The sequence below is a fragment of the Bacillus velezensis genome (genome assembly GCF_001461825.1).
Lineage (GTDB): Bacteria > Bacillota > Bacilli > Bacillales > Bacillaceae > Bacillus > Bacillus velezensis.
The window spans coordinates 1-57,671 of the sequence record NZ_LLZC01000018.1; the positions used below are offsets into that span (position 1 = coordinate 1).

General features: G+C 46.6%; 53 protein-coding genes (1 of these 53 running past the window's edge). 42 read left to right on the forward strand and 11 right to left on the reverse strand.

The window, feature by feature from the left end:
* From AR442_RS08675 to AR442_RS08695, 5 genes are all read left to right on the forward strand, one after another.
* On the forward strand, positions 1–2,751 hold a 2,751-nt coding region (locus tag AR442_RS08675), incomplete at its 5' end, for a condensation domain-containing protein (RefSeq protein ID WP_101560371.1).
* Positions 2,752–2,948: 197 nt separating this feature from the next.
* Positions 2,949–4,691, forward strand: a complete 1,743-nt coding sequence (locus tag AR442_RS08680) for an ABC transporter ATP-binding protein (protein WP_053285122.1) — start codon at positions 2,949–2,951, stop codon at positions 4,689–4,691.
* 73 nt (positions 4,692–4,764) lie between these two features.
* A complete protein-coding gene (locus AR442_RS08685) occupies positions 4,765–5,829 on the forward strand; it encodes a saccharopine dehydrogenase NADP-binding domain-containing protein (protein ID WP_014418993.1) in 1,065 nt (354 codons plus the stop codon).
* An 86-nt stretch (positions 5,830–5,915) separates the two neighbouring features.
* A complete protein-coding gene (locus AR442_RS08690) occupies positions 5,916–6,983 on the forward strand; it encodes a DUF3810 domain-containing protein (protein WP_021495271.1) in 1,068 nt (355 codons plus the stop codon).
* Positions 6,984–7,033: 50 nt separating this feature from the next.
* Positions 7,034–7,771: a thioesterase II family protein gene (locus tag AR442_RS08695; RefSeq protein ID WP_014418991.1), complete on the forward strand. Its 738-nt coding sequence runs from the start codon at positions 7,034–7,036 to the stop codon at positions 7,769–7,771.
* Between the two features lie 520 nt (positions 7,772–8,291).
* Here AR442_RS08695 and AR442_RS08700 read toward each other — a convergent pair.
* The 3 genes from AR442_RS08700 to AR442_RS08710 form a co-directional block, all read right to left on the reverse strand.
* Entirely contained in the window at positions 8,292–9,629 is a 1,338-nt protein-coding gene (locus AR442_RS08700) for an MFS transporter (protein WP_014418990.1), read from the reverse strand.
* A complete protein-coding gene (locus tag AR442_RS08705; protein ID WP_014418989.1) occupies positions 9,602–10,225 on the reverse strand; it encodes a TetR/AcrR family transcriptional regulator in 624 nt (207 codons plus the stop codon). The genes AR442_RS08700 and AR442_RS08705 overlap by 28 nt, the downstream gene beginning before the upstream one ends.
* A 71-nt stretch (positions 10,226–10,296) precedes the next feature.
* A complete protein-coding gene (locus tag AR442_RS08710; RefSeq protein ID WP_014418988.1) occupies positions 10,297–12,798 on the reverse strand; it encodes a PEP/pyruvate-binding domain-containing protein in 2,502 nt (833 codons plus the stop codon).
* Positions 12,799–13,099: 301 nt separating this feature from the next.
* Between AR442_RS08710 and AR442_RS08715 the strand changes: the two genes are divergently transcribed.
* From AR442_RS08715 to uvrA, 3 genes are all read left to right on the forward strand, one after another.
* A complete protein-coding gene (locus tag AR442_RS08715; RefSeq protein ID WP_003151438.1) occupies positions 13,100–13,336 on the forward strand; it encodes a CsbA family protein in 237 nt (78 codons plus the stop codon).
* A gap of 175 nt (positions 13,337–13,511) precedes the next feature.
* Entirely contained in the window at positions 13,512–15,497 is a 1,986-nt protein-coding gene (gene uvrB / locus AR442_RS08720; RefSeq protein ID WP_003151439.1) for an excinuclease ABC subunit UvrB, read from the forward strand.
* Between the two features lie 7 nt (positions 15,498–15,504).
* Entirely contained in the window at positions 15,505–18,378 is a 2,874-nt protein-coding gene (gene uvrA / locus AR442_RS08725; RefSeq protein ID WP_053285123.1) for an excinuclease ABC subunit UvrA, read from the forward strand.
* A 49-nt stretch (positions 18,379–18,427) separates the two neighbouring features.
* Here uvrA and AR442_RS08730 read toward each other — a convergent pair whose 3' ends face one another.
* The gene (locus AR442_RS08730; protein WP_003151443.1) at positions 18,428–18,667 is read right to left on the reverse strand and encodes a hypothetical protein; all 240 of its coding nucleotides are present in this window, start codon (positions 18,665–18,667) and stop codon (positions 18,428–18,430) included.
* A gap of 197 nt (positions 18,668–18,864) precedes the next feature.
* On the opposite strand from AR442_RS08730, the gene AR442_RS08735 reads away from it, so the two are divergent.
* From AR442_RS08735 to AR442_RS08760, 6 genes are all read left to right on the forward strand, one after another.
* A complete protein-coding gene (locus AR442_RS08735; RefSeq protein ID WP_003151444.1) occupies positions 18,865–19,191 on the forward strand; it encodes a hypothetical protein in 327 nt (108 codons plus the stop codon).
* 24 nt (positions 19,192–19,215) lie between these two features.
* Positions 19,216–20,313 (forward strand): DUF4097 family beta strand repeat-containing protein, encoded by a 1,098-nt coding sequence (locus tag AR442_RS08740; protein ID WP_014418986.1) that lies wholly within the window; start codon positions 19,216–19,218, stop codon positions 20,311–20,313.
* Between the two features lie 4 nt (positions 20,314–20,317).
* The gene (locus AR442_RS08745; RefSeq protein ID WP_014418985.1) at positions 20,318–20,512 is read left to right on the forward strand and encodes a PspC domain-containing protein; all 195 of its coding nucleotides are present in this window, start codon (positions 20,318–20,320) and stop codon (positions 20,510–20,512) included.
* A complete protein-coding gene (locus AR442_RS08750; protein ID WP_014418984.1) occupies positions 20,513–20,872 on the forward strand; it encodes a phage holin family protein in 360 nt (119 codons plus the stop codon).
* 93 nt (positions 20,873–20,965) lie between these two features.
* Positions 20,966–24,835, forward strand: coding sequence for a metallophosphoesterase (locus AR442_RS08755; RefSeq protein WP_053285124.1), 3,870 nt, complete (start codon positions 20,966–20,968; stop codon positions 24,833–24,835).
* Between the two features lie 167 nt (positions 24,836–25,002).
* Entirely contained in the window at positions 25,003–25,578 is a 576-nt protein-coding gene (locus AR442_RS08760; RefSeq protein ID WP_007614041.1) for a TetR/AcrR family transcriptional regulator, read from the forward strand.
* 144 nt (positions 25,579–25,722) lie between these two features.
* Here the strand turns inward: AR442_RS08760 and AR442_RS08765 are convergent, their stop codons facing one another.
* The 3 genes from AR442_RS08765 to nagA are packed head-to-tail and all read right to left on the reverse strand — an operon-like array spanning position 25,723 to position 28,380.
* The gene (locus AR442_RS08765) at positions 25,723–26,454 is read right to left on the reverse strand and encodes a GntR family transcriptional regulator (protein WP_012118554.1); all 732 of its coding nucleotides are present in this window, start codon (positions 26,452–26,454) and stop codon (positions 25,723–25,725) included.
* A gap of 13 nt (positions 26,455–26,467) precedes the next feature.
* Positions 26,468–27,193, reverse strand: coding sequence for a glucosamine-6-phosphate deaminase (gene nagB, locus AR442_RS08770; protein WP_014418981.1), 726 nt, complete (start codon positions 27,191–27,193; stop codon positions 26,468–26,470).
* On the reverse strand, positions 27,190–28,380 hold the full coding sequence (gene nagA / locus AR442_RS08775) for an N-acetylglucosamine-6-phosphate deacetylase (RefSeq protein ID WP_014418980.1): 1,191 nt from the start codon (positions 28,378–28,380) through the stop codon (positions 27,190–27,192). The genes nagB and nagA overlap by 4 nt, the downstream gene beginning before the upstream one ends.
* Before the next feature lie 169 nt (positions 28,381–28,549).
* Between nagA and hprK the strand changes: the two genes are divergently transcribed.
* The 4 genes from hprK to AR442_RS08795 are packed head-to-tail and all read left to right on the forward strand — an operon-like array spanning position 28,550 to position 31,510.
* Positions 28,550–29,482 (forward strand): HPr(Ser) kinase/phosphatase, encoded by a 933-nt coding sequence (gene hprK, locus AR442_RS08780; protein ID WP_003151456.1) that lies wholly within the window; start codon positions 28,550–28,552, stop codon positions 29,480–29,482.
* Between the two features lie 14 nt (positions 29,483–29,496).
* A complete protein-coding gene (lgt, locus tag AR442_RS08785) occupies positions 29,497–30,312 on the forward strand; it encodes a prolipoprotein diacylglyceryl transferase (RefSeq protein WP_014418979.1) in 816 nt (271 codons plus the stop codon).
* Between the two features lie 25 nt (positions 30,313–30,337).
* On the forward strand, positions 30,338–30,988 hold the full coding sequence (gene ppaX / locus AR442_RS08790) for a pyrophosphatase PpaX (RefSeq protein WP_014418978.1): 651 nt from the start codon (positions 30,338–30,340) through the stop codon (positions 30,986–30,988).
* A 3-nt stretch (positions 30,989–30,991) separates the two neighbouring features.
* Positions 30,992–31,510, forward strand: coding sequence for an acyltransferase (locus tag AR442_RS08795; RefSeq protein ID WP_014418977.1), 519 nt, complete (start codon positions 30,992–30,994; stop codon positions 31,508–31,510).
* A gap of 16 nt (positions 31,511–31,526) precedes the next feature.
* On the opposite strand, the gene AR442_RS08800 is transcribed toward AR442_RS08795, so the two are convergent.
* Complete coding sequence (locus tag AR442_RS08800) at positions 31,527–32,252, reverse strand: C39 family peptidase (RefSeq protein ID WP_021495261.1); 726 nt, start codon at positions 32,250–32,252, stop codon at positions 31,527–31,529.
* A 237-nt stretch (positions 32,253–32,489) separates the two neighbouring features.
* Here AR442_RS08800 and AR442_RS08805 point away from each other — a divergent pair, with 237 nt between their 5' ends.
* From AR442_RS08805 to AR442_RS08900, 20 genes are all read left to right on the forward strand, one after another.
* Positions 32,490–33,662: an ATP phosphoribosyltransferase regulatory subunit gene (locus tag AR442_RS08805; protein ID WP_007407436.1), complete on the forward strand. Its 1,173-nt coding sequence runs from the start codon at positions 32,490–32,492 to the stop codon at positions 33,660–33,662.
* The gene (hisG, locus tag AR442_RS08810; RefSeq protein ID WP_012118547.1) at positions 33,655–34,296 is read left to right on the forward strand and encodes an ATP phosphoribosyltransferase; all 642 of its coding nucleotides are present in this window, start codon (positions 33,655–33,657) and stop codon (positions 34,294–34,296) included. Before AR442_RS08805 ends, hisG begins: the two co-directional genes overlap by 8 nt.
* A complete protein-coding gene (gene hisD, locus AR442_RS08815) occupies positions 34,293–35,606 on the forward strand; it encodes a histidinol dehydrogenase (protein WP_014418975.1) in 1,314 nt (437 codons plus the stop codon). The genes hisG and hisD overlap by 4 nt, the downstream gene beginning before the upstream one ends.
* The gene (hisB, locus tag AR442_RS08820; RefSeq protein WP_014418974.1) at positions 35,572–36,156 is read left to right on the forward strand and encodes an imidazoleglycerol-phosphate dehydratase HisB; all 585 of its coding nucleotides are present in this window, start codon (positions 35,572–35,574) and stop codon (positions 36,154–36,156) included. Before hisD ends, hisB begins: the two co-directional genes overlap by 35 nt.
* The gene (gene hisH / locus AR442_RS08825; protein WP_014418973.1) at positions 36,157–36,795 is read left to right on the forward strand and encodes an imidazole glycerol phosphate synthase subunit HisH; all 639 of its coding nucleotides are present in this window, start codon (positions 36,157–36,159) and stop codon (positions 36,793–36,795) included. It begins immediately after the preceding gene.
* On the forward strand, positions 36,792–37,529 hold the full coding sequence (hisA, locus tag AR442_RS08830; protein ID WP_014418972.1) for a 1-(5-phosphoribosyl)-5-[(5-phosphoribosylamino)methylideneamino]imidazole-4-carboxamide isomerase: 738 nt from the start codon (positions 36,792–36,794) through the stop codon (positions 37,527–37,529). The genes hisH and hisA overlap by 4 nt, the downstream gene beginning before the upstream one ends.
* Positions 37,526–38,284 carry an imidazole glycerol phosphate synthase subunit HisF gene (gene hisF, locus AR442_RS08835; protein ID WP_014418971.1) on the forward strand — a complete coding sequence of 253 codons (759 nt, stop codon included), beginning with the start codon at positions 37,526–37,528 and terminating at the stop codon, positions 38,282–38,284. The genes hisA and hisF overlap by 4 nt, the downstream gene beginning before the upstream one ends.
* Complete coding sequence (gene hisIE / locus AR442_RS08840) at positions 38,281–38,901, forward strand: bifunctional phosphoribosyl-AMP cyclohydrolase/phosphoribosyl-ATP diphosphatase HisIE (RefSeq protein WP_014418970.1); 621 nt, start codon at positions 38,281–38,283, stop codon at positions 38,899–38,901. Before hisF ends, hisIE begins: the two co-directional genes overlap by 4 nt.
* 211 nt (positions 38,902–39,112) lie before the next feature.
* A complete protein-coding gene (locus AR442_RS08845) occupies positions 39,113–40,882 on the forward strand; it encodes an ABC transporter ATP-binding protein (RefSeq protein ID WP_014418969.1) in 1,770 nt (589 codons plus the stop codon).
* A gap of 201 nt (positions 40,883–41,083) precedes the next feature.
* Positions 41,084–41,761 carry a response regulator transcription factor gene (locus AR442_RS08850; RefSeq protein WP_014418967.1) on the forward strand — a complete coding sequence of 226 codons (678 nt, stop codon included), beginning with the start codon at positions 41,084–41,086 and terminating at the stop codon, positions 41,759–41,761.
* The gene (locus AR442_RS08855; RefSeq protein WP_014418966.1) at positions 41,758–42,819 is read left to right on the forward strand and encodes a sensor histidine kinase; all 1,062 of its coding nucleotides are present in this window, start codon (positions 41,758–41,760) and stop codon (positions 42,817–42,819) included. Before AR442_RS08850 ends, AR442_RS08855 begins: the two co-directional genes overlap by 4 nt.
* Before the next feature lie 115 nt (positions 42,820–42,934).
* Positions 42,935–44,389: a tetratricopeptide repeat protein gene (locus AR442_RS08860; RefSeq protein ID WP_014418965.1), complete on the forward strand. Its 1,455-nt coding sequence runs from the start codon at positions 42,935–42,937 to the stop codon at positions 44,387–44,389.
* A gap of 395 nt (positions 44,390–44,784) precedes the next feature.
* Positions 44,785–46,197, forward strand: coding sequence for a peptidoglycan DL-endopeptidase CwlO (gene cwlO / locus AR442_RS08865; protein WP_007407424.1), 1,413 nt, complete (start codon positions 44,785–44,787; stop codon positions 46,195–46,197).
* A 206-nt stretch (positions 46,198–46,403) separates the two neighbouring features.
* Positions 46,404–47,354: a thioredoxin-disulfide reductase gene (trxB, locus tag AR442_RS08870; RefSeq protein WP_007407423.1), complete on the forward strand. Its 951-nt coding sequence runs from the start codon at positions 46,404–46,406 to the stop codon at positions 47,352–47,354.
* A 273-nt stretch (positions 47,355–47,627) separates the two neighbouring features.
* Positions 47,628–48,095 carry an 8-oxo-dGTP diphosphatase gene (locus tag AR442_RS08875; protein WP_003151491.1) on the forward strand — a complete coding sequence of 156 codons (468 nt, stop codon included), beginning with the start codon at positions 47,628–47,630 and terminating at the stop codon, positions 48,093–48,095.
* A gap of 25 nt (positions 48,096–48,120) precedes the next feature.
* Complete coding sequence (gene rapZ, locus AR442_RS08880) at positions 48,121–49,008, forward strand: RNase adapter RapZ (RefSeq protein ID WP_012118535.1); 888 nt, start codon at positions 48,121–48,123, stop codon at positions 49,006–49,008.
* Positions 49,005–49,958, forward strand: coding sequence for a gluconeogenesis factor YvcK family protein (locus AR442_RS08885; protein WP_014418964.1), 954 nt, complete (start codon positions 49,005–49,007; stop codon positions 49,956–49,958). The genes rapZ and AR442_RS08885 overlap by 4 nt, the downstream gene beginning before the upstream one ends.
* A 26-nt stretch (positions 49,959–49,984) precedes the next feature.
* Entirely contained in the window at positions 49,985–50,935 is a 951-nt protein-coding gene (whiA, locus tag AR442_RS08890) for a DNA-binding protein WhiA (protein WP_014418963.1), read from the forward strand.
* 23 nt (positions 50,936–50,958) lie between these two features.
* Positions 50,959–51,216 (forward strand): HPr family phosphocarrier protein, encoded by a 258-nt coding sequence (locus tag AR442_RS08895; protein WP_012118534.1) that lies wholly within the window; start codon positions 50,959–50,961, stop codon positions 51,214–51,216.
* A gap of 24 nt (positions 51,217–51,240) precedes the next feature.
* Complete coding sequence (locus AR442_RS08900) at positions 51,241–51,987, forward strand: arylamine N-acetyltransferase family protein (RefSeq protein ID WP_007407420.1); 747 nt, start codon at positions 51,241–51,243, stop codon at positions 51,985–51,987.
* 60 nt (positions 51,988–52,047) lie between these two features.
* Here AR442_RS08900 and AR442_RS08905 read toward each other — a convergent pair whose 3' ends face one another.
* The gene (locus AR442_RS08905) at positions 52,048–52,437 is read right to left on the reverse strand and encodes a ribonuclease (RefSeq protein ID WP_223204413.1); all 390 of its coding nucleotides are present in this window, start codon (positions 52,435–52,437) and stop codon (positions 52,048–52,050) included.
* 203 nt (positions 52,438–52,640) lie between these two features.
* Entirely contained in the window at positions 52,641–53,606 is a 966-nt protein-coding gene (locus tag AR442_RS08910; protein WP_014418962.1) for a 2-hydroxyacid dehydrogenase, read from the reverse strand.
* Positions 53,607–54,006: 400 nt separating this feature from the next.
* Between AR442_RS08910 and AR442_RS08915 the strand changes: the two genes are divergently transcribed.
* Positions 54,007–54,588 carry a beta-class carbonic anhydrase gene (locus AR442_RS08915; RefSeq protein ID WP_003151503.1) on the forward strand — a complete coding sequence of 194 codons (582 nt, stop codon included), beginning with the start codon at positions 54,007–54,009 and terminating at the stop codon, positions 54,586–54,588.
* A 2-nt stretch (positions 54,589–54,590) separates the two neighbouring features.
* On the forward strand, positions 54,591–56,180 hold the full coding sequence (locus AR442_RS08920; RefSeq protein ID WP_014418961.1) for a SulP family inorganic anion transporter: 1,590 nt from the start codon (positions 54,591–54,593) through the stop codon (positions 56,178–56,180).
* 44 nt (positions 56,181–56,224) lie between these two features.
* Here AR442_RS08920 and AR442_RS08925 read toward each other — a convergent pair whose 3' ends face one another.
* Positions 56,225–56,545 (reverse strand): MazG nucleotide pyrophosphohydrolase domain-containing protein, encoded by a 321-nt coding sequence (locus AR442_RS08925; RefSeq protein WP_014418960.1) that lies wholly within the window; start codon positions 56,543–56,545, stop codon positions 56,225–56,227.
* Positions 56,546–56,660: 115 nt separating this feature from the next.
* Between AR442_RS08925 and AR442_RS08930 the strand changes: the two genes are divergently transcribed.
* Positions 56,661–57,236: an LOG family protein gene (locus AR442_RS08930; RefSeq protein ID WP_014418959.1), complete on the forward strand. Its 576-nt coding sequence runs from the start codon at positions 56,661–56,663 to the stop codon at positions 57,234–57,236.
* A gap of 173 nt (positions 57,237–57,409) precedes the next feature.
* Positions 57,410–57,671: the start of a LacI family DNA-binding transcriptional regulator gene (locus tag AR442_RS08935; RefSeq protein WP_014418958.1), read on the forward strand. 689 nt of this gene lie beyond the right edge of the window; only the first 262 of its 951 coding nucleotides appear in the window; the start codon lies at positions 57,410–57,412; its stop codon lies off the right edge, out of view.

The window sequence follows — 57,671 nt, forward strand, 5'->3', positions numbered from 1 at the left end:
TTAGGAATATCTCCAGTCGGAATAGAAGACAGTTTCTTTGAACTTGGCGGAGATTCTATTAAAGCGATTAAGGCCGTTTCGAAGTTACGGGAAAAAGGTTATAAGCTTTCTTTCGCCGCATTAATGTATCAGCAGACCCCAAGAAAGATTGGGGAAAATATTCAAATGGGAGAAGTAAATCAAGTATACGAACAGGGAGAAATCAATGGGGAAAGTCCATTAACCCCTATACAACTAGAATTTTTCAATAAGAATCACGTCGTACCTAATCATTATAATCAGGCCTTAATGTTAAGAAGTGATGAGCCATTTGACATACCTAGTTTAAAGACAGCAATTACTGAAATCATTAAACATCATGACGCTTTAAGAAATGTATATGACGGACAACGTCAAATCACGCTGTCTACAGAGGAAAGCAAGCTATATGATTGGTATGAAAAAGATTATACAAAAGTGCAAGATGTATCGAAAGAGATAGAGTATGCCAGCGATAAATTACAGGCAAGCATAGACCTAGCCACCGGGCCTTTAGTAAAAGTAGGGCTGTTCCATTCAGACAGTGGAGATCATTTACTAATTTGTGTACATCATCTGGTCATAGACGGTGTATCATGGAGAATTCTGCTGGAGGATTTATTTAGTGGATATCGACAAATACAAGAGACAGGTAAAATCACGCTGCCAATGAAAACGGCTTCGTACAAGGAATGGGCGAATGCTTTAACACAATATGCTAAGAGTGAAGTGCTTTCAGATGAAATAGCATACTGGAAAAATATATCGGATAAATCAAATAGTACTGAGACATTCAAGAGTACACAAACAGCAAGTGGTCAATATAAAAATAAAGTAGTGAAAGTGGACTCTGAAACGACGAAAAAGCTGTTGCTCGAAGCTGGAAAGACATATAAAACAGAAATAAACGACTTGTTACTGGCATCGCTGACCATTGCAGTAAAAGAATGGAGAAACTCTAAGTACCTAACCATAGAAATGGAAGGTCACGGGAGAGAGACAATAGATAGAGAGATCGCCATCGATCGTACAGTTGGTTGGTTTACAAGTGTATATCCTATTATTTTGGAGACAAAAGATACTGTTGAAGAAAGCATTTTGGAGACAAAACAAACATTGAAACAGGTCCCTAATCATGGAATTGGATATGGAGTTTTGAGATATCTTGGTGAGCATAGCGGACTTGAGATGAGCGCAGCAATAACATTCAATTATCTTGGAGAATTGGATAACGAGATAGACAGAATTGAAGGAATATCCATGTCGGGAATGCCATTAGGAAGAAGTATGTCAGAAAAAAATTCATCAGGAATGGGATTGTCTCTAAATGGGGCTGTTTTAAATGGGCAACTTGAATTTGACATCATATATGATACTGGATTGTATACTGACGAGGATGCTCAAACATTGGTATTGGCATATGAAAGAGCAATTAAGGATGTTGTCGAAACGTGTTTAACCAGAAAAGGAACAGTAAAAATGCCATTAGATGAAACATTAATTGGTGATAACCGTGATGGCGATCTAAAGTGCATGATACAAAAACAGTTGAATTATTATGGAGATAACCATATTAAAACACGTTCTACTTTAGAATGTCCTGTATTGACAGGACATGAGGACTTCTTGCGACCGGATACAGAAATTATTACTGAAATCATAACAATAGAAGGAACGGCAGAGAACGCTTCTTTATCACTCAGAGGAATAATTTCCAGGCATGGGGCATTAAGAACGAAATTAAATCAAAAAATGACCTATTTAGAAGAATACGATTATTCAGATGAGTGGGAAATTCCAGTAGTGAAAGGAACCTTAGAATTATCTGCAGAACAATTTAAAGAAATTGTGAATGAAATGAGTTTTCTAACTGATGATAAGCTGTTATCTAGATTTTTAATCGTAGAAATAGATGCAGACCATTGCTTAGTACTTAGTGCAATTCATCATTTAATATGGGATGGAGTCTCACAAGATTTGTTTAAGGTTATGCTTCATGAAACTTTGAACAACAGACTTACCACTCCCTATAACTATTCTTTCATAGAATATTGCAAAATGATTAAAAAGAAAGTTGACGAACTGGAAATTCCTGATGCTCAAGAGTCTAACATGGAAGAGTATATTGAAGCTGCTAAACAATCAGCTGATTTGGTCTCTCGACGAGACACTAAGAGGTCTACAGAAATTCATGTAAAACTAAATGAGTTACAATATCAGAAATTTAGCGAACAACCCATTAATACAGCAGTAGAATTTATATCAAGGCTTATGTATAGTGACTTACCTGAAGAATTAAATAACATCCCTGTTTCTGTTTTGACACATAACAGAGATGAATTCAATAAGGAAATGTTGGGGCTAACTTTAAATTTAGATTATTCAATTTATGATAGGAAAAGTAAAACGCAAAAACAGCTTTTATCAACATCAGAAAAATCGAGTATTAATCAATCTGCAATTACAGAAAAGTTGTTTCTTATAGCACAAAAGTACGGTTTTAATGAAATGTCCCATCGCATTCCAATCATTAATTATCAGGGAGTCCTTGATAAGTTTGCAAGTAGAGATGACATATCACTTGAGAAGATGTTTTTACAAACACAGATTATAGAGTCTGAAGATTTTGGAGTTAGCATGCACTTTTACATTCAAAATAGTACTCTAATTGCTCGCATTACAGGCATTACAATTGAAGAAGAGCTCCTTAATGATGTCATGAAGAATATTTAATGTTGGATCTTACCCGTAAAACCACCCGCTATGCGGGTGGAGGGGTCATAAAAAGACATATGATGCCAGATCATGTGCATATGCTCGCGGTCCCACCCAACATATCTGAAATATGCACATGATCTAGCAATAAACAATTGGAGTGTAAATTAGACATGCTCTAAATGAAATTAGAAACAAGAAGGGGGGCTTATAGTATGAATGAAAAAATTTCAAAAAGCATATACAAAAAGAATATAGGCTTATTTATTTTGTCCTGCTTACTTGGTATCATGACATCTATTCTGTTTATTGCATTGGCAATTATACTACAAAAGTTTATTGATTATTCTATTAATAAAGATATTGACAATATCTTTAAGGTGACTACTGTTTCCGTTATTTTATTGCCTTTAGGTGCAGTGGGAATGTATGTGGGGTATGCTGTTAAAAATTTATATACAAAAAGGGCAACGTTAAACCTGAAAAATACCCTTGTTGAAAATATTTTGCGGTTAGATATGAGAAGTTTCAACAAGGAGAGTAATGGAACCTACATATCACGATTGTCAAATGATATAACGATAATTCAAAACGATTATATAAAAGGGACCGTGGAAATATTTGTTCAGCTAGCTATGCTTGTAGGCGGAGTGCTTGCGATGTTTATCATTAATTCATTCCTTGCATTGAGTATATTACTCACTTGTATCATTCCACTTGCAGTTTCGAGTATATTTAATAATCGTATGCAAAAAGCACAAGGTGAAGTGGCTGAGCAAAATAAAAATTATGTATCTTTCATTAAAGATATATTGTCTGGAAATCAGGTTGTTAAGAGCTTTAACATCGAAAAGGAGATTTTTGAAAGGGCAAAGGCAAAGGCGAACAAGCAGGAAAAAGCTAAAATGGTATACGAAAATCTGTTGTCACTCATTATGTCACTTACTGATATTTCAACTTTTCTTGTTGCTGTAGTCATATTTATTGTGGGTACTCAGCAGCTAATGAAAGGAGAAATTACAGTAGGAGAGATTATGGCTTTTATTCAATTGTTAAATTGCGTAACAGTTCCCATTAATAGACTCATAACCGGTTTTACCAAAAGGCAGGCCAGTCGGGCTTTATTAATGAATTTCAATAAAATTGGAGAGGCAAAAACGGATCAAACTCAAAGAATTGATATCCCTAAATTCAGTAATAAAATTTCTCTAAATGGGCTTTCGTTAAGCGTAGATGGGAAAAAAATTTTAGATGATATTAATTTTGAATTTGAATATGGAAAGTCTTATGCCATTGTAGGAACAAGTGGGAGTGGAAAGACAACCTTATTAAAGATGTTGACTGGGTTTTATGATGGGTATGAAGGAAATATCAGGTATGACGGGGTTGATCTTGAGAAAATAAGTGATCAGTCCATTTTCCAAAATGTTAGTTTTATTCATCAGGACTGTTTTATCTTTGATGATACGATTGAACAAAATATTAAATTGTTTCGTGAATGTGACACAGATGAGTTTGAGCAAGTCATAAAGAAGAGTATGTTACAGAAATTGATTCATGACAGAGGCGGCTTTGATGTATTATGTGGAGAAAATGGAATCCATTTTTCAGGTGGGGAAAAACAGAGAATTTCTATAGCAAGAGCACTCCTGAGAAAATCACCTATATTACTTATGGACGAGGCGACTTCAGCGTTGGACAATCAAACAGCTAGTGACCTTGAGTGTATGTTAAGTGAAATGCAGGGCATTACGAGAATTTCCATTACTCATAGGCTGGATGAATCAATTCTTAGTGGATATGATGAAATTGTCTTATTGAATAATGGGAAAATTGAAGAACACGGCACGTATCATAAATTAATGGAAGCCAAACAAAGATTTTATGCATTGAGTATGTTGAGTAGACATAATAATGATCTTTTAATAGAGAAAGGTACAACTAGTCTTGTATTTTAAATCTCAATGGTTGTATGAAATAAGTTTTTGGACAGTTTTGATGCTTGTATAAGATGAAAGGGGTGTCGTACGGATGGAGCAAATCGCAGTTGTTGGGTGTGGCGGAATGATCGGTGAAGTCATCTGTAAGAACTTATGTAAAGACTTTATTGTTAAGGGCGGACAGCGGCGTGAACCTACAGCATTAATGAACCTTAATAATTTTAACTACCAATTCCTGGATGTTTCTGACTGGGAGAACTTGATTGCGTTCTGTACTGATTGTACGGTTGTCATTAATTGTGCAGGGCCTGAATTTGTAATTAAAGATAGAGTTGCTCAGGCAGCCATGAAAGTAGGAGCAAAATATGTTGATGCTTCCAATGCTTTATTATTGAATCAGGAGCAAAAGCTAGAGCTTAAAGCTAACGGTGTAAATTACATAGGAGCTGGTTTTTGTCCTGGAATTACAGGTCTGCTATTAAAACGAGTGATAAATCATTTATTAGACGAAACTAAGCATGTGAATTGTTATATTGGTGGTGCGGAACATTATACGAAAACTTCTATCTCAGATATATTAATGAGTGGCCATAGTGTAATTGGAAAAACAGACTCTTATTGGAGTGATCATTGTGTTAAAACGGAAAATATAAATATGATGCAGAAAGAATTTGTACCTGAAGTGGATGTTCCTGTCTATAAGAAACCGTATTTAAGTCAAGAGATCATTGATATTCTGGAAGTTAGTTCGGTACAAGAACTTCACTGGTACAATATAGCGGCAAATGATTATATTTTCCGTTTGGCAATGCAATTTTATCAAATGCAACTTGAGTCTTCGGTTGAAGAAGCAATGAAAAAACTAGACATTAGCTTAGAGGAGCAACCTAAAGAGGAATGGATAGCTTTAGTCATTGATGCTACAGGAGTGAAAGATGGAAAGAATGTTAGGTGCAGATTGAATTTACAAATGGAAACGAGTTCAGAGTTAACGGGTACAGTGGCTGCCGAAATCGCCCGACAAGCTGTTTCGAGTAATAGACCTAATGGTACCTACTGGGCTTATGAAGTGCTTCCTATAGATTTTATGAATCAATATGTTTTTTCTAATAAGCATGATTTTTATGAGGAAAAGTATGTTGAAATAAAGAAATGATATGACTAGGTTACATGGCGTACATCTGATATTTATTGGATAGGGGGGAGTACATTATAAAAAAGCTTTTACTTAAGAGATTACCGTTGATTTCACTTGGAGTTATAGCTTACATACTGACAAAATACGCGCAGAACCATCAGGATTGGGCGGAAAAATACAGTAGGTCTGTATATCCGTTATTGTCAAAAATAGTAGGATTTGTACCTTCTTGGGTCACATTTTCTGTTAGTGAATGGCTCGTCGTGTTGGTTGTGTTACTTTTTCTATTTTATATCGTTTATTATGTGCGCAAGGTTATCATGAGTAAAGGTGCACGTAGGATGGTAGTTTATCGTGGTGCTCTAGGAATCGTTACGATCTGTAGCGTGATATATTTTTGTTATACTATTTTGGGTGGAATAAACTATTACAGATATTCTTTTTTGTCTTATACCGAATATAAAGAAGAGAACTACAGCAAGGAGGAACTGGTCAAATTGAGTAAGTCGCTTGCCGTTGAAATGGAATTGGCAAGGGAAAAGTTAGCGGATACTGATCTTTTGGCTCATGTACCAGAGGTTTTTGATTATTATGCACAACACGCAGTGTTCTCGATGCAAATGTTATCAAAGAAATATCCTGTTTTGGAGCATTCATATTCAACACCAAAACCAGTGGTGATGTCAAAACTAATGTCGCATGCAGGGATACATGGTATTTTTGTCCCTTTTACTTATGAATCCAATATCAATGTTAATGTGCCAGTTTTTTTGGTGCCTGCTACTATGGCGCATGAATTGGCACATCAGAGTGGTTTCATGCATGAGGATGAGGCTAATTTTATAGCTTATCTGGCATGTAAGCAGCAGGATGATCCAATGATACTATACAGTGGTTTATTTCTGGCATTTGATTATTCTATATCTGAGCTAAAGAAAGTGGATCCAGATAAGGCGTCTGATATAATGTCCAGTCTGTCCAAAGCGGTGCGGCATGATATAGAACAAAATGAGCAGTACCGGGATAAGTATGAGGGTGTTATTTCAAGTATTTCAAGAAATGTAAATGACGTATATCTGAAGGCAAATAATCAGACAGACGGTTTGAATAGCTATAGTGATATGGTGAATTTATTGCTGGCAGAGCAGCGAGAGATAGAGAAGTACAATTAAATGTATCTTGAATACTTATAGGTTTATATAGTAATGATAGTGGGCTCAAGTTGAACATAGGAGTGAGTGAAATAAATAAAATAAAAGTATTTCCTATTCCATATGCTGGAGCGTCGGTAAATGCATATTATGAATGGAAAAAACTACTGCCGGATAGATATGAATTGTGTATATGTGAATTGGCTGGAAGAGGAACTCGATTCACAGAGCCTTGTTACCAGTCTGTTGGTGAAGCAAGTGAAGATATCGCCAAAAGAATAAGTGAACAATTAGAATATGACGATGAATATGTTATATTTGGACACAGCATGGGAGCCTTATTGACTTATGAGATATATTATAAACTTAAGCAAATGGGAACTAAGGAACCAAGGCATCTGTTTTTTTCTGGGCGAGATGCTCCACATATTTTTGAAAAGAGAGAAGACATTGAAAATATGACTAATGAAACTTTCTTGACAAAGGTGGAACAATATGGGGGAATACCAGAGGAGTTTTATACAAAAGAGATTATGGATATGTTTCTTCCGATTTTGCGAGCAGATTTTATAATTTTGGACAATTATAAGTTTCAGCCCAAAGCAGAAAAAATAAGTTGTGGAGTAAGCGTTTTTTATGCGGATAGCGATTTTTCGACTCATATCAATGAAATGCATAAATGGAGTGAAGTTGTTGAAGGGAATGTGAAATTTCATAAGTTTAAAGGAGAACATTTTTTTTTGAATCGGTATCCTAATGATATTGTAAATACTATTGTTAAAGATACAGAGACTTATTCTTGTTCATGAGAGATTCCTCGTTTCGTCAATGTTGGTGTGGTAACTTACATTGTACAAGAGGAATCTCTCTTTCGCATTCATTTTTTGGTAGAATTTAGATAATCGACAGACGTGTTATTATATAAATCTAAAAAGATTTTGGTTTAGACTTTCTTTTCTTTGTACAGTTTGAATGTGTTTTGAAATATTATATTTAAAATAAATTTTATCAGTCTGAGAATCCTTCAATGATTGTTACTTAATTTTGCTTAATTATAAAAGTAATATTCAATAATTGTTTTAGGTAGGTTTTAGTAAGGAGAATTATGAAAAAAATTAAGAAAAAACATTGGAAATAATAAGCTTTCAGTTTTAAGCCCGGTGCCGCTAACAACACGGCGGCCGGGCTTTTTTCACGGCCGGATTACGATGTCAGCGCCGAACTTGATCGGAACTCTCAGCCATTTACATTCCCCTTTTCTCTTGTAAATAAAAAGATTCTAAAACTAGAAAAGGTTCCGGAAAGCAGATGCTTACGGAACCTTTTTCGTTATGCCGAATGGCTTTTTTTCGTCTGAACGGTTTCCCTGGACTTGATACCAAGTGATACGAACAAGCCGATCACAGATACGCCGATCAATATCATAAACAGAATGTGAAATCCGGAGATTAAACCGATCAGTGCTGAAGAAATAATGCTTCCGAAATAACGGAAGGTGGAAAAAATCCCGGATGCGATGCCGGACATGCCCGGTTCTACCGTCGCAAGAGAAGATACCTGCATGCTCGTCAGCCCCGCACCTGACGCGATGCCTCCTACAATAAGCGATGCCATAAGAAACGGAACGGAATGGGAATAAACCAAAAGCAGAAATAAGAGATTGGCTACGGCCATCAGCCCGAAGGACAGAAAAATCATTCTTCGCGCGCCCCATTTCTGATGCAGCTGAGCTCCGCCCCAGTTGCTGGCGGACATGAAAACAGAAAAGACTGACAGCGCCATGCCGCTGTGCGACGTATTCATGCTGAAGTGGCCGGTCATAAAGAGCGGCATAATCAATAACACGGCGTACATCATTAAATTGCTTAACAGAACCGACAGATTGGCGCTCGTAAAGGTCGTGTTTTTAAACAGGTCAAAATCAATAATCGGATGTTTCGTGCGCAGCTCCCGCCTGAAAAATAGCGGAACAAATATGAGAATGAGCAGCGCGTACACCCAATAGCCCAAAGAGCTTTCATTTTTCGTCAGAAGAATTATAGATACAATGCTTCCGGCAAGCAAAACGGACCCGATGATATCAAGCGGAGCGTCAGACGTTTCTTCTTTATATTTAGGAAACATCACTAATGCCGTCACGAGTGCGATCGCAAGAAACGGAATGTTGACCCAAAAGATCGAATGCCAGCTGAAGCTCTCAATTAAAAGAGAGCCGATAAACGGACCGAGAGCCGCGCCCAGCCCGGCACCGAGGCCGAAAAAGCCGAATACTTTCGGAAGCCGTTTTTCAGACACGACATGGCGGATGATGGCGATGCTGTTTGGCGTAAGCAAAGCTCCGCCGGCAGCCTGAAGCGCCCGGAAGAAAATCAATAAGAAAAGACTTGGCGAGAGGGCGCACCCCAATGATGCGATGAGAAAAAGGCCGACGCCCCATAAATACATTTTTTTGTTTCCGTACATATCACCGAGTTTGCCGGCAATGGGCTGTGTCACAGCCATCACGATTAAATACACGGTCACTACCCATGTGATGCTGGCAATTGATTCGCTGAATGAGCGGGAAATGGATGAAAGGGCGACTGCGATCATCGTAGAATTGATGGGAACGAGTATGGCTCCCAGCAAAAGCGAAACGATCAGCGCCCATTCTTTCTTTGACCCCATCCTTCATCCTCCTTGGAGCCGGAAAATGACCGGCCGGTAATGCCTTTCATGAAAATCTCAGTGCTGTGTTTCAGCATCGTTTCCTCAGAGAGAGTAATGACTCTTTTCCCCAGCTGCAGCCGGTGTATAAAATAACCGAAAATCATCGTCATAAAGACGTCTGCATTAGCTTCTTCGCTGCCGGGGCTTATCATATTTTTCTTTGTCAGCTCCTTAAAGTAAACGATTAAATGCTTTTTCACGGATTGCGGATATACGACAATATCCTGCAGGACGTCTTCGAACAGTTCCGGTTCGCGCAGGCAGATGCGGAACACTTCTTTTTTTTGTTCCAATTGCTGCAGAAGGGTCGCGGCGAAATGAAGAAGATCCTCATACAGATCGCCTTCCGCCTTGGTGATCATGCTTTCCGGAGCCGGCGTCTGCTGTTCAATCATGGCTTTCATTAATCCTTGTTTGTTTTTAAAATTACGGAAAATCGTTGCTTCGCTTACTTTTGCTTTTTCTGCGATTTCTTTTGTTGTCGCTGCGCGGTATCCTTTTTGGATGATCAGATTCATCGCGGCGTCAATAATTCTCTTGTTCGTCGTTCTCAACATGTTTCACCTCGCGTAAATACTGGCAGGACAAGTATACACCCGCCCTGCCCGTCAATAAAGAGGGAAACCTAGCATGAAGCGCGTTTGACAATCGTAATCTTGCCGTTTGTCCCGTCCACCGTGACGATATCTCCGTCGTTGAGCCTGTCAGTCGCGGCACGTGTGCCGAGAACGGCCGGGAGCCCGTATTCTCTCGCGATGATCGCCGCATGTGACAGGATGCCGCCCGTGTCCGTAATGACGGCCTTTGCATCCTGGAACAGACTGGTCCACAGCGGTGTCGTCATTTTGCAGACAAGCACGTCTCCTGTTGAAAAACGGGAAAATTCACTTGCGTCACGAATGACTTTCACCGGGCCGCTTGCGATTCCGCTTGACGCCGCAAGTCCGTAAATTTGATGTTCAGTGTTTTTTTCATCTTCTGTGATGGAGCCGGTAATCTGTTCAGCCGTTTTCAGCTGTTCCGAAGTCGGAGTCCCGAGATAAGCGGGGGCTTCAAGCAATTGATATTGCTGGAAGAGCTGTTTTCGTTCAGCGGCTTTTTCCTGCATCGGAACCGGCGACACGAGCGCTTTCTCGACTTCATCGCTGTATAAGTACCACATATCCTCCCGATCATCGATTACGCCTTGTTTTTGAAGCAGCTCGCCGATTTTCAGAAGGCAAAGGCGCGCTTTGGCGTCCAGCATCGCATCAATATAAAAATGGTGATCATCTTTGATGACGGATGAAGACAATGTCCACTGATAATAGCGGTCAAACGTCTCCCGAAAGCCGTCATCTTCAATTCTATCCATAAAGTCGGCGTAGAGCTGTTTTCGTTTTTCTATCGTTTTATGAAACTCACTGTCAAAATCGTATCCGTTCCGGACATAGTTCTGAATGTTGGCCAAAGCGAAATAAGGGTTTTCCGCCCAAGTTTCTTCAATGAGATCATGACTTTTCACGGATCTCCAGCCGTATTCCTGTAAAAATTGACCGACTTGTTCGAGAAAGCGTTTTCCCTCATTTGATTGCAGAAGCGTCTGATGCAGCTCATCGGCATGAGAAACCGTAAAGACGCGCCGCAGCTCAGGGCTGTCTTTTACTTGTCCGGAAAGCAGCCAGAGCTGTCTGTCGGTCTCCAATGACTTATTCATGACGCCAGCCAGCATTTCATACAGAAGGGAGGTGTTTTCTTTCTCAACCTGTCCGTACATGGATTCCAGTATCATGTTTAACGCAACCTGCGGAAAGACAATATTGAAATGTTCTGCGTATCCTTTTAAATAGAAGTCTTGCAGGTTTCGGAACGCATCAAGGGCAGTCTCCGGCGTATGGTCTGTATGCGCCAGTTCGTCCAGCTTTTGATAAAAAGGCAGAAAGGTTTCCTGAATAATATCGTACATGCGGTCAGCCAAGACGGGGAAAAGCGCTTCTAACTGTTCTGCGGGCAGCTTGTCGTCCGTCTTATGCTGTCTGGAAAAAACACGGCCCTGATGAAGTTTGACACGCTCGATTTCGATGCCCATTACAGGGAATGCCTTCGTGCTCTCTTTGAGGCCGTATTCCAAAGCCGGCACAATGAGTGAGGCGAATAACGGGCTGACGGGGCCTTCAATATTGGCCTCCATATTGAGCCAAAAATCTTTCTGATCCCGGGGCGTCATGATAAATTCCCGTTCTTCGTCTGCCGCCTTCTGATCCTGCACGATCGTTGTAATCGGCCTGGCCTGAAGCAGATACAGCTTATTTTCGGCAAATCCGAATTCGAGATCCACGGGATAACCGTACAGTTCTTCCGTCTTTATCGTCAGCATGGCAAGCTCTTTGACGCTCTCGTCATCAAGGCAGAAGCGGTTTCTCATGTCAGCGGTCGTCTCTTTTTCCGTCACGCCTTCGTCTTTAGAAACGATATACATTTCTTTTAAGCCGATTTCTTTTTCAATCTGAAATGTGTCTTTATTGACGATAAATGTGTCGGGCGTCACGCTGCCGGAGACGATTGCTTCTCCGAGACCGTAGCTCGCGCTGATCATCAGTTCTCCGTCATCGTGTGTGACGGGGTTGCGGCTGAAAATGACCCCTGAAACCTCGGAATTGATAAGCCCTTGCACGACAACGCCCATTAACGGTTCTGCGGTGTCATTGTTCATTTTCTCTTTATAACCGCTGACCCGCGCCGAGAAGAAGGAAGCCCAGCATTCTTTCACTTTTCCGAGAAACTCTTCTTCTGTTTTGATATTTAAATAGGTTTCGTACTGACCAGCGAAAGAAGCGCCTTCAAGATCTTCGGACGCGGAGGAGGAACGTACGGCGACAGAGGCGTATGATTCTCTCAATTCATAAAACGACGCGGTCAGTTCCTCCCGAAGCTCTTTTGAAAACGTGCCGTTCATAATGGCGCGCTCCATCTGTTCCTGATCTGCTTGAAGCCCGTTGTCTTCCATAAAACGTGTCAGGGCATTCGTCTGAATGATAAAACCGCCGGGAACGGGCAGTCCGTTTTTCGTCAGTTTAATCAGGTTCATTCCTTTTGCTCCTGCAGAGCGGCTCGATTCTTCCGCTTTTTGAAATCGCACTGAATACATGCGGTATGACCCCCTTTTTTTTCCTCATCCAAGAAAATGATAGTAAACACTATCATTACATTGTAAAGAGGTAGGAAGAAACTGTCAAAGATACAAAGACCTAAACCTTCTCATCCTTTCGGCTGAAGAAAGGTAATTCGATTCATCTGGTTAATGGTTCAATGGATTTATATTCACAATTTTTTTGACAGATGATTGAAGACTGCTGAAAAAGGGTATTGTGATAGCAGGGGAACGATTGTCCGATTCTTCATTTTTTACTATAATCAGATGAGATGAAGAATTCCCGAGGAGGGTTTTTGTGATTACAAAAGCCGTTTTTGCATTATGTTTCCCTTTTATGCTGGTCGTCCTTTTTACGCGCGTCACGTTTAACCACTATGTGGCGATCGCTCTCACAGCCGCACTGCTTTTCGCATCCTATTTAAAGGGTTACACCGAAACGTATTTTATCGTTGGATTGGATGTCGTATCGCTGGTGGCCGGAGGGCTGTACATGGCCAAAAAAGAAGCAGACAAAAAGAAAGACAATGCCTGACATGGTGAATATGAAATAGAATGCCTGCTTTTACGCCATAAAAGCAGGTTTTTTATACAAAAATTGACTTGGTAAAAACAAACCATCGAACTTTAGTTCGTATTTTTAGTGATTTTGCCCGTCATTGTGTTACTATATCAATAGGAAGATTTCGTAAAGAAACGGAGGCTTTTTTGTGAAAGATCGTTTTGAGTTAGTCTCGAAATATCAGCCCCAGGGAGATCAGCCGCAAGCGATTGAGAAGCTTGTCAAAGGCATACAGGAAGGCAGAAAACACCAGACTCTCCTGGGTGCGACAGGGACGGGCAAAACCTTTACCGTGTCCAATCTGATTAAAGAAGTGAATAAACCGACACTGGTCATTGCCCATAACAAAACCCTTGCCGGACAGCTGTACAGCGAGTTTAAGGAGTTTTTCCCGAACAATGCTGTCGAATATTTTGTCAGCTATTACGATTACTATCAGCCGGAGGCGTACGTGCCTCAAACGGATACTTTTATAGAGAAAGACGCAAGCATTAATGATGAAATTGATAAACTGAGACACTCCGCGACGTCCTCTCTGTTTGAACGGAGAGATGTCATTATTATCGCGAGTGTGTCATGCATATACGGTCTCGGTTCGCCTGAAGAATACCGGGAAATGGTTGTGTCGCTCAGGCCGGAAATGGAGATTGAGCGGAACGAGCTGCTGAGAAAGCTTGTGGATATCCAGTATGCCCGCAATGATATCGACTTTCAGCGCGGTACGTTCCGCGTGCGCGGAGACGTTGTGGAAATCTTCCCGGCTTCCCGTGACGAACATTGTATCAGAGTGGAATTTTTCGGAGATGAAATTGAGCGGATCAGAGAGGTCGACGCTTTGACCGGAGAAATTCTCGGCGACCGTGACCATGTCGCGATTTTCCCGGCTTCCCACTTCGTCACCCGTGCGGAAAAGATGGAAAAAGCGATTCTGAATATTGAACAGGAGCTTGAGGAGCGCTTGAAAGTGATGCACGAAAACGGCAAGCTCCTTGAAGCGCAGCGGCTTGAGCAGCGGACGAGATATGATCTTGAAATGATGCGGGAAATGGGTTTTTGCTCAGGGATCGAGAACTATTCAAGACATTTGACACTCCGTCCGCCGGGCTCTACGCCGTATACGCTGCTTGATTATTTTCCGGATGATTTTATGATTGTCGTTGATGAATCACATGTGACGATTCCGCAGGTGCGCGGCATGTTCAACGGTGACCAGGCGAGAAAACAGGTGCTTGTCGATCACGGGTTCCGCCTCCCGTCAGCGCTTGACAACCGTCCGCTCCGATTCGAGGAATTTGAGAAACACATGCACAATATCGTGTACGTGTCGGCGACTCCGGGACCGTATGAAATTGAGCATACGCCGGAAATGATCGAGCAGATCATCAGACCGACGGGACTCCTCGATCCCCTCATTGACGTCCGGCCGATCGAAGGACAGATTGATGATCTGATCGGCGAGATACAGGCGAGGATTGAACGGAATGAACGCGTTCTCGTGACGACTTTAACGAAAAAAATGTCAGAGGATCTGACCGATTATCTCAAGGAAATCGGCATCAAGGTCAATTATCTGCATTCCGAGATTAAGACGCTTGAACGGATTGAAATCATCCGTGACCTCCGCCTCGGAAAACATGATGTGTTAATCGGCATCAACCTGCTGAGGGAAGGGCTTGATATTCCGGAAGTGTCACTTGTCGCCATCCTCGATGCGGATAAAGAAGGCTTCCTCCGTTCTGAGCGTTCGCTGATTCAGACGATCGGACGGGCGGCACGAAACGCGGAAGGCCGCGTTATCATGTATGCCGATAAAATCACGAATTCGATGGAAATCGCGATTAATGAAACGAAGCGCCGCCGGGAACAGCAGGAGCGCTTTAACGAAATTCACGGCATTACGCCGCAAACGATCAATAAGGAAATCCGCGATGTGATCCGCGCGACGCAGGCCGCTGAGGATAAAGAAGAATATAAAACAAAAGCCGCGCCTAAACTGGCGAAGATGACGAAGAAAGAACGCCAGAAAGTCGTTGAGCAAATGGAGCACGAAATGAAAGAAGCGGCCAGAGCGCTTGATTTCGAGCGGGCGGCAGAGCTTCGTGATTTACTGTTAGAGCTTAAAGCGGAAGGATGATGAACACATGGCAATTGACCGGATCGAGGTGAAAGGCGCAAGGGCGCACAATTTAAAAAACATTGATGTAACGATTCCGCGGGATCAGCTCGTCGTCGTGACGGGGCTGTCCGGATCGGGAAAATCATCCCTTGCCTTTGACACCATTTACGCGGAAGGACAGAGGCGGTATGTTGAATCGCTTTCTGCCTATGCGCGCCAATTTTTAGGGCAGATGGATAAGCCGGACGTTGATGCGATCGAAGGGCTTTCTCCGGCGATCAGCATTGACCAGAAAACGACGAGCCGCAATCCGCGGTCAACCGTCGGAACGGTAACGGAGATTTATGATTATCTCCGGCTGCTGTACGCGAGAGTCGGGAAGCCGCACTGCCCGGAGCACGGCATTGAAATTACGTCGCAAACGATTGAACAGATGGTTGACCGGATTCTTGAATATCCGGAGCGGACGAAGCTTCAAGTGCTTGCGCCGATCATCTCAGGCAGAAAAGGCGCCCATGTCAAAGCGCTTGACCAAATCAGAAAGCAAGGTTACGTAAGGGTGCGGATTGACGGAGAAATGGCCGAGCTTTCCGACGAGATTGAACTTAAAAAAAACAAAAAGCATTCCATTGAAGTAGTCATTGACCGGATTGTCGTCAAGGAAGGGGTTGCCGCCCGGCTTTCCGACTCACTGGAAACCGCGCTCCGCTTAGGGGAAGGCCGTGTCATGATAGATATCATCGGTCAGGAGGAGCTGATGTTCAGCGAGCATCACGCCTGTCCGCTGTGCGGTTTTTCTATCGGAGAGCTTGAACCCCGGCTGTTTTCGTTTAACAGCCCGTTCGGCGCCTGCCCGACTTGTGACGGTCTCGGCTTGAAGCTGGAAGTGGACCCTGAGCTCGTCATTCCCAATCCTGAGCTGTCATTAAAAGAACACGCCATCGCGCCGTGGACGCCGATCAGTTCACAATATTATCCGCAGCTGCTTCAGGCGGTCTGCCGCCATTACGGCATTGATATGGAGACTCCGGTCAAAGACCTGCCGAAGCATCAGCTTGATAAAGTGCTGTACGGCAGCGGCGATGAACGGATCTACTTTAAATACGAGAATGATTTCGGACAAGTGCGCGAAAATGAAATTGAATTTGAAGGCGTGCTGCGCAATATTGAGAGACGGTATAAAGAGACAAGCTCCGATTATATCCGTGAACAGATGGAGCAGTACATGTCACAGAAGCCGTGCCCGACGTGCAAAGGCTACCGGCTGAAGAAAGAAGCGCTTGCCGTTTTGGTAAACGGGCGCCATATCGGCACCATTACCGAGCTTTCCGTCGGCGATGCGCTGGAATTTTTCAAAAACCTGACGCTGTCTGAGAAAGATATGCAGATTGCCGATTTAATTTTAAGAGAGATTGTGGAGCGGCTCAGCTTCTTAGATAAAGTCGGTCTTGATTACCTGACGCTGAGCCGGGCGGCGGGAACGCTGTCAGGCGGAGAAGCCCAGCGCATCAGGCTTGCGACGCAGATCGGCTCCCGTTTGTCAGGCGTCCTGTACATTCTTGATGAGCCGTCCATCGGCCTTCACCAGCGTGACAATGACCGTCTGATCAGCGCGCTGAAAAACATGAGGGATCTCGGCAACACACTGATTGTCGTGGAGCATGATGAAGATACGATGATGGCTGCCGATTATTTGATAGATATCGGTCCCGGCGCCGGCATTCACGGCGGCCGCGTCATATCGGCGGGGACGCCTGAAGAAGTGATGAATGATGCGGACTCTCTGACCGGACGTTATTTGTCAGGGGCTCAATTCATCCCTATGCCTCCGGAGAGAAGAAAGCCTGACGGCCGGTTCATTGAAATCAAAGGCGCTTCAGAAAACAACCTGAAAAAAGCGAACGCCAAATTCCCGCTCGGCACTTTTACGGCGGTGACAGGTGTGTCCGGTTCCGGAAAAAGCACGCTTGTGAATGAAATTCTGCATAAGGCGCTTGCGCAAAAGCTTCATAAAGCCAAAGCGAAACCGGGAAGCCATAAAGAAATCAAAGGCCTTGACCACCTTGATAAGGTGATCGACATCGACCAGGCGCCGATCGGCCGGACACCGAGATCAAACCCGGCAACTTACACGGGCGTGTTTGATGATATCCGCGATGTCTTCGCGCAGACAAATGAAGCAAAGGTGCGCGGCTATAAAAAAGGCCGGTTCAGTTTTAATGTAAAAGGCGGGCGCTGTGAGGCCTGCCGCGGCGACGGCATCATCAAAATTGAGATGCACTTCCTTCCTGACGTGTACGTTCCGTGTGAAGTGTGCCACGGCAAACGTTACAACCGGGAGACGCTGGAGGTCACATACAAAGGAAAAAGCATTTCTGACGTTCTGGATATGACGGTGGAAGATGCTCTGTCTTTCTTTGAAAATATCCCGAAAATCAAACGCAAGCTTCAAACGCTTGCCGATGTCGGACTCGGGTATGTGACGCTCGGCCAGCCGGCGACGACGCTGTCAGGCGGAGAAGCGCAGCGCGTCAAGCTTGCTTCCGAACTGCATAAGCGTTCCACCGGCCGGACGCTGTATATTTTGGACGAACCGACGACAGGCCTCCACGTTGATGATATCGCAAGGCTTTTGGTTGTGCTTCAAAGACTCGTCGATAACGGAGATACCGTTTTGGTCATTGAACATAATCTCGATATCATTAAAACGGCGGACTACATCGTCGATCTGGGACCTGAAGGCGGAGCGGGCGGCGGCATGATCGTAGCCTCCGGGACGCCTGAAGAAGTTGTCGAAGTGAAAGAATCATATACGGGCCGCTATCTGAAACCGGTAATGGAACGTGATAGAAAACGAATGAAAACATTGCTGGCCGAAAAAGAAACGGCAGCCACGTAATAGATCAATAAAAACAGCCCAAAACTCATCGCGTTTTGGGCTGTTGTTGTTACAGGCTTTTTTTCTGTTGGGGAAGCTGTCTGCTTAAATGCATTAAGTCCTGCAGAATATGGGTGCTGCTGCTGTCCAGCAGCACTTTTATATATTGGATATCATGGGAAATGGGAAGAGGGGCTGCTTTGATCTGTTCCAATTCAGCCAGCATTTCGCTGTTCATTCTTTTCTGTTCGCGAATTAAATTTCGAAGACTCTCTTCCGTTACTTGGGCGTTTTCGGGATCTTTCTCCATTTGTATGTCCTCCTTGCATACGGTCAGGCTTTGTTACATATTGTAATCGGTTCGGGGAAAAGATTCTATAGTGAAATCTCTGAAATCAAAAATTACGTATAACGAAGCATGTCCTTAGCATGAAAATGAAACCCGCCCATTCGTCATACGTATGTATAAGGAAGGGTTTTTACATTACGGCACAGGGAGTGTTTTTATTGAACCGAAATCAAGCGATTATCGCATCAATCTGTTATTTCAGCGTGTTTCTCGCGCCGCTCATTCTTCCGATTGTGGCTTACTTTGTCGTCGATGAAAAAGAGACGAAGCGGCATGCCATGCGCGCTCTGATTTCCCATATCATTCCGTTTGCGGGATTGCTGATTGTGACCGCGGGTGTTGTCGGCGGATTGATTACGGCTCAAGGGGAGAGTATGGTGCCCGTTTTTGTTATGATAACAGGAGCAGCTGTTTATTTTCTGATCCTCATCGGAATGGTCATTTGGAATATCGTGCAGGGAATTAAGGTGTTACGCCAGGTGTAAGAAAAGTCGGGGGAGGAGTTTTGTATGAAACAGGAGAAAGAACGGATTTTAAAGCTTGTGGAAAACGGCATGCTGACGGCGCAGGAAGCACTGACGCTCATTGAAAAACTGGATCATGAATATAAAGAAAAAGAAGAGCAGATCACCGCATTATCTGCGGAGGTCCAGGAACCTGCGGAAGATTTCGAAAGCGGGGCAAAAGGAAGCCAAAAGCCGTCGCTCGGGGCGAAGCTGTTCGACTGGATTGATTCTGCCGTCAAAAAAGTGAAGGAAGCGGATCTTGATCTGAATTTCGGCCACGCACACGAAGTGCAGCATATTTTTCAATTTAAAGACAGTGAATTCTCGGCCATTGATATGCAGATCGCAAACGGCAGCGTCAATATCGTGCCGTGGGCGGATGAAGATATCAGAGCGGAGTGCCAGGCGAAAGTGTACCGGGCGGACAGTCAGGAGGCGGCGCGCACCGCATTTCTTCAGCACATTGAGTGTGAAGTGAAGGGCAATAAGTTTTTTGTCCGCACGGAAAAGAAAACGATGAAAACCAATCTCACGCTTTATGTTCCCCAGAAAGAGTACGATAAGATAAGAGTGAAGCTGTTTAACGGACCGATCAGAGGGGAACATTTACATGTAAAAGAATTCTCGGCGAAAACGACAAACGGCGTTCTGTCATTTTCTCATTTGACGGCTGATAAAGCGTCGGCGGAAACAGCTAACGGACAAATCAAACTGGCCGGACATCAATGCGGAGCGATTGAAGCGGAAACGATCAACGGCTTGATTGATTTGCGCGGATCGAGTGAATCCATTGACGTTCAAAGCTTTAACGGCAATATCATGCTTACCGTGACAGCGCCGCACTGCCGCTCCATCTACACGAAAACGACGACCGGAAACGTGGAGATCGCTCTGCCTGATGATTCGGCGGTGAAAGCGGAGCTGAAAAGCAATCTCGGCTCTCTCAGCCATGAGCTGATTGATGCGGAAATTTTAAAGGAAAAGAATGATACCATTCAAAAAGAACTGATGCTGGCATCAAATCAAGGCCATGATCAGCATCTCTCGATTTTCTCAGAATCGTTAACAGGAGCCATTAAGCTCAAGCATACTCAGAGGTGATTGGATGAAAAGACTTTACCGTTCAGAAAAAAATCGTAAAATTGCCGGCGTCGTCGGCGGTTTGGCGGAGTACATCAATATGGATGCGTCGCTTTTGCGCATTATCACCGTTGTATTAGCGCTTGTCATGCCGGGAATCGTGCCGATTGTATATATTATCTGGTGTTTTGTTGTACCTTTAGAAGGAGATTTGAAATAAATGATCAAATGGGCAGTCAGCATTTTAGTAAATGCGTTATTATTAATCGTTATCGCGGGATATTTTGATTCCGTCCATATCAGCAGTATCGGAGCGGCTGTCATCGCCAGTGTGATTCTTTCTGTGTTAAATGTGCTGATCAAACCGATCATCGTCATATTGACATTGCCTGTCACGGTTGTGACCCTCGGCCTCTTTCTGTTTGTCATCAACGCCATTACGTTAATGATGACCGCAGCCTTGATGGGAGACAGCTTTCAGATTGATGGGTTCGGCACCGCCATTTGGGCATCCGTCGTGCTGTCCGTTTTCCACTTGCTGATCCAAAAAGGCATATTGGAGCCGCTTAGAAAAGGGTAAAAAACGAGCTGTCCCGAGAGGGCAGCTTTTTTATGTGCGTTTTACATAAGCGGCGGCCTCCTGACGCAACATAATGCATAGGGAGGTAATGAGATGAAACTTGTGATGACGCTCTTTTTTCTGATTGGTTTGCTTTGTGTGAGTCCTTCTGCGGATGCGGCGCGCAAAGAATCGGCAATCCCCGTGAATCAGCAGGAATTCGGACAGCCGCCTCATTACATACCGCTTCTGGAGAACCCTCCCCAAATCGAAGTAAAGGCGGAAATGAAAAGAAACCTGTTCATACAGGCTCATGTACGGAATGCTGACTATCAAGCGTTTTCGGCGTTTCTTTTTTATAAACAAAGCAATGAGCTGGGGTTTAAAATGGTGCCGATGGAGCCCGCGCCAGGCGCAATCCGGCTGTTTACGGCCCAGGTTTCAAAACGGGATATCTGGAATGGAGAATTGGAATATTACCTCGTTTTCACCAATGGCAGACAGCGGGCGGAATCGGAGAAAAAGCGGCTGAAGCTGGACGGCTATCAAGCCGATTTGAATCATATTCCCGAGCTGATGATTACGGAACTTGCGGTTGATACGAAAAATGAAGACGGCGCTGATGCCTATGAATTTATCGAGGTGTATAACACGACGGACAGGCCCATTCATTTTAAAGACTATCATATCCGCTACCGCTATCCGAAGGAAGGGCCGGAATCAGATATGATATGGAGGCCGAAAGAAGATACCGTCATTCCGTCAGGCGGGACTTACGTGTTTTGGCTGAGACGCGCCGCATCAGAACTGACGATAGATGATTTCAACCGCTATTACGGGACACGCCTGAAGGAGGGAAAACATCTCGCCGTCATCGAAGGGACGGACGGAATGTCCAACGGCCGCCCGCGTACGGTGGTGCTGTCGGCAAATACCGGAAAGGGTATCGCCTCAGCGCATTACCGTAAACACGCTTTCCGCCGGCTGACTTCTTTACTGTACAAATATCCGCTGAACGGAACGGGAGAATTGCTGAAGATCTCCACGAGCGAGCATAAGCCGTCACCGGGCTCCGTTTTTCAGGCGCAGATCCCGCAGCAGAAAAGGGTGATAAAACCCGACAAGGAAAAACCGGTCATCGAAGACCTTACAGACAGAAAGCCCGTCCGGCCCGCTGAAAGCATTGAATTAAAGGCTGACATAAAAGACAAAAACCTTGTCAAAACAGCCGCGTTTTATTACCGGACCAATGAGAAAAAACCATTCAAACGAATTCTGGCCGAAAAAGACCGCAACGACAGCTTATACCATCACATTCTTTATTCCCCGGAACTGCTCGGCCAGGATCAGCTTGAGTATTATATCGCAGCCAGTGATGGAGAAAATGAAGCAAAAACGCCCGTCAAGATGATTGACATTGAACAGACGAGCAAATCACACGGACTCAGAATGAATGTTGAACCCGAAGATACGATATCCGGCACCTATCTGCTCAAAGCGACTTCCGACGTCAGCCCCGATAAGATCAAGCTGTGGATTGACGGCAAACGGCAGGAGACCCGGCCGGCCTTGGAAAAAGAAGTCTATTTCGCCTTCGATGCCCGGAAAACGAATCTTTATTTTCAAAACACCGTCATGATGGAAAACGAGGTGCTGCACATTTTTGACGATCCGTCTCACCGCTACAGAACACACTCGGTTCTCCTTCCGGAACGTCTGCTGCAAAAAGGGGGCAAAACACAGAAAGTATCCATCCGTTCGGGCTCAAAGGTTTCTCCATATGACACGGGAGAGAATCGGGATGATTTTGTCGTGAAACATGCCCGTCTGGTGCTTTCCGACGGAACGGTGATCAAAGATGGGAAGACGGACCCGGCTGAGCAGCTGTTTATCGGTGACGGCAGGTGGGCGAATCAGCAGAAGACCTTCTCATTCAGCCTGCCGGATCATTTGTTTACGTCACGGCTGCTGCCGTGGAACACGGCGAAGCTTTCGGAAGGCTATCACCATATTTTTGTTAGCGACGGTGAGGAGCAGCTGAGCCAGTCTGTGCGGGTGGACAATACGGGGCCGAAGATTGTCCCGAATATTAAAGAAGGCGCGGCGCTGAAAGGTAATGTTGAGCTGAATGCGGACATCCGTGACAAATGGAGCAAAGTGGAAGAGGTCAAAGCGTTTTTGGACGGAGAAAGCATTACGCTCCCGCATCACACGTCATCAGCCGATCTTAAGCCCGGAAAACATACCCTTACCATCATTGCGGCAGACCTTGCCGGAAATGAAACAACCTCCGTCCGCACCTTCCATATCAAACGGGAGGAGCCGAACCAGCCGGAGCTTGCCGATCAAAAAATCGGCGCCCACAAAGCAAAGCTGTCCGTCCGGGTAAAAGACCCGACGAAGGATGACATGAATGTATCATTTTACCGGGGCTTCCGTTATACCGCGCGGAATCCGGGCAGCGTGAAAGTGTATAAACACGCCTCATTAACGGAACCGCCGAGGGGCATAAAAGAAAATGAAATGCCGTTTACCCTGCCTGAAATGAACCGCATCTCGGCAAATGACGGAAAAACCGTTTCGACGGAAAGTATGGAGCGTTTTCCTTATCACCGATTCGAAGTCTCCGTTGACCCGTCTATCGACGAAACGGATCTGGCCGAGGCGGTCTGGAAAGGAAGCTCTCTGCCCGGCCGAAAGGTAACCATGTATATTTGGAATTACCGGACAAGCCGCTGGCAGGAGGCGGACAGCGTCCTTGCCAAAGATAAAAAGCCGTTTACATTAAAAGCCGCCGTTTCCGCAGCGGATGTGGTGAAGAACTCAAAAATGAATGTCATCGTGCAGGATCAAATACCGGCGAAAGGCAATTACACGTTTGTCTGGATGTCGGATACACAATATTACGCACAAGGGCACCCGCACATTTTTGACAAAATGACGGAGTGGATCAAAGAAAATAAGGAAAAGCACAATATTAAATATGTCTTTCATACCGGTGATATCGTCGATGATTCAATGGTGATGAAACAGTGGAAAAACGCCGATCACTCCATGCGGACGCTTGACAAGGCGGGGATTCCGTACGGAGTGCTTGCCGGCAATCACGACGTCGGCCATAAAGACGGCACATACCGAACCTTCGGGGATTTCTTCGGGAGCCGCCGGTTTGAACAGAACATGCATTACGGCGGATCATACAAAAATAACCGCGGGCATTATGACCTGCTGTCGGCAAGCGGGAACGATTTTATTATGATTTATATGGGCTGGGGCATTGGGGAACAAGAGATTGACTGGATCAATCAAGTGCTGAAGAGGTATCCGGACCGAACCGCCATCTTATGCTTTCATGAGTACTTGCTTGTGAGCGGAAATCGAAGCCCGATCGGGGAGACGATCTATCGAAAAGTCGTCAAGCCGAATCGCAATGTGGCGATGGTATTAAGCGGCCATTACCATAACGCCATGAAAAAAACCGATGCGCTTGACGATGACGGGGACGGAAAACCGGACCGCCTCGTCCACCAAATTCTGACCGACTACCAGGACGGTCCGGAAGGGGGACAGGGCTTTATGCGCATGATGCAATTCGATCAGGCCGCCAATCAGGTTCACATGTTCTCCTACTCGCCGTACACGGATGACATCAATTACTATGACACCGATCTGTTCGCTGATAAAGACGAATTCTCAGCAGAAATGGATTTACAGCCGAAGAGGAAAAGGGTTGCGACCGATTATTTTGAATGCAACGTCTATACGAACGAACTGCTCGGTCATAAAAAACACGTAAAAAGCGGAAAAACCGCAAATTGGGTCTGGGACGGCCTGCAGCCTGATTCCGTTTATTACTGGTACACCGTCGTTAAGGACCCGTACAACGGCAAAACAATATCACCGCTGTGGATGTTCAAAACGGGAAATACGCCGTATCGCCCGGCTCCGGATCAGTTTGATTTCAGGCATGCCTCAAACCCATAACGAAAAAAATACAGCCTGCTGATCACTCAGAAGAAAATCTGACGGTCAGCAGGATTTTTTCTGTACGTAAATGGCGGCGCCCTGCTGTGATAAGTGCTTTTGACTTTTTTATGTCCCTTTTCTATACTAAAATCGATTGGTTTTCGTAATATGCAGGAGGAAACATAATGAACAGTAAAACCGGGACAAAAGAAAGAATTATTCAAACCTCTGCATATCTTTTTCAGATTCAGGGATATCATGCGACTGGTTTGAATCAAATTATAAAAGAGAGCGGAGCACCCAGGGGGTCTGTGTATCATCACTTTCCAAACGGAAAAGCAGAACTCGCCATTGCGGCGATCAAATATACGGGAAGATGCGTTGAAAAGCAAATACAGAATAGTATGTCTCAATTCGCGGACCCTATAGAAGCGATTCAGCACTTTATTCATGTAACGGCTGAACAGTTTAATGATCCGCAGAATATTGAGGGCGTGCCGGTTGGATTGCTGGCGGGTGAGACCGCTCTGATCAATGAAACGTTAAGATGCACATGTGTTGAGGTGTTCAAGAAGTGGACGGATGTGTTTGCGGCAAAATTTCTTGAGCATGGGTTTGAACAAGAGGAAGCGGAGAAGCTCGGGGTGACAATCAACTCGATGATTGAAGGCGCAATCATGTTTTCGCTGGCTCATAAAAACAAAGAACCGCTGCTGCTGATTTCAAAACAGGTTCCGTATATTGTCCAAAACAGAGGGTAGCATTTTATGACTCTTTTCTTTATAAAAATAGCTACCAGAACCCCAGCCTCTTTGTTTTGACAGAGTCATAGAGAACATTCACCGGCTTGATTTGAAAATGGCAGATCAAAAAAACATCTCCAACCCGTAACGGTTGGAGATGTTTCATTTCACCCTGTCCATATAATGCACGAATGTGTAGCGGTCGCCTCTGTAGGCGGATTTGACGTGCTCAAAGGCAGTGCCGTCCTGCAGATAAGTGGTCCGCTTGATATAGAGGACGGGGGCGCCGGGCTGGATACCGAGCAGCTCAGCTTCTTCCTCGGAAGCGGCTCCCGGTTCAAGCTCTTGTTTTGCCCGTGAGATCGGCATCTGATTGTACGCTTCAATATGCTCATACATGGATGATTGAAAATGGGAGGCGTCCAGTTTTCCCGCCTTGTCAAACGGGATGTACGAGGCTTCAATCGCCATCGGGATATCATTTGCCAGCCGGACGCGGATGATTTTATGAAGCGTTGCCGGATAGCCGCATCCCAGGATAGAAGATAATTCTTCCGTCGCCTGAATCAGCTGGTATTCGGCAAGTCTGCTCCCCGGCTTCATGCCCCGGCTTCTCATATCTTCCGTAAAGCTTGTCAGCCCTTGAAGCGGCTGTTCCATCTTCAGTTTGCTGACGAACGTTCCCCGGCCTTTCTGTCTGTATAAAAATCCTTCATTCACCAGATTGGAAAGCGCCTGGCGCACCGTCATTCGGCTGATGCCGAATTGTTCGGCGTATTCCCGCTCCGACGGAAGCAGCGCATCCGCTTTCAGCTCGCCGTTTTTGATTTGTGTTTTTAATTGTTCCATAATCTGAAAGTAAATCGGAATCGGAGATTGTTTATCAATCTGCATAGGTCAAATCCTTTCAATCGCCGCCCGCAGCCTTTTCATCAATCAAGACCGTCACATCCGGATGCGCGTGCAGGGCGGAGGCGGGGAATGCTTCGCTGATGCGCCCGTCCAGAAGCTGCTTCACCGCGTGGGCCTTGCTTTTTCCGGATGCCATGATCAAAATCCGTTTGCCGGACAAAATCGTCCCGATCCCCATTGTCAGGGCTTTTACAGGGACTTGATCAATTGACGGAAAGTACCGCGCATTCGCCTGTCTTGTCTCTTCATTCAGCTCAACAACATGGGTTCGGGATTCAAATGGCGTCCCGGGTTCATTAAAGCCGATATGGCCGTTGTGTCCGATGCCTAAAAGCTGTATATCCGCTCCGCCGAGTGTTTGAATCAATCGGTCATAGCGTCCGCATTCGGCATCAAGATCGTCTGCCCGTCCGTCAGGGAGAAAGTGGCGGTCCTTTCGGCTGTCGATATGTGCAAAAAAATGTGTATTCATATAATAATGATAGCTGTTTTTGTCCTCGGGAGAAAGCCCGGCGTATTCATCAAGGTTGATCGTCGTGACATTTCGGAATGACAAGCCCTCTGAGCGGTGCATCCGCACAAGTTCTTTGTATACGCCTTCAGGAGTGCCCCCCGTCGCAAGGCCGAGAACGGCATCCGGCTTTTGTTTCACTGTTTCAGCGATAATCGCTGCGGCTTTTTCACTTAATTCTTCATAATGTCTGCATGTGATAACGTTCATGTCCAATCAGCCTCCCTTGAGATATATGCGGTGTTTCCGCGGCAAATCGTTGCCAGCAAACCGCACTGTCCGTCCGTCAGAACAACGTCGGCGTCTTTTCCTTCGGCGATGCTTCCTTTACGGTCGAATATGCCGAGGCGGCGGGCCGCATTTGCCGATGTCATATTTGCTATATCCGGCCATGAGCAGTTTGTAAACCTGCGCATGAGCGCTGCGCCTTCATTCATTTTTAAAATGGAACCGGCCAGCGTCCCGTCAGAGAGAAGCGCCGTGTCCCCGCGAACGGTGACTTTTTGTCCGCCGAACTCGTATTCTCCGTCCTTAAGCCCTTTTGCCCGCATGGAGTCTGTAATCATGATCAGGTTTTGGCTTCCTTTCGCCAAATAGGCAAGCTTTACAGCCAGAGGATGGGAATGAATGCCGTCAGTGATCAGCTCCGCCGTGATGCGGCCGCAGGCGAGAGCCGTACCGATGCCCCCCGGCTCACGGTGATGAAAGGAGCTCATGGCGTTGAAGAGGTGCGTCATATGCACCGCCCCGGCATCCGCCGCTTTTTGTAAAAGCTCGGCTCCCGCGTCTGTGTGTCCCATTGACGGGATGATGTTTTGTTTTTTTAAATAACGGATCAGGCTGAAATCAGGATCTTCTTCCGGCGCAAGCGTCACAATTTTGATCAGCCCTCCCGAGAGCCGCTCCCATTTCTGAAAGAGCCCGGCATCAGCAGGAGTAATCCATTGTTTCGGCTGTGCTCCCGCCTTTTTCGGAGAGACAAACGGTCCTTCTAAATGAATGCCGATCAACTCAGCGCCTTTTTGGGCCTGCGGTGAGGAAGACGCCCATTTTCTGGCGTTGACGAGCGCTTTTTCAATGTTTTCGTGCTGCTGTGTGATCGTTGTCGCTAAAAAAGAGGTTGTTCCTTCTTCGGGCAGCCGGGCGGACATTGTATCAAGAGCTGCAACATCAGCATCCATCGTATCCGCGCCGTATCCGCCGTGAATATGGATATCAATCATTCCGGGAAGTGCATACGAACCCTCGGGCGCCTTCCATTCCTTCTCATACGTTTCTTGCGGTCTTGTTTTCCCCGCGTAAGAAATGATGCCGTTCTTTATACCGAGAAATCCGTTTCGGATGATTTCTTCTTCTGTTACGATGTCCGCACCGCTGATTAACAAGCTTTCAGCCACTTTAAAACACGCCTTTCTGGTTAGTTGTTAGTTTTATTTTACTCTTTTTCAGACTAGTTATCTAGACCAGTTATGCCGGAATTGTATAAATCTGTTTTGGTTCAGACGGTAAAGTGATAAAATATAACTGTTCAAAGCTCGGAACATCCCAGAACAGGAGGAACATATCTTGGCAAAGGTTCGGACCAAAGACGTAATGGAGCAGTTCCATTTAGAATTGATCAGCGGAGAAGAAGGGATTAACCGCCCGATTACGATGAGTGATTTATCACGGCCCGGTATTGAAATCGCCGGTTATTTTACATATTACCCGAGAGAACGGGTGCAGCTTTTAGGAAAAACGGAGCTGTCATTTTTTGATCAGCTTCCCGAGGAAGATAAGAAACAGCGGATGAAATCGCTGTGCACCGATGTGACGCCGGCTATCATACTTTCCAGAGATATGCCGATCCCGCCGGAGCTTGTAGAAGCTTCCGAGCAAAACGGTGTGCCTGTGCTCAGATCCCCTCTGAAAACAACCAGGCTGTCAAGCAGGCTGACGAATTTTCTTGAGAGCCGTCTCGCGCCGACAACGGCCATTCACGGCGTGCTTGTGGATATATACGGCGTCGGCGTGCTCATTACGGGAAAAAGCGGAGTCGGTAAAAGTGAAACGGCGCTGGAGCTTGTCAAACGAGGCCATCGTCTTGTCGCGGATGACTGCGTTGAAATCCGGCAGGAGGATCAGGATACCCTTGTCGGGAACGCGCCTGATCTGATTGAGCATCTGCTCGAAATCAGGGGGCTCGGCATTATAAATGTCATGACGCTGTTCGGAGCGGGCGCCGTCAGAAGCAATAAAAGAATTACAATCGTCATGGACCTTGAGCTTTGGGAGCAAGGGAAACAATACGACCGTCTCGGACTTGAAGAAGAAAAAATGAAAATCATTGATACGGAAATTACAAAACTGACCATTCCCGTTCGCCCGGGGCGGAATCTCGCCGTTATTATCGAAGTTGCGGCGATGAACTTCAGATTGAAGCGGATGGGCTTGAATGCTGCCGAGCAATTCACGAATAAGCTGGCGGATGTCATTGAGGACGGCGAACAAGACGAATAGGAGTTGGCAATGATATGAATGAAGCAGGAACACCAATCAATCCGATTGCCTTTCAGCTCGGGCCTTTATCCGTGCACTGGTACGGAATCATTATCGGCGCGGGCGCGTTATTAGGGCTTTGGATGGCCATGAGGGAGAGTGAAAAGCGGGGGCTGAATAAGGACATTTTTATTGATCTTGTTCTTTTCGCCATCCCGATCGCAATCATTTGCGCAAGGGCATATTATGTGCTTTTCGAGTGGAGCTATTACTCGGAACACCCCGGGGTAATCATTAAAACTTGGAAAGGCGGCATTGCGATTCACGGCGGATTAATCGGCGCGATCGCAACGGGAATTGTCTTTTCAAAAGTAAGAGGCATCTCATTCTGGAAGCTGGCGGATATTGCCGCGCCGAGTATTCTGCTCGGCCAGGCCATCGGGCGCTGGGGGAACTTTATCAACCAGGAGGCTCACGGTGAAGCGGTCAGCCGGTCATTTTTGGAAAGTCTGCATCTTCCGGATTTCATCATTAATCAGATGTACATAGACGGACAATATTACCACCCGACGTTTTTGTATGAATCGCTGTGGAGTTTTGCGGGCGTCGTGATTCTGCTTCTGCTCCGCCGCGTGAACCTGCGCAGGGGCGATCTGTTTTTGACGTATGTGATCTGGTATTCGATCGGCAGATACTTTATTGAGGGAATGCGGACGGACAGCCTGATGCTTACGAGCCAGCTTCGGATCGCGCAGGTCATTTCCATTGTGCTGATTGTACTTGCGATTATTTTAATGATTTTCAGACGCATGAAGGGGTATGCCGATAAGCGGTATGCCGACACGGACTGACGCCTGAAATCGGAAAGGACATAAGATGACTGATAAACGTGTAACCGCCATTTTATTCGATCTCGACGGCACGCTGATTGACACGAATGAACTGATTATCGCTTCTTACCTTCATACGCTTGATCATTATTGCCCGGGGCAGTTCAAAAGGGAAGATGTACTTCCGTTTATCGGCCCGCCTCTGTATGAAACGTTTTCAGGCATTAATGCTGAAAAGTGCGATGAGATGATCAGCATGTACAGAGCATTCAACCATGAAAAGCACGATGAGCTCGTCACGGAGTACGAAACGGTTTATGAAACGCTTGATGAATTGAAAAAAGCGGGCTATCAGCTCGGGATTGTCACCACAAAGCTGAGGGATACAGTGAATATGGGATTGAAGCTGACAGGCATCGGGGCGTTTTTCGATACTGTCGTCACGCTTGATGATGTTAAGCATCCGAAGCCTGACCCCGAGCCTGTGCGGCTTGCTCTCAGCCGGCTGGGGTGCGATCCGTCGGAAGCCCTAATGGTCGGTGACAATTATCACGATGTCATGGCGGGAAAAAACGCCGGCACGAAAACAGCCGGCGTCGCGTGGACGATTAAAGGCGCACAGACGCTTTCCGCCTATGAACCCGATTATATGCTCGAGAAAATGAGTGATTTATTGCACATCACCGGAGTGAAGTAATCCGTGAGAAAAACAGACCGCCATCCGGTTGCAGGTGCAAATTCATTGTGGCATGTTTATCAGACGGTTCCCTTTCTGAAGGTGATGAAAAATTTCATCATCATTCAGATCGCAAGGTATACGCCGTTTTTAAGCGTGAAAAACTGGCTGTACCGAACCTTTTTGAAAATGAATGTCGGAAAACAGACGTCATTCGCGCTGATGGTGATGCCGGATATCATGTTTCCCGAAAAAATCACTGTCGGAAAAAACAGCATCATCGGCTACAATACGACGATTTTGGCTCATGAATACTTAATACATGAGTACCGGACCGGTTTTGTCACAATCGGTGACAAGGTGATGATCGGTGCAAACACAACCATTCTGCCCGGCGTCACCATCGGGAGCGGAGCCGTTGTATCAGCCGGCACCCTGGTGCACAAAGATGTCCCGGCCGGGGCGTTTGTCGGAGGAAATCCGATGCAGGTGATCTATACGGACGAAGAAATGAAAAAACGAATGGAAAACCCCGCTGATTAACGTCAGCGGGGTTTTTTTATGACTTGATCACAATGGCCTGGCTGCCCATCTGCTTCCAGGCTTTTTCAAAGTCAGACCGGTCTGTTTTTCTGTTTTTATAGCCGTAAGGATCATTAACGTATACATAATCGTGATCATAACCGGTGACGGCTACGCTATGCATGCTGAACGTAATGTCGATCTTTCCGTTCGGCGTATTCCAAGTCTGCATATTATCAACCGGCTTAAAGGATGTGGTGGTAATCACCCAGACCGGCCGTCCCTTTTCAAGCTGGCGGTACACTGAAGAAATGTCTTTTCCCGTCAGGTCATATACTTTGTTTCCCGCATATTCTTTGGCAAGTTTATCAATCGGCTCATGATAAACGCCTAAACCCGGGCCGTTTTCCATGTCTCCTGCAAATCCTTCACTCGGATCTCCCTTCAGCCCGCTGCTGTATGTGAGCGGAACTTTATTGATTTTATCCGCCAATGTATTTTTTGACACATGATATCCGGCATTGTTCAAAATCATGGCAAGGCTTGTCACCTCACAGCCATTGTACAGTCTGGGAGAATCCATCTGTCTGTACAGAACGACATTCAGCGGTGACGCGCTCCCTTTTAACGGTGTTTTCTCATCAGGCTCGTCGGACTGCTGATTAAAAAAATTCAAATGAATATCGTTTGTATAGATGTTATACCCGAGATAGACAAGGATGGCTGTCAGAATCAGCACACATAATGTTCCAAGCGTCTTCATTATTACTCTCCCTTGTTTCTGATGAAGCTATTCTATGTATTATAGCACTTCTGCTCAATATGATTCGATCGTTCCGGTATGTTTACAGGTTTGTTCATTCTTTAGCCATGTTTATGGAAAAGAATAGGCGGACATTGGGCGTTGCAATTCATTCTTTTATCTGCTAACATATTATCATATTAGCGAACTAAAGGATTCGGAATTTTCCTTCAGATAAAGCGGAGGTGCAAAAGGCAAATGTTTATGTTTGAGAAACCGCATGGCATGAGAGATACGCTGCCCGGTTTATACGAAGCCAAGAAAAAAGTCCGTTCCACACTGACGGATTTAATTGATAAATGGGGTTATCAGTTTATGGAGACGCCGACCCTTGAATTTTATGAAACAGTAGGCGTCCAGTCAGCTATTGAAGAACAGCAGCTGTTTAAGCTTCTCGATCAGGACGGAAAAACGCTTGTGCTTCGGCCTGACATGACCGGACCGATTGCCAGGGTGGCGGCGTCTAAGCTGCACAAACACAATCATCCGCTCAGAGCGGGGTACGCGGCAAGCGTCTATCGCGCTCAGGAGCGGGAAGGCGGACGTCCGGCCGAATTCGAACAGGTCGGCGCGGAGCTGATCGGCGACGGATCAACAAGCGCGGACGCCGAGGTGATTGCGCTGGCGGCAGGCGCTTTGAAAAACGCGGGATTGCACCGGTTTAAAATCGCGATCGGCCATGCCGGACTCGCTGATGAGCTGTTTGTCGAGGTTTTGGGCAATGCCGAGCGGGCGGATGTTCTGCGGCGCTTTCTCTTTGAAAAGAATTACGTGGGATACAGGGAACATGTCAAATCTCTTCCGCTTTCTTCAATAGACAAAAGCCGGCTGCTCGCACTTCTGGAATTGCGAGGCGGGAAAGAAATCTGCGCCAAGGCGGAGGAGATCATCGGCATCTCCGGACAAAGCTTGATTCAGGAGCTGGAAGACCTGTGGGACATTCTTGAGGATTACGGGTGTGCCGAGCATATTCGCCTTGATCTGAATATGGTCAGCCATATGAGTTATTACACGGGAATTTTATTCGAAGTATATGCGGCAAATGTTGGTTTCGTCATCGGAAGCGGCGGACGCTATAACAATCTTCTCGGCCATTTCGGCAGTCCCGCTCCCGCCACGGGTTTCGGGCTCCGTATCGACAGGCTGATTGAAGCGCTCGGCATCCAGGAAGAAACTAGTGAAGCGGACGCCGTGATTTTCAGCAAGGAGCAGCGGGCGCAGGCCATTTTATTCGCGGAGGAAGAAAGGGCGAGAGGCAGAAAAGTCGTCCTGCAGGATCTGGCGGGCATTGAAAATATCGATCATATGACAAAATCATTCGCAAACGTCACATACTTTATCGGTGCCAGAAAGGAAGAGCAGAATGGGTAAGGTACTCACAATGGCAATGCCAAAAGGACGGATATTCGAAGAAGCGGCCGGGTTGCTGCGGCAGGCCGGATACAGGCTGCCCGAGGAGTTTGAAGAATCGAGAAAGCTGATCATTGACGTTCCTGAAGAAAATCTCCGCTTTATTCTGGCAAAGCCGATGGATGTGACGACCTATGTCGAGCATGGCGTCGCTGATGCCGGTATTGCCGGAAAGGATGTCATGCTTGAGGAAGAGCGTGACGTGTATGAGGTGCTCGATCTGAAAATCAGCAAATGCCATCTCGCCGTTGCGGGGCTTCCCGGAGCGGATTGGAACGGAGTCGCCCCGAGGATTGCGACGAAATATCCGAATGTTGCGTCGAGTTATTTCAGAGAGCAGGGCGAACAGGTGGAAATCATTAAGCTGAACGGTTCCATTGAATTGGCGCCTTTAATCGGGCTTGCTGACAGAATCGTAGATATCGTATCAACCGGGCGGACATTAAAGGAAAACGGTCTCGTTGAATCAGAACATATTTGTGACATCACATCGCGTTTTATCGTCAATCCGGTCAGCTACCGCATGAAGGATGATGTAATCGACGAAATGGCGGCCAGGCTGGCCAGGGTTGTGGAAGGAGAAACGGCACAATGAAAATAACCGCAGTAAAAAGAAGCGAGCGGTTTTCACTGAAGCGTTCCATCGACAGCGGAACCGAAGAGCAGCGGAAAACCGTCAGGGGGATTATTGAAGACGTCAGACAAAACGGTGACAAAGCCGTTTTGGCCTATACAAAAACATTTGACGGCATCAGCCTGAACCAAATGGCCGTGAGTGCTGAGGAAGTCACCGAGGCGTACCGTCTGCTTGATGATCAGCTGCTGGAAGTGATCAGACAGGCGATTGCCAATATTAAAGAATATCACGAACGCCAGCTGCAATCTTCTTGGTTTTACCATCGCAAAGACGGCACGATGCTCGGGCAGAAAATAACGGCGCTCGATTCCGCGGGCGTATACGTGCCGGGCGGGACGGCCGCTTATCCGTCTTCCGTTTTAATGAATGTCATCCCCGCTCTCGCTGCGGGAGTGGAACGGATCGTTCTCGTCAGTCCTCCGGGGAAAGACGGCCGCCTTTCGCCGGGCGTTCTGGCGGCGGCGTCTGAGCTCGGCATAAAGGAAATTTACAAAGCGGGAGGCGCGCAGGCGATTGCCGCGCTCGCTCACGGAACCGAAACGATACAGCCTGTTGATAAAATCACGGGCCCCGGCAATATATTTGTAGCGCTCGCGAAGCGCGAAGTCTTCGGCGTTGTGGATATTGACATGATTGCCGGGCCCAGTGAAATCGTGGTCCTGGCAGACGATACGGCGGTGCCCAAAGAAGTCGCTGCTGACCTGCTTTCACAGGCCGAACACGATACGCTCAGCTCAAGCGTGCTTGTCACCGACTCACGGAAGCTTGCCGAAGCCGTATCAGATGAGGTGAATAAACAGCTTCAGACACTGCCGCGTAAAGAAATCGCCGAAGCGTCGATCAAGGATCACGGCCGCATTTATATTACGGAATCGATGGAAGATGCGGTGGACACGGTGAATGCGCTGGCGCCCGAGCATTTAGAAATCATGACGCATTCGCCGGAGGCTTTGCTTGGAAGCATCAGACACGCGGGAGCGATTTTCTTAGGACGATACAGCGCTGAACCGGTCGGCGATTATTTTGCCGGACCGAATCACGTTTTGCCGACAAACGGAACGGCGCGGTTTTCAAGCCCGTTGAATGTAACAGATTTTCAAAAGAAATCGAGCATCATCTCTTACAGCCGGAAGGCATTTGAAACGCACGCAGACAGCATTTCCGCCTTCGCGAGACTGGAAGGGCTTGAAGCGCACGCAAGATCGATTGAAGCGAGAAACGGAGGAATGACCGATGAGAAAAGCGGAACGCGCCAGAACAACAAATGAGACCGATATTAAGCTGGCTTTCGAAATAGACGGAGAAGGAAAAGCCGACATCAGCACGGATGTGCCGTTTATGACTCATATGCTTGATTTGTTCACAAAGCATGGGCAATTCGATTTAACTGTTGACGCAAAAGGCGATACGGAGATAGATGATCACCATACGACTGAAGATATCGGCATCTGTTTAGGGCAGGCTTTTTTGGAGGCGCTCGGTGATAAAAAAGGGATCAAACGGTACGGATCAGCGCTTGTGCCGATGGACGAAGCGCTCGCCCAAGTCGCCGTAGACCTGAGCAACCGGCCGCACCTTGAGATGCGCGCTGCATTTCCACAAGCGAAAGTCGGAACGTTTGATACCGAGCTGGTACATGAATTCCTATGGAAACTGGCGCTGGAAGCGAGAATGAATCTGCACGTCATCGTTCATTACGGCACGAATACCCATCATATGATAGAAGCCGTGTTTAAGGCGCTTGGCAGAGCGCTTGATGAAGCGTCATCCATTGATCCGCGCGTCAAGGGTGTGCCGTCTACGAAAGGAATGCTGTAAATGATCGGTGTAATTGATTACGGTATGGGCAATTTATTCAGCGTGTCGAAGGCGCTGGAACGCGTCGGCGTCCCGTATGTCGTATCAGACCGGCCGGAAGAGCTTGAAAAAGCGGATGCTTTTATTCTTCCCGGTGTCGGATCATTCAGTGACGCCATGGACAATTTACGCAGCACGAAGCTTGATCAATTCATACACCGTATGGTTGACGAGGGGAAGCTGCTCCTCGGCATCTGCCTCGGCATGCAGCTCATTTTCGAAGAAAGCACCGAAAACGGCTCTGCAAAAGGACTTGGTTTATTAGCCGGAAAAGCTGTGAGACTCAAAGACAGAGATGCCGAAGGAAAAAAGCTGAAGGTGCCGCATATGGGCTGGAACCGGCTGACGTTTCACCAAACGTCTCCTTTGCTTTCGGAAGCGGAAGAAGGCTTCGTTTACTTTGTCCATTCCTATTATATAGACGGGATGGAAGACGGCGATCTTCTGGCAAGCGCTGAGTACGGCGTTCGTGTTCCGGCCATCGTCGGTAAACGCAATGTCTTCGGTGCCCAGTTTCACCCGGAAAAAAGCGGTACGGCCGGAATGGCGATCTTAACGCAATTTACAAAAATGGCAGCGGAACAGGAGGTGAAGAAATGAACGCTTTTACATTATATCCGGCAATCGATATGAGAAACGGCAAATGCGTCCGCCTCATCCAAGGCGATTACGGCAAGGAAACGATATACGGTGACTCTCCTTTAGATATGGCGGCGCAATTTGCACAAGAAGGTGCCGAATGGATTCATCTCGTGGATCTTGACGGCGCGAAAGCAGGCAGGAAAGTAAACGACAGGCATGTTCTTGACATTGCGCGGCAGCTTGATGTCAAAGTCGAGATCGGCGGCGGGATCCGTTCTGAAGCGGATGTGTACGGTTATTTATCACAAGGCGTTGATCGCGTCATTCTCGGCAGCTCGGCCGTATCCGATCCGGCATTTGTGAAGAGCATGCTGAAACAATACGGCGGCAAAATCGCGATTGGCCTTGATGCAAGGAACGGATATGTCTCGACGGAAGGCTGGCTGGAAACATCCTCGGTAAGAGCGGCCGATCTAGGCCATGAATTGGCGAAGGAAGGAGCGGAAACCTTCATTTTCACGGATATTGCAACTGACGGCATGCTGTCAGGACCGAACATCGAAAGCACCGTTCAGCTCGCAAAAGCAACAGGAAAAACCGTCATCGCTTCAGGCGGAGTCAGCTCAGTCGCCGACCTCAAAGCACTGGCCCGCTTCAAAGACGCCGGCGTATCGGGAGCGATTATCGGAAAAGCGCTGTATACAAAACAATTTACATTGGCTGAAGCGCTCAGCGGGGTGAAGGACGCATGATCACGAAACGAATCATTCCGTGTCTCGATGTGAAAGAAGGACGCGTCGTCAAAGGCATACAATTTCTCGGGCTGAAAGATGCGGGCGATCCTGTCGAGCTGGCCGAAGCTTACGACAGGGAGGGCGCTGACGAACTTGTTTTTCTCGACATTTCCGCCTCTCACGAAGGCCGCAAGACGATGACAGACGTCGTAGAACAGGTTGCGGCAAAACTGGCGATTCCGTTTACGGTCGGCGGCGGAATTAATCAATTAAGCGATATGAAACGAATGCTTCGCGCCGGCGCTGATAAAGTATCCGTTAATACAGCGGCCGTTCTCCGCCCCGAGCTGATTACGGAAGGAGCGGATTTTTTCGGCTCGCAATGCATCGTAGCGGCGATTGACGCAAAGTATGATGAAGATTCGGATTGCTATAAAGTGTACACACACGGCGGCAGACAGAAAACCGACTGGGAAGTCACGGCCTGGGCAAAAGAAGCCGTCAGCCGGGGAGCGGGCGAAATCCTGCTGACAAGCATGGACGCAGACGGTGAGAAAACAGGCTTTAATCATACGCTCACACAGCTTGTCACACGTGCCGTCCCGGTGCCCGTCATTGCGTCAGGGGGAGCCGGCAGCGCGCGCCATATGCTTGAAGCCTTCACGATCGGTGAAGCGGACGCCGCGCTTGCAGCTTCCATTTTCCATTATAAAGAGACATCTATAAAAGAAGTGAAAGATTATATGAAGAAACACGGGGTGAATGTGAGATGAAACGGGCAGATGAACTGCGGTTTGACGAGGCCGGACTGATTCCCGCCATCGTACAGGATGCGGCAAGCAAAGAAGTGCTGACACTGGCTTATATGAATCGTGAATCCTACGAAAAAACGATAGAAACGAAAGAAACCTGGTTTTACAGCCGTTCACGGCAGGAGCTGTGGCATAAAGGAGCGACATCAGGGAATACCCAAAAGGTGAAAGCCATCCGTTATGACTGCGATCAAGATGCCCTCGTCGTGCTTGCGGAGCCCTCAGGACCCGCCTGCCATAAAGGAAGTTACAGCTGCTTTTCCTCGGAAAAAGCGGACGCGCAGGATCGTTTCGGCATCTTAAACGAACTGGAAAGCGTAATCGCCAAACGGCAGGCGGAGATGCCTGACGGAGCCTACACAACGTATCTGTTTCGGGAAGGCGTCGATAAAATCCTCAAAAAAGTCGGCGAAGAAGCCGCAGAGGTTATTATCGCCGCCAAAAATCGCGACCATGAAGAATTAAAATGGGAAGCGGCGGATTTGCTGTATCATTTGCTCGTTCTTCTGCGTGAGCAGTCGCTTCCTTTGGACGACGTGCTTGACGTCCTTGCAAAACGCCATTCAGCATCTGAGTAAAACAAACCTCACGGAGAGATCCGTGAGGTTTTTAATCTGTCAAACTTAAACATTCAATTAAATATTCCTTATTTCCGCAACCGGAGGCAGATGAATTTGATAATATTGACTAATAGAGTTTATTTTGGTTTTTATCAAAAATGTACGTTTTGTTCATATTCCGTTCATGCACATCCGTTATAGTATAAACAGTGATATAGGAGGAAAACATATGCCGAATAAACAACCAAAACCTAAAGGGAAATTCAGCTCATTTTTTTCATTAGTCAAAAAAACAAAACCATCATACGGTATGCTGGCCTTCGCGCTGTCTCTCAGTATTGTGACAACGCTCGTCAGCCTGCTGATTCCACTATTGACAAAGCAGCTCGTTGACGGCTTTTCCATGTCGTCGCTGTCAGGCGTGCAAATCGGAATCATCGCAGCCGTGTTTATCGTACAGGCCGCATTAAGCGCCTACGCCACCTACGCCCTGAACTACAGCGGCCAGAAAATCATCTCGGGACTGCGTGATTTGTTGTGGCAGAAATTAATTAAACTGCCCGTCTCTTATTTTGACAAAAACGCCACAGGAGAAACGATCAGCCGTGTCACCAATGACACAATGGTGGTAAAAGAGCTGATCACAAACAATATCAGCGGATTTATTACCGGAATCATTTCCGTTATCGGGTCACTGACGATCTTATTTTTCATGAACTGGAAGCTGACATTGCTCGTGCTGATCGTCGTGCCGCTGGCTGCGGTGATTTTAGTGCCGATCGGCCGGAAAATGTTTAAAATTTCTCGGGAAACACAGGATGAAACGGCGAGATTCACCGGATTATTAAACCACATCCTCCCGGAAATCAGGCTTGTAAAAGCGTCAAACGCTGAAGAAGCGGAATACGGACGCGGAAAAGCAGGCATCATGGCGCTCTTTAAACTCGGGCTGCGTGAAGCGAAGGTGCAGTCGCTCGTAGGCCCGCTTATTACACTTGTATTAATGGCGGCGCTGGTCGCTGTCATCGGGTACGGCGGGATGCAGGTGTCATCCGGTGAATTGACAGCCGGCGCACTCGTTGCCTTTATCCTGTATTTGTTTCAGATCATTATGCCGATGGGCCAGATCACTTCATTTTTCACACAGCTTCAAAAATCCGTCGGCGCAACGGAACGGATGATTCATATTCTTGCAGAAAAAGAAGAAGATATCCAAACCGGAAAAGCCATTGAAAACGCGGATCAGCCGATTAAGCTTGAACAAGTCTCATTCGGCTACAAAACAGATCAAACCATCTTAAAAGACATTACGGCTACGATTGAGGCCGGCAAAGTCACCGCGATCGTCGGACCGAGCGGCGGCGGAAAAACAACGTTATTTAAGCTGCTTGAACGATTCTACAATCCGACTGCGGGCAGCATCCTGCTCGGAAATGAACCGATTGATACGTATTCCCTTGAGTCATGGCGGGAGCATATCGGCTACGTGTCGCAAGAAAGCCCGTTAATGTCAGGCACCATCCGCGACAATATCTGCTACGGATTAAAACGCGAGGTGACTGATGAGGAACTGAGGCAAGCGGCTGACATGGCCTACGCCCTGCAATTTATTGAAGACTTACCGAAGAAATTTGAAACCGAGGTCGGTGAGCGGGGAATTATGCTGTCAGGCGGACAGCGCCAGCGCATCGCTATTGCCAGAGCGCTCCTTCGCAACCCGAGCATTCTGATGCTTGATGAAGCGACATCAAGTCTGGACAGCCAATCTGAAAAATGGGTGCAGCAGGCGCTGGAAGTTCTAATGGAAGGCCGCACCACGATTGTGATCGCCCACCGTTTATCCACGGTTGTGGATGCAGATCAGCTTCTCTTTGTCGAACAGGGTGAAATCACAGGACGGGGCACACACCATGAATTAATGGCATCCCATTCGCTGTACCGCGATTTTGCGGAACAGCAGCTGAAGCTGAATGCCGACTTAGAAAACAAAGCTGTGTAAAGCAAGACTTTATGAATAAAAAGCAGCTGAAAAAGCTGCTTTTTATTTTGCAGCCGGAGTCCTGTTCATACGGGTGTAGGGTCGGTAACGATGAAGAGCCAAGCCATAAGCGTGTATGCCGGTACAGGAGACAATGAAAAAATTCGGTTTATAGACATCATGTCGATTCATGAAAAGAAAAAAGCAGAAGGAGGGATTTTCATGGCTGTCATATTGGTTGCGGATGACGACCGCCATATCCGTGAGCTTGTCCGCCTCATGATGGAGCAGAGCGGTTTTGACGTCGCAGAAGCGGAAGACGGGGAAGCGGCGGTGCGGCTGATCGAATCAGCACCTATAGATCTCATCATACTGGATGTGATGATGCCGAAAATGGACGGGTTTGAAGTCAGTGAAGCCGTCCGCAGCTTTACGGACATTCCGATTTTGATGCTGACGGCAAAAGGCGAAACGCTGGACAAAGTGCAAGGTTTTACTTCCGGAGCGGATGATTATCTCGTCAAACCGTTTGAGCCGCTTGAGCTGGAAGCAAGGGTCAAAGCATTGCTGAAACGGTACCGGATCACCGCTGAAAAACTGCTGACCATCGGAACGGTCACATTAGATAAGCAATCCCGCACCGTAACGCGCGGCGGCGGAGTGGGATTGACATTGCCCCGGCGTGAATTTGAGCTTTTATTTAAGCTCGCCGGTTATCCGAATAAGACGTTTTCAAGAGAACAATTAATAGAAGATATTTGGGGCTTTGATTATGAAGGTGACGAGCGGACCGTTGATGTGCATATTAAAAGGCTGAGAGAACGGTTTCCGGAAAAAGACTATCCGTTTGCCATCCATACGGTGCGGGGGCTCGGGTATCGGTTTGTGGTGACAGGATGAAACGGATCTTCAGAACGGCTGGGAAAATCATCATCCTTCTCACCGTCACCGCATTCTTATGGCTGGCGGCTCACCTGATCGTTCAGGGATTCGGTCTCATATGGCCGATTTTGCTTGTGCCGTACGCCGAGCAGATTGTGACGCTTTGGCTTGTTTTCGGCCTGCTGTTTGTAACGATGTTTATTTTTTCAAAGTCAGCACGTGAAAGACATCATGCGATCTGGGATTCGCTGACCGCCACGATCAAGCAAATGTCGAGCGGCAACTTCACAGCGGCCGCTTCCCGGAAAATGGAGAAGATTGAGCGGAACCACCCCGTGACGAAATTGGCTGATGAACTGTCGACACTCGCCGCGGAACTGAGTGAAATGGAAAAACTGAAACAAGAATTTATTTCGAACGTTTCCCATGAAATCCAAACCCCGCTCACTTCATTAAAGGGCTACGCGCATCTTCTGAAAAAACCGGATTTATCATATGAGGAGCGGGGGCGCTACTTACACATCATCGAAACAGAAACAGAACGATTATCAAAAATCAGTGAAAATCTGCTGAAGCTCACTGCGCTTGAACGCCAAACCGAACCGATACAAAAAAAACCGTTCCGCATTGACAAACAGCTGCGGCGCACCATATTGACCTGTGAGCCTGAATGGTCCGCCAAACAGATTGAGTTTCTCATTGATTTACAGGAGTCGTATGTGTACGGAGATGAAGCGCTGCTCAGCCAAGTATGGATGAATCTGATTCACAATGCCGTAAAATTTACCGGTGAAGGCGGCCGCATTTCCGTTAAAATTGCAGATCTGCCGGGAGCGGCGGCTGTCGAAATCGCCGACGACGGAATCGGAATGGAGCCTGAACAGGCGGAGCGTGTATTTGAACGGTTTTATAAAGCGGACAAGGCGAGAAACGCAGGGGGAAGCGGGCTCGGCCTGTCTATCGCCCAAAAAATCGCAGAGCTGCACGGCGGTTCGATAGAGGTTGAGAGCAAGCGCGGCGAAGGAACCCTTTTCCGCGTCATTCTTCCAGCCGAGCCTCGTGAAAAAAACAGCTAAAATCTGGTCGAACCAGCCAGTAAAAAACGAAGCCGATCCTGTCTTTTGAACTATTGAGGCGAAACCGTTTTATGGTATACTACTGACGGTAATACGTATAAAACGGAGGATATTTGTGGGAAAACACACTTCTGAACAGAAAAAGCACGCGCAAATTGTCCAGCTGCTTCAGGATGGACAATATTTTTTTCATAAAGGCTTAAAAGCATATAAAGAGCGGAATTTAAAACGGGCCAGCAAACTGATTCAGCGGGCCGTCCACCTCGAGCCGAATGATTCCGAAATGCTGTCCCGGCTGGCCGTCATTTATTCTGAAATGGGCCACTACCAGCAGTCAAATGAGCTGTTCGACTTTATTTTGGTGAACCTGAAAGAAGAAATGCCCGAGTGTCATTACTTTAAAGCGAATAATTTCGCGCATTTGGGACTCTTTCAGGAAGCATACAAAGAAGCGGCGGCTTATTCAGATGCCGATCCGGACGGTGAATTCAGCGAAGAGATTGAAAATCTGATGGAGCTTTTGGATTTCGGTGAAGCGGGTGAAGACGAATCGCTCTATGACCAGGATGAGCTGCTGATCAGGCAGGACCGGGCAAAAACGCTTCTTGAGAGCGGCCAGCTTCATGAAGCGGTTGTCATGCTTGAAGAGATTACGGCCGATTATCCCGAGCTTTGGTCTGCATACAACAACCTGGCGCTCGCTTACTTTTACTCAGGCAATGTCACAAAAGCGAAACAAACGGTATTCGAAGTGCTTGAGAAAAATGAAGGCAATCTCCATGCCCTGTGCAACCTCCTTGTATTCTGCTATTACGAGAGGGAAGATGAAAAAGTCGGAGAATTGAGCGAAAGGCTCGCTAATGTGTATCCGATTTTATTCGAACAGCGCTATAAGCTGGGGGCGACGCTTGCGCTTGTCGGCAGACATGATCTCGGTTATAAATGGCTCCGTTCTCTTTACAAAAGCGGGTTCGAAGGCGACGAAACGTTTTATTACTGGCTTGCCGCCTCAGCCTACGGGACAGGCCGCACAGAATTTGCGGAAACCATTTGGAAAAAGGCCGAAGCCGAATTTCCCGAATCAGACCGGCCCGCGCCTTGGGCGGAGCGGCAGGAACCGCTGCCTGCTTCACTTGAACAGCGGCTTGCCGCCTATTATATCAGCAGCGCTGAAGGAGAGCGGAACCAGCTTGAAAAAGTTCTGACGGCAAAACGCGCCGTTTCACCGTTTGAACAAGATTTCGTCAGATTGCTGCTTTCCGGTGAAAAAGGCGCTTCAGACGTTTCCGGTGATGCGCTGTTCACGTATCGGACGGTCAAGCTTCTGGAGAAAGCGGAAGCCGACAGTTTAAAAACTGACGTCATGAGCTGCTGGGTTTTTCACGTCATTCAGCACATCCGCGCCGCCGCTGCCGTACAGAATGAGCGGGCGTGGGCCGCAGCCATCGCATATGTATGGAAAGAAGCAAACGGCGAAAAAACGACGAAAAAAGAAACGGCCGCCGTTTACGGTATAACGCCGGCAACACTTTCGAAATACATCAGACAAATAGATGATATATTAGAATAAAACCGATTCTTTCTATATAAAGAGTCGGTTCTTTTTTTATCAGAAAGGGGCAAACAGAACTTTACCGCCGAAAAAAGAGGTATTCATACGTATTTTTTTGCTTTTTGAATCGAAATCGGGCTGTAATCACCGTTTATTTTGCAAAATATGAGATTTGCAATCACATTGAAATATAACTGTAATAAAAATTGTCGAAACATGATGGTATAATGAGTCTCGTACATAAGAGATTAGTTTATTTTACATGTGCTGTATAATCTATACCAATTTAAAAGATTTAAAGATTCATACATAAAAATCATCAGCCTCACGGGTATGTGAGGGAGCGTAACTTTGATGTTCATAATAGAATTCCAAATGAGAACAGGTTTAAAGTAAAAGGGAGGAAAGAAAAAGTGAAAAAGAGTTTATTAACACTTGGTTTGGCTTCCGTCATCGGGACAAGCAGTTTTTTGATCCCGTTTACAAAAACTGCATCGGCGGAAACATTAGACAGCAAAAAAGCGAAAATTGAAAGCAAGCAATCTGAGGTGGCTTCAAGCCTTGAAGCAAAAGAAAGAGAATTGTCTAAGCTTCAGGACAAGCAGGCTAAGATTGAAAAAGAACTGAAAGACATTAACGCTAAAGCGTTGGATACAAGCAATAAAATCGAAGATAAAAAAGCTGAAAACGAAAAAACGAAAAAGCAGATCGCTGATTTGAAAAAAGAAATCAAAGAAACAGAAGCGCGTATTGAAAAACGCAATGAAATCCTGAAAAAACGCGTTCGTTCTTTACAGGAAAACGGCGGTTCTCAAGGATACATAGATGTTCTTTTAGGGGCGACAAGCTTCGGAGACTTCATTTCCCGTGCGACTGCGGTATCTTCTATCGTTGATGCGGATAAAGAGCTGATCAAACAGCAGGAGCAGGATAAAGCGAAACTCGAAGACGCAGAAGCTGAACTTAACGTGAAGCTGAAAAAAGTTCAAGATGATCTTGCGAAACTCGAGTCTATGCAAAAAGACCTGAACAAACAGCTTGATCAGAAAGACAAGCTTTTTGACGAAGCGAAAAACGGACAGAAAAAAGCGGCTTCCGCTATCTCTGATCTGAAAAAAGAAGCATCAAAGCTTGCAAACGAAAAAGCTGACACTGAAAAAGAACAGAAGCGCATTAAAGCTGAGCAGGCTGCAGCGGCTGCCCTGATCAAAAAACAGGAAGAAGCGCAAAAAGCTTCTGAAGACCAAAACCAAAAAGATGACAGCCAGCCGGCACCGGCGGTTAAAACTGTGAAAAAAGCGGCTGTTTCAACATCATCTGATTCATCTGACAGCTCAAGCAAACCGAAGAGCACTTCAGGCGGATCATCTCATAACAGCGGCGGTTCAGATGATTCTGACGGCGGATCTGTTATTTCAAATTCAGGCGGTATTGAAGGCGCGATCAGCGTAGGTTCAAGCCTTGTGGGTCAATCCCCGTACAAATTCGGCGGCGGACGCACTCAATCTGATATTAACAACCGTATTTTTGACTGCTCTTCATTCGTACGCTGGGCTTATGCTAACGCAGGCGTTAACCTCGGACCTGCAAGCGGCACAAACACAGATACATTAATCGGAAGAGGTAAAGCAGTAAGCGCGTCTGACATGAAACGCGGAGACTTAGTATTCTTCAATACGTATAAAACAAACGGCCACGTCGGCATCTACTTAGGTAACGGAACGTTCCTGAACGATAATACATCACACGGTGTATCCATTGATTCTATGAGCAATCCTTACTGGAAGAAAGCATTCAACGGCAATGTAAGACGTGTCGTGCAATAATGAATAAGACAAGGGCCTTCTATCCCGGAAGGCTCTTTCTTTATTTGTATACCCGCTCAGGAGCTGTCTAATCACGGTTTTTCAGAAAAATGAGCAAAAAAATAGCGAATTGCCCTCAGATTTAATAGGATATGGGTAAGGAATACGATTGATGGGGATTCTTAGTCATATAGGGTGCGCCCCATTTCGAAAAGGAGTGAATCATGGTGTCAGAAGAAAAAATTTATGATGTGATCATTATCGGCGCGGGTCCGGCGGGGATGACCGCTGCTGTTTACACATCACGAGCGAACTTATCCACATTAATGATCGAAAGAGGAATTCCGGGCGGCCAGATGGCCAACACGGAGGATGTTGAAAACTATCCGGGTTTTGAAAGCATTCTCGGCCCTGAACTTTCTAATAAAATGTTTGAACATGCGAAAAAATTCGGTGCGGAATATGCGTACGGCGATATTAAAGAAATCGTTGACGGCAAAGAATATAAAACGGTCAAAGCCGGTTCAAAAGAATATAAAGCGCGCGCCATCGTCATTTCTGCCGGAGCGGAATACAAAAAGATCGGCGTTCCCGGCGAAAAAGAACTGGGCGGCCGCGGCGTATCGTACTGCGCGGTTTGTGACGGCGCGTTCTTTAAGAATAAAGAGCTTGTCGTTGTCGGCGGCGGAGACTCCGCCGTTGAAGAAGGCGTCTATCTGACACGCTTCGCTTCAAAAGTCACCATCGTTCACAGACGTGACAAATTGCGGGCGCAAAGCATTCTTCAGGCGCGTGCTTTTGACAATGAGAAAATTGACTTCAAATGGAACAAAACCGTAAAAGAAATCCATGAGGAAAACGGAAAAGTCGGCAGACTTACTCTTGTGGATACCGTGACGGGAGAAGAAGAAGAATTCAAAGCTGACGGTGTCTTTATTTATATCGGTATGCTTCCGCTTTCTAAACCGTTCGAAAACTTGGGCATCACAAATGAAGAAGGCTACATTGAAACAAATGCTCAAATGGAGACAAAAGTTCCGGGCATTTTCGCCGCGGGAGACATCCGTGAAAAAACGCTCCGCCAGATCGTAACGGCGACAGGCGACGGAAGTATTGCGGCTCAAAGCGTTCAGCATTATGTGGAAGAGCTTGAGGAAACGCTCAAAACCGTTAAATAATCACTGTAATGTTCAGTTTTTGAATCGTTACTGTGTTTTAATTACGCTGTAACACGGGTGAAATACTGATGTTTTAAGATGAATGTAGTAATTGACCCCCTTTTTAATGAATACACTTTGGCACGGATTCCAATATCCGTGCCCTTTTTTTGCGATTTTCTGTTTTCTGTCAAATAAAAGAAAAGGATGTCGGTGTCTCTGCATTGTGAGAGACATGCCGAAACGGTATAATGAAGAGACGATGATTTGTTGAGAAGGTTAGGTGACGTACTTGTGCAAAGAGTGACAAATTGTGTGCTGCAGACAGATGATCAGGTTCTCCTTCTCCAAAAGCCGAGACGGGGCTGGTGGGTCGCGCCCGGCGGGAAGATGGAAAGCGGCGAATCCGTCAGAGATTCCGTCATCAGAGAGTACAGAGAAGAGACGGGCATTTATATACTAAATCCGCAGTTAAAAGGCGTGTTTACCTTTATTATTAAGGAACAGGAACAAATCGTGTCAGAGTGGATGATGTTTACTTTCGTCGCCGACTCGTACACGGGGCGGAATGTCGCTGAATCAGAGGAAGGCGTTCTGAAGTGGCATGACGTAAAAGATATCCACAGCCTTCCGATGGCCCCCGGAGACGGGCATATCCTTGATTTTATGATCAAGGGCCAAGGGCTTTTGCACGGCACCTTTACGTATACGCCGGACTTCGAGCTGCTCAGTTATCGTTTAGATCCGCAGCTTATCAAATAAAAGAAAGACCGCAGGGGGGAGAAAGATGAGTATGAATGAAAACCATGATATTCAGCTCGTCATCATTACGGGAATGTCCGGAGCGGGGAAAACCGTCGCCATTCAAAGCTTTGAGGATCTCGGCTATTTTTGCGTCGACAATCTGCCGCCTTCCTTGCTGCCGAAATTTTTGGAGCTGATGAAAGAATCAAGTTCAAAAATGAGCAAGGTCGCGCTTGTCATGGATCTGCGGGGACGCGAATTTTTTGACAGGCTGATTGAGGCGCTGGATGAAATGGCGGAAAATCCGTGGATTACACCGCGTATTCTCTTTTTAGACGCTAAGGATTCCATTCTTGTGACGAGATACAAAGAAACGAGGCGTTCTCACCCGCTGGCCGCTACCGGGCTTCCTCTTGAAGGAATCGCGCTGGAACGCCAGCTGCTTGAAGAATTGAAAGGGCGCTCTCAGCTGATCTATGACACATCGGATATGAAACCGCGTGATCTGCGTGAAAAAATCGTGGCGCATTTCGCCACGAACCAAGGTGAAACATTTACAGTGAACGTAATGTCATTCGGGTTCAAATACGGGCTTCCGATAGATGCCGACCTCGTGTTTGATGTAAGGTTTCTGCCGAATCCGTTCTACATTGAAAGCATGAGGCCGCTTACGGGGAAAGATGAGGAAGTGTCGTCCTATGTGATGAAGTGGAACGAAACACAAAAGTTTATTGAAAAGCTTGTTGATCTGCTCGGCTTTATGCTTCCGTCTTATAAGCGGGAAGGTAAAAGCCAGCTTGTCATCGCGATCGGCTGTACGGGCGGCCAGCACCGCTCCGTCACGCTCGCTGAGTATTTGGCTGACTATTTTAAAAAAGATTTCTATACTCATGTCACTCACCGGGACATTGAAAAGAGAAGCCGGAAATGAATAAGAAGCCGAAAATCGCAATCTTCGGCGGCGGAACGGGTCTGTCCGTGCTGCTTCGGGGGTTAAAGCATAAGCCCGTTGATATTACGGCGATTGTGACAGTTGCTGATGACGGCGGAAGTTCAGGCCGTCTGCGGGATGAACTTCAAATTCCGCCGCCGGGTGACATCCGTAACGTACTGGCCGCTTTGTCAGATGTTGAGCCGCTCGTTGAAAATCTGTTTCAGCACCGTTTCAACAAAGGAAGCGACTTAACCGGACATTCGCTCGGCAATTTGATTTTGGCAGCGATGACAAATATAACCGGTGATTTCTTTCACGCTGTCACCGAAATGAGCAAGGTGCTGAATGTGCGCGGCAGAGTGCTGCCGGCTGCCAACACCAGTGTCGTTCTTCACGCTGAAATGGAGGACGGGCAGGTCGTCTCCGGAGAATCGACAATCCCTTCTTACGGCCAGCGGATTAAACGGGTGTTTCTTACGCCTGAAAAAATTGATCCGCTCCCGGAAACGATTGACGTCATCCGTCAGGCCGATTTAATCATTATCGGTCCGGGAAGCCTGTACACAAGCATTCTTCCGAATCTGCTCGTGCCGAAAATCGGAGAAGAAGTCGTCAAGGCTGCGGCCAAAAAAGTATATATATGCAACGTCATGACACAGCCCGGCGAGACGCTGCAATACAGCGCGGCCGACCATGTCAAGGCGCTGAACGATCATATGGAGCAGCCGTTTATCGACACGATCTTAATCAACAATGAGGAGATCCCTGACGAAATCAAAAGCAAATATGCGAAAGAGCTGGCCCGGCCCGTCGACTTCAATATTGAAAAGCTGAAATCCATGGGGCTTGAGGTCATCAGGGATCAGATTATCACGTATAAAAATGGCGTAATCCGTCACGATACACATAAAGTGGCTTCTCTTCTTGTCGATTTATTAAGGGACTAGAGGCCTTTTGAAATGAGGTGGCTAATATGTCATTTGCATCGGAAACAAAAAAAGAACTGACGAATCTGGAAGTGAAGGACTGCTGCGCCAAGGCGGAGCTGTCCGCGCTGATTCGGATGAACGGTTCCCTGTCATTTTCAAACCGCCATCTCGTGCTTGACGTTCAAACCGAAAATGCGGCGATTGCCCGCCGCATTTATACATTGCTGAAGAAACAATATGATGTATCGGTCGAACTGTTAGTCAGAAAAAAAATGCGGCTGAAAAAAAATAATGTTTATATTGTGCGCTTTTCTGAAAATGCAAAGCTGATTTTAGAGGAATTGAAAATCCTCGGAGAGAACTTTGTATTTGAACGGAATATTTCTGAGGAACTGGTGGCGAAACGCTGCTGCAAACGTTCTTATATGAGAGGGGCGTTTTTGGCGGGGGGATCTGTGAATAATCCCGAAACCTCGTCGTACCACTTGGAAATCTTCTCGCTTTATAAGGAACATAACGATTCATTATGCGCGCTGCTGAATGAATTTCATCTGAACAGCAAAACGCTTGAACGGAAAAAAGGCTATATTACGTATTTAAAAGAGGCGGAAAAAATCACTGAATTTCTGAATGTCATCGGCGCTCACAATTCACTGCTGCGTTTTGAAGATGTGCGGATTGTCAGAGATATGAGAAACTCAGTGAACCGCCTCGTCAATTGTGAAACAGCAAACTTAAACAAAACCATCGGTGCTTCGCTCAGACAGGTGGAAAATATTAAATACATTGATGAACGGATCGGTCTTGAAGCGCTGCCGGAAAAGCTTCGCGAAATTGCGCAGCTGCGGATTGATTATCAGGAGGTCACGCTGAAAGAACTGGGGGAAATGGTTGCAAGCGGGAGAATCAGCAAATCCGGCATCAATCACAGGCTGAGAAAGCTCGATGAAATCGCAGAACAGCTGCGTACAGGACAAAGCATCACTTTGAAATAACCGTACAGAAAAGGGGAGATCTTATGGTTCAGGAGAAAGTGGAAGTGCGTTTAAAGACGGGTTTGCAGGCGCGTCCCGCTGCATTGTTTGTACAGGAGGCAAATCGCTTTGCATCAGATGTGTTTCTTGAGAAAAACGGCAAGAAAGTGAATGCCAAAAGCATTATGGGATTAATGAGCCTGGCGGTCAGCACGGGGACGGAAGTCACTCTGATCGCTGAAGGCGATGATGAAAAGGAAGCGCTGGAAAAGTTGTCCGCTTATGTGCAGGAAGAAGTGTAAACACTTTGTAAGGGGGACGGAAAGATGAATGAGTTTCTGAAAGATTGTTATCAAACGATAGGCTGGGAAAAGGATTCCCTCGATTTCAGCAACCTGCCGGAGTTTTTAAAGGCGCTCGCGTATCGGTTTCCGTTTGAAAATCGCGCGGTTTTGTCCAAAAAAGAATATGACGTCACGAAAGAAGGACTGTGGCGGCACATGGTGAAGGAACCTCATGGCGGCCTTTGTTATGACTTGAACGGACTGCTTTATTTCATCCTGAAAGATGCCGGATTTGATGTCAAATTGATCCGCGGAACGGTCTGGAAAAACGGCTGGGCGCTGCCCGGCACACATGCGGCCGTACTTCTTTCCGCCGGAGGGAATGAGTACATCGCTGATGCAGGCTTCGGCCTCAATCTCGCCATGCAGCCTGTGCCGATGTCGGGAGACGAGACGGTATCAGCGGCCGGAGCGTTCCGCGTGAGGATAGAAGAGACGGAATTCGGGACATACCTGCTTGAAATGAACAAAGGGGACGGCTGGCAGACAGGTTACGCATTTTCGCTTGAAGAAATCGATGAAAAGGACCTCAAGTCTATGAAACAAACAATCTTTGAACATGAACGCTCTCCTTTCAACAAACGCCTGCTTGCTTCAAAGCGGACACCGGAAGGGCACATGGTTCTGTCTGAACGCAATATAACAATAAAAAAACACGATGGCACGGCGGAAAACAGCAGAATAGACCGGTCAGAGTTTGAAGAAAAATTTACTGCTCATTTTATATGAAGCTCGCAGGTTCTCTGCAAAAAAAACGGCCTCCGCAGGGAAGCCGTTTTTTGTATGTGTTTATCTCATTTTTGTAAAGGTTTTATAATGATCTGTCGTCTTATAAATCAGCCAGTCGCTTGAGTAAAGAATCCTGTCTGAATTTCTGAAGCCTGATGTATAGTTAATATCCGCTTCACGCCACGTCCGTCCGCTTTTGGCAGGGAGTTTGCCTTCCCTGTTTGAGAAGATGTCTCCGCCGATGCTTTTCCCCGGAGCGACGTCTGCAAGATTCCCCTTTGATGCAACCCAGCCGAGGGCCTGTGCTTCTGACTTTGTAATGTAATTATCAGGAAGCTTATGATAGGTCTGAAGATAATCCGCAACCCCGTCAAACGTGTTGATAACCTGTGCTTCAGTGTGCGCCTTGTGAGAAGATGTATCCGTCTTGGCAGCCGTGGAAAACAGCATCCCCGCCGCGGAGAACAGCACCAGCAAACAAACGGAAATCCACGATAATCGTTTTTTCAAAGCAATACCTCCCATTTTTATCATGTGAAGCTGATTCCTTTTCATTGTATCAGCATCGAGAGAAAGGAATAGAAAGAATTTAAAAATAGTACTTTTGATCTAGCAAAAAATAAACCCCGGCTGAACGGCCGGGATTTTTCATCTCATTGAAATTCCTTCGTGAGGTTTTTCGGCGTTTTTCCGTATACGGCGTCAATCATGTTTTGTGCGGCTTGCTTGAACATATTCAAGCGGATTTTTGCCGTTGCTGACCCGATATGCGGAAGCAATGTGACGTTTTCCAGCTGCAGGAGCGGATTGTCTTCGGCGATCGGCTCTTTTTCAAACACATCTAAACCGGCGCCTTTTATCCAGCCCTCCTGCAATGCGCGGATGAGCGCTTTCTCATCAACCGTCTTTCCCCGGGAAATATTGACGAAACATGCCGTATCTTTCATCAATTTAAATTCCCGCTCTCCCATCATATGATACGTTTCGTCAGTAAGCGGCGTAATTAACAGCACAAAGTCTGATGTTTTCAGCAGTGTATCTAAGTCGGCATATGTAACCCCGAGTTCCTTCTCAGCGTCCGGTTTTCTGCTGCGGTTATAATACAGCACGTCCATGTCGAAGCCGAATTTTGCCCGTTTGGCAGCTTGTTCACCGATTCTGCCCATGCCGATAATTCCTAATGTCTGATGGTGGACATCCATACCGAAAAGAGATTCTTCCTCAACGGTTCCCCATTTGCCGGCGCGGACGAATCGATCCAATTCGGCAACCCGTCTGGCGGAAGACAGAATTAATGAAAAAGCCAGATCAGCGACAGTGTCATCTAAGGTGTACGGTGTATGAGTGCCGACAACCCCGCGTCTTTTCATTTCTTCAATATGAAAATTATCATAGCCGACTGAATTATTGCTGACGACCTTCAGCTTCGGCGCGTGATCCAGTAAATCACTGTCAATCGCCGTTCCGGATGTCAGCAGCCCTTCAGCATCTTTCATTTTTTCGTACAGTTCCTCTTTTGGAATGGTATCTTCTTTCCAGATGTCATAGCGGCAATGCTCGCCTATCATTTGTTCGACTTCCGGCGGTATCGGTTTCGCGATGAATACATAGGGTTTCAACGGGCTTCTCCTCCTTTGTCTTTCTTCTCTATTTTATTATATAAGAGAAGCGGTAACGTGAGAAATATTCAAACGCATTACGATAAATTTCTGGTTCTTTTGAACTTAAAATGAAAGAAAAAGAAACGTACATGCTTGATTTCTCCAAACAATAACAGAATCCGCCTATATTTCTGAAGGCAAAATGAGCGGAACCGCTGTTTTTAAAAGCTTTATAGGTTGGTGTAAAGATAAATTTTATTATTTTTGAAAGATATAAATGAACATAATCTGAATTTACAGTCAAATTATCGTGTCTTTTTTTGAAAGCGCTTTTGAGGCCTTTTTCTGTGCTATAATTCCTTACTGTAAGCTGGGTAAGAAGGCTTGCAATACAATCGGATGGGAGATGAATAGAAAAATGGTTTCTTTATCAAGCATTTTGGAGCACAACCAGCAGTTTGTCCAAGAAAGGAAATATGAACCTTACCAAACGACAAAATTCCCGAAAAAAAAGCTTGTCATCGTATCCTGTATGGATACAAGGCTGACGGAGCTTCTGCCGCAGGCGATGGGACTCAGAAACGGCGATGCCAAAATCATAAAAAACGCGGGAGCCATTGTTTCTCACCCATTTGGAAGTGTCATGCGGAGCATTTTGGTTGCCGTTTATGAACTGCAGGCAGAGGAAGTCTGCATCATAGGTCACCGCGAGTGCGGAATGTCGGGATTAAATGCGGCTTCCATATTAAATAAAGCGAAAGAGCGCGGCGTGGAGGACAAATGTCTCAGCCTTCTGCAGCATGCGGGAGTCGATTTGGAAACATGGCTGACCGGTTTTCACAGCGTCGAAGAAAGCGTGGCCCACAGCGTGAATATGGTCAGGCATCATCCGCTCTTGCCTGAAGAGGTGCCGGTGCACGGGCTGGTGATCGATCCGGGGACGGGGACGCTGGATGTAGTCGTTGACGGTTATGAAACAGTCAAAGGAGGATGCAGCTGACAATGCAATTTACCGGCAGATATCAGGGATACAATTTGCAGAAATTTCAGAAAGACCTAATCGCGGGAATTGTGGTCGGAATTGTAGCGATTCCACTGGGAATGGCCTTTGCCATCGCCTCGGGGGTCGGTCCGGAATACGGGCTTTACACCGTTATTGTGGCCGGAATTCTGATTTCGCTGTTGGGCGGCTCTAAATATCAGATCGGCGGGCCTACGGGGGCGTTTGTTCCCATTTTATTTGCCATTGTGATGCAGTATGGTTTTGAGAATTTACTTGTAGCCGGTTTTATGGCAGGCGTCATGCTCGTCCTGTTTGGCGTATTTAAGCTCGGAAAGATTATGAAATTCGTGCCGAAGCCGGTGATCGTCGGATTTACGGCCGGAATCGCGGTGCTGATTTTCTCGGAGCAGATTGCCCATTTTCTCGGTCTGCGCGATATTCAAAAGCATGAAAGCTTTATCCTCAACATTGCGGAAATCGGCAAGAAGATCGGAACCTTTAATTTGTACAGCATCCTCATCGCGGGAATTGCTTTGGCCATTTTGCTGTTATCAGCCAGGCTGATGCCGAAGATTCCGGGCGCGCTTGTGGCGCTGCTTGTCTCTACAGCCGCAGCGGTCATGTTTTTTCCTGACAAAATGGCGACAATCGGTTCTGCTTACGGGGAGATTCCGCGGCAGCTCCCGGCTTTTCAGCTTCCGGATTTCTCAATCGATAACATGGTGATGATGTTCCCGTCTGCTTTGATCATTGCGCTTCTCGGCGGTCTTGAATCCATATTATCGGCGATGGTCGCGGACAATATGAAAGGATCACGGCATGACAGCAATAGGGAGCTTGTCGGGCAGGGCATCGCCAATATGGCAGCGCCGCTTTTCGGCGGCATACCGGCAACGGGAGCGATTGCGCGGACCGCAACAAATATTAAAAACGGCGCAGTTTCTCCGATTTCCGGTGTTGTCCACGGAGTCACCGTCCTTCTCGTCCTGCTCGTCTTCGCCCCGCTTGCCGTTCATGTACCGCTGGCAAGCATGGCGCCGGTGTTGATGGTTGTGGCTTGGAACATGAGTGAGCGGAGGGAAGTCGCCAATATGATGCGGCTGAAAAACACTGATTCATTCGTACTGGCGGCAACCTTTTTGCTGACGGTTCTGTTTGATTTAATCATCGGCGTTTCTGCCGGTCTCGTGCTCGCTTTTGTTTTCTTTATCAGAAAAATGAGCGAATCAACAAGCATCAAAACACCGCATGCCGCTGTCAAATCGGTTAAAAATGATTCGTCCGTCAGCACATATTCCATTGAGGGGCCGCTGTTTTTCGGTTCAATTGATTCACTGGAATCATCGCTGCTGGAGAGGCTTCAGGAAAAGCCGAAGACGCTTATTCTGCTGATGAATAATGTACATTACATGGATACCTCCGCAGAAGCGGTGCTGGGGAATGTGATGAACCGGATCAAACGGCATAACGGGAGATTGATGATCGTCGGATTGCAATCACAGCCGAGAGAGCTGATCCGGAAGACAGGGCTGTTTCATAAAATCGGGAAACAGCATTTCTTTGAGCATCAGGACGAGATAACGGGATAAATTCAGATACGGCCTGTCCATGAAAAAGCGGACAGGCCGTGTTTTTATTCGGTTTCAAAGCGCTTGATCAGTTTTTCCTGATGGGCTTTCATCGCATCTTCTAACGTGATTCCGTACTTATCGGCAAGGATGGCCAGATTTCCGAGGACGTCACCCATTTCTTCAATCAGCTCCTGCCTGCGTTCAGCCTGGGTCGCGTCCTTTTCATCCGGCCGGTCTCTGCCGATTTCATATGCTCTTACCGCCCGGGCGAGCTCACCCGCCTCTTCCATTAAAAAGCCGATTCTGATAAATGGCCCGTACGCCGTCCATCCTCGTTTTTCGTAAAAATCTTTCGTCCATCGTTCTGCTTCAGCCATCTGCATGTGAAACACTCCTTATGTCCTGTATGATTCTTATTGATATTATCATATAGAGATGGGACAATATATAGTGTATTTTGATTTATTGATGTACATATATAGATGTGGAGATGAAAAAATGAAAACCATTTGTGTATTTGCGGGGTCAAACCCGGGGGTAAATGAAGAGTACAAACGCAAAGCGGCCGAACTGGGTGAATATATGGCGGAGCAGGGAATCGGCCTTGTTTACGGCGGTTCACGGGTCGGTCTGATGGGAACCGTCGCCGATGCGTTAATGGCAGGCGGCGGAAAAGCTGTCGGCGTCATGCCGAGCGGGCTGTTCAGCGGAGAGGTTGTTCATCAGAATCTGACGGAGCTGATTGAAGTCAGCGGCATGCATGAGCGGAAAGCGAAAATGAGTGAACTTGCCGATGGGTACATTGCCATGCCCGGCGGTTTCGGAACATATGAAGAGTTATTTGAAGTGCTGTGCTGGGCGCAAATCGGCATTCATCAAAAACCGATCGGGCTGTACAATGTGAACGGGTATTTTGAGCCGATGATGAAGATGGTCAAGTACAGCATTCAGGAAGGATTTTCGAATGAGTCTCATTTGAAGCTGATACACAGTTCCTCCCGGCCGGATGAGCTGATTGAGCAGATGAACAATTACTCGTACCCGATCCTTCAGAAAAAATGGACGGAAATATAAAAAAAGAGCCATCCGGCATGTGTGTGAGTCCCGGGCGGACTTCATGAAAATCGAGTTTATTTGACAATGTGAGATTTCCTTAGGGAAATCTTTTTTTATGTCCGGATTACCATCGTAGTATAATTTAACTAATTCGGATTGGCTATCTAAGCAAAAGCGGAAGGAGACGGAAAATGGCGACGTTGTCAGATGTGGCTAAGAGAGCGAATGTTTCGAAAATGACGGTGTCACGTGTGATTAATCACCCTGATACGGTAACAGATGAACTGAAAAAGCTCGTTCATTCCGCAATGAAAGAGCTGAATTACATCCCTAATTATGCGGCAAGAGCGCTTGTGCAAAACAGAACACAGGTTGTCAAATTGCTGATTCTTGAGGAAATGGATACGACCGAACCCTATTACATGAACTTGCTGACCGGAATCAGCCGGGAGC

Bases quoted from the DNA above. Each gene is read 5' to 3' on its own strand.
- hisG (WP_012118547.1), top strand. From the start codon at position 33,655: ATGGGTAAGGTACTCACAATGGCAATGCCAAAAGGACGGATATTCGAA.
- ppaX (WP_014418978.1), top strand. From the start codon at position 30,338: ATGACTGATAAACGTGTAACCGCCATTTTATTCGATCTCGACGGCACG.
- hisA (WP_014418972.1), top strand. From the start codon at position 36,792: ATGAACGCTTTTACATTATATCCGGCAATCGATATGAGAAACGGCAAA.
- hisB (WP_014418974.1), top strand. From the start codon at position 35,572: ATGAGAAAAGCGGAACGCGCCAGAACAACAAATGAGACCGATATTAAG.
- AR442_RS08730 (WP_003151443.1), bottom strand. From the start codon at position 18,667: ATGGAGAAAGATCCCGAAAACGCCCAAGTAACGGAAGAGAGTCTTCGA.
- AR442_RS08700 (WP_014418990.1), bottom strand. From the start codon at position 9,629: ATGGGGTCAAAGAAAGAATGGGCGCTGATCGTTTCGCTTTTGCTGGGA.
- AR442_RS08710 (WP_014418988.1), bottom strand. From the start codon at position 12,798: ATGTATTCAGTGCGATTTCAAAAAGCGGAAGAATCGAGCCGCTCTGCA.
- AR442_RS08920 (WP_014418961.1), top strand. From the start codon at position 54,591: ATGCAATTTACCGGCAGATATCAGGGATACAATTTGCAGAAATTTCAG.
- nagB (WP_014418981.1), bottom strand. From the start codon at position 27,193: ATGAACGTTATCACATGCAGACATTATGAAGAATTAAGTGAAAAAGCC.
- AR442_RS08760 (WP_007614041.1), top strand. From the start codon at position 25,003: ATGAACAGTAAAACCGGGACAAAAGAAAGAATTATTCAAACCTCTGCA.
- AR442_RS08685 (WP_014418993.1), top strand. From the start codon at position 4,765: ATGGAGCAAATCGCAGTTGTTGGGTGTGGCGGAATGATCGGTGAAGTC.
- AR442_RS08845 (WP_014418969.1), top strand. From the start codon at position 39,113: ATGCCGAATAAACAACCAAAACCTAAAGGGAAATTCAGCTCATTTTTT.
- AR442_RS08905 (WP_223204413.1), bottom strand. From the start codon at position 52,437: ATGCTGTTTTCCACGGCTGCCAAGACGGATACATCTTCTCACAAGGCG.
- hisD (WP_014418975.1), top strand. From the start codon at position 34,293: ATGAAAATAACCGCAGTAAAAAGAAGCGAGCGGTTTTCACTGAAGCGT.
- uvrA (WP_053285123.1), top strand. From the start codon at position 15,505: ATGGCAATTGACCGGATCGAGGTGAAAGGCGCAAGGGCGCACAATTTA.
- AR442_RS08850 (WP_014418967.1), top strand. From the start codon at position 41,084: ATGGCTGTCATATTGGTTGCGGATGACGACCGCCATATCCGTGAGCTT.
- AR442_RS08900 (WP_007407420.1), top strand. From the start codon at position 51,241: ATGAATGAGTTTCTGAAAGATTGTTATCAAACGATAGGCTGGGAAAAG.
- AR442_RS08755 (WP_053285124.1), top strand. From the start codon at position 20,966: ATGAAACTTGTGATGACGCTCTTTTTTCTGATTGGTTTGCTTTGTGTG.
- AR442_RS08930 (WP_014418959.1), top strand. From the start codon at position 56,661: ATGAAAACCATTTGTGTATTTGCGGGGTCAAACCCGGGGGTAAATGAA.
- AR442_RS08915 (WP_003151503.1), top strand. From the start codon at position 54,007: ATGGTTTCTTTATCAAGCATTTTGGAGCACAACCAGCAGTTTGTCCAA.
- hisH (WP_014418973.1), top strand. From the start codon at position 36,157: ATGATCGGTGTAATTGATTACGGTATGGGCAATTTATTCAGCGTGTCG.
- hisIE (WP_014418970.1), top strand. From the start codon at position 38,281: ATGAAACGGGCAGATGAACTGCGGTTTGACGAGGCCGGACTGATTCCC.
- AR442_RS08750 (WP_014418984.1), top strand. From the start codon at position 20,513: ATGATCAAATGGGCAGTCAGCATTTTAGTAAATGCGTTATTATTAATC.
- AR442_RS08800 (WP_021495261.1), bottom strand. From the start codon at position 32,252: ATGAAGACGCTTGGAACATTATGTGTGCTGATTCTGACAGCCATCCTT.
- rapZ (WP_012118535.1), top strand. From the start codon at position 48,121: ATGAGTATGAATGAAAACCATGATATTCAGCTCGTCATCATTACGGGA.
- AR442_RS08680 (WP_053285122.1), top strand. From the start codon at position 2,949: ATGAATGAAAAAATTTCAAAAAGCATATACAAAAAGAATATAGGCTTA.
- AR442_RS08855 (WP_014418966.1), top strand. From the start codon at position 41,758: ATGAAACGGATCTTCAGAACGGCTGGGAAAATCATCATCCTTCTCACC.
- AR442_RS08740 (WP_014418986.1), top strand. From the start codon at position 19,216: ATGAAACAGGAGAAAGAACGGATTTTAAAGCTTGTGGAAAACGGCATG.
- hisF (WP_014418971.1), top strand. From the start codon at position 37,526: ATGATCACGAAACGAATCATTCCGTGTCTCGATGTGAAAGAAGGACGC.
- AR442_RS08925 (WP_014418960.1), bottom strand. From the start codon at position 56,545: ATGCAGATGGCTGAAGCAGAACGATGGACGAAAGATTTTTACGAAAAA.
- AR442_RS08885 (WP_014418964.1), top strand. From the start codon at position 49,005: ATGAATAAGAAGCCGAAAATCGCAATCTTCGGCGGCGGAACGGGTCTG.
- whiA (WP_014418963.1), top strand. From the start codon at position 49,985: ATGTCATTTGCATCGGAAACAAAAAAAGAACTGACGAATCTGGAAGTG.
- AR442_RS08895 (WP_012118534.1), top strand. From the start codon at position 50,959: ATGGTTCAGGAGAAAGTGGAAGTGCGTTTAAAGACGGGTTTGCAGGCG.
- AR442_RS08805 (WP_007407436.1), top strand. From the start codon at position 32,490: ATGTTTATGTTTGAGAAACCGCATGGCATGAGAGATACGCTGCCCGGT.
- AR442_RS08765 (WP_012118554.1), bottom strand. From the start codon at position 26,454: ATGCAGATTGATAAACAATCTCCGATTCCGATTTACTTTCAGATTATG.
- lgt (WP_014418979.1), top strand. From the start codon at position 29,497: ATGAATGAAGCAGGAACACCAATCAATCCGATTGCCTTTCAGCTCGGG.
- AR442_RS08745 (WP_014418985.1), top strand. From the start codon at position 20,318: ATGAAAAGACTTTACCGTTCAGAAAAAAATCGTAAAATTGCCGGCGTC.